The sequence below is a fragment of the Micromonospora sp. NPDC047730 genome (genome assembly GCF_043204765.1).
GTDB lineage: Bacteria > Actinomycetota > Actinomycetes > Mycobacteriales > Micromonosporaceae > Micromonospora.
The window spans coordinates 114,610-170,152 of the sequence record NZ_JBIDCU010000005.1 but is presented as its reverse complement, the minus strand read 5'-3'; the positions used below and the strand labels follow the sequence as shown (position 1 = coordinate 170,152).

The window sequence follows — 55,543 nt, the reverse complement described above, 5'->3', positions numbered from 1 at the left end:
GCCGGTCAGCCGGGTATCCGTGCGATCCAACGTCTCGAGGGGGAGGAAGCATGTTGGGTATCAAACGCCTCGGCCTGCTGGCCGCGCTGGTGCTGGTGGGAATCGCGCCGGCAGCGGCGGCGCAGGCCGCGGTGCAGCCGTCGCAGCAGGACACCCAGTACCTGCAGGCCATGCACCAGGTGAACCTGTTCGAGATCACCGCGGGTGACCTGGCCCAGCAGAAGGGCCAGAACCAGGGGGTCAAGGACCTGGGTGCCCGGTTCAAGACGGACCACACGCAGCTCGACCAGACGGTGCAGCAGACCGCGTCCCAGCTCGGGGTGCAGTTGCCGGCCGAGCCCACGGCGGACCAGCAGTCCGTCCTCGACCAGCTCAACAACGCCAGCGGCGAGGAGTTCGACCGGCTCTGGGTGACCAGCGAGCTGGCCGGCCACGTCCAGGCCATCCAGGCCACCCAGACGGAGATCTCGCAGGGCTCCGACCAGACGGTGGTCCAGCTGGCCCAGACCGCACTGCCGACCCTGCAGGCGCACTACGACGCGCTGGTCCAGCTCGCCGAGCAGCTGGGCATCCCGGTTCCGCAGGCCAGCGGCACCGCCACGCCGAGCCCGGGCGGCACGACCCCGGCTCCGGGCGGCACCACCGGCACCCCGGCTCCGGGCGGCACCACCGAGTCGCCGGCTCCGGGCGGCACCACCACCGAGACGCCGGCTCCCACGCAGAGCTGACGTCGCCGTACCGTGACGGCCGGTCCACCAGTGGGTGGACCGGCCGTCACGCGCCCGCGCCGGCCCGGCCGGCGTCCGTGGTCAGTCGGCGTTCGCGAGCCCGATCGCGAACGCCTCCTCCAGGTCGTGCTGGGAGTACGCCCGGAACGCGATGTGCGACTCGGTGTTCAGCACCCCCGGCACCTTGGAGATGCTGCCGGCGATCACCTTGGCGATCTGGTCGAACTCCCGGACCCGGACCACGGCGATCAGGTCGACGTGGCCGGCCACCGAGTAGACCTCGCTGACGCCGGGAAGGGCGGCCAGGGCCTCGGCCACCTCGGGGATGGAGTCGGTGGCGCAGTCGATCAGCACGATCGCGGTGATCACGGGACATTTCTCCGTTCGTCGGCGTCGTCGCCCATGCTAGATGTTCCCGGGCCCCGGGACGGGGGTGTGGCGGGGACGGTGAGGGTGGCGCCCGCGCGGATCGCGTCGCGCAGGCGCTCGCCGGGGCCGACGGTGGCGCCCGGCCAGACGACGGCACGCTCCACGTCGCCCTGGACGACCGCGTCGGCGCCGACCACCGCCGCCCGGCAGCGGCCGGTCACCGTGGCCGTGGGCGCCACCAGGCTGCCGCCGCCGGCCGCGTGCAGGTTGGCCGCCAGGTAGTCGGCCGGGGTGCCGGTGTCGTAGAACGTGCCGGAATAGGGCACGACGGTCAGCGCGCCGGCCGCCTCCGCCGGGCGCCAGACCGCCCGGACGAGGTCGCCGAACCCGACCGGCAGCTCCCGCACCAGCCGCCACGGCAGCAGCGAGAAGCCGGTGAACACGTGGCCGTCGAAGGTGCCCGGGGCCCGCGGATCGGCGGCGGGCTGGCCGAGCAGGCGTACGGAGTCGCCGTCCCAGTCGCGCAGCAGCGCGGCGATGTCCGGCCCCGGGGGCCGCTCGGGGTCGGCGAGGTAGGCGTCGGCGTTGCCGACCAACACCCCGCGCCCGGCGATCCAGTCCCGCAGGTTGGCCAGCCCGCCGGCGGTGCCCAGCGGCGCGCCCGGCTCGACCGACAGGTGGGCGCGGTCCCCGACGTGCGCGACGACCTGCGCGCCGAGATAGCAGGCGTTGACCGCGACCCGGGCCGGCCCGACCAGGCCGAGCCCGGCCAGCCGGTCCAGCGCCCGGTCCAGCAGCGGCACGTTGCCCACCGGGCAGAGCGCCTTCGGCAGCCGCTCGGTCAGCGGCCGCAGCCGGGTGCCCTCGCCGGCGGCGAGCACCACCGCGCAGACGTCGACCGGGACGGTGGCGGGGGCGTAGGCCCGGCCGGCGGTGGTGGCCGCGCCGCGGTCGGCCGGAGCGGTGGTGGCGCCCGCTCGGTCGGCCCGGTCGGCGTTCACGGCCGCGTGTCGGGCACCGGGGGCGGGAACTGTCCGGCCAACGGCCCGATGTCGTAGTACGCGAGCAGCCGGGCGGTCGGCCAGGTCAGCTCGGGCAGGTCGTCCAGCGGGTGCCAGGCGGCCTCGAAGACCTCGGCGCCGTCGACCTTCAGCTCGGTGGTCGATGCCGGCACCTCGGCGGTGAACACCACGTCCACCCAGCCCTTGGCGTGCACGATCGCGTTGGGGACGGCGGGGCTCAGCTGGCGGGGGGAGAGCCGGATGCCGGACTCCTCGTACAACTCCCGGGCGGCTCCCACCACCGGCGCCTCGCCCTTCTGCAACAGGCCGGCGGGCAGCCCCCAGCCCCGGCCGGGCGGCTGGCGCAGCAGCAGCAGCCGCCCCGCCCCCTCGGCCTCGGCGTCGCGGACGAGGGTGACCGCGCCGACGATGTACTTCGGCACGGCCAGCCGGACCAGGCGGCGGCGCACTGGCAGCGGCAGCCGGTAGAAGACCTGGTAGGCGACGGCCCGGCCGGTGGCGCGCGAGCGGGGGATCATGACTCCAGGCTAGTGGCCCCGAGGAACGTTCGGACGACCCGGGCCCGACGGGCGGTCACTGCCGGTGGTCCACCAGGTCGATGAGTTGGCGTACGACCGTGTCCGGCTCGATGACCCGGTCGAAGACCGCGACCAGCAGCGTCTCCAGGTCGGGGTAGCCCAGCTCCTCCGACAGCCGCAGCAGCGGCAGGTCGCTGGCCAGCCCGCGGTCGTGCTTGCGCAGCGCCAGCCCGATGGTGGCCCGGCCGAGGCGGACCTTGTCGGGGATGGAGATGCCGGGCTCGGTGTGCTCGGCGAACCACCGGCTGATCTGCATCTGCGCGTGCGGCGACTTGACGAAGCCGAGCCACTCCCGGCGGGGGCCGCGGGGGGCGGCATCGGCGTCGAAGCCGTTCGCCGCGTCGGTCTCGGTGAAGATCTCCACCACGTCGCCCTCCTCCAGCGCGGAGGAGAGCGGTGCCAGCCGGCCGTTGATCCGCGCCGCCAGGCAGTGGTCGCCACGCTCGGTGTCCAGCTCGTACGCGAGGTCGACCGGGGTCGCCCCGGCCGGCAGCACGACCTGCCGCCCGTCGGCGAAGACCTGGATCTGGGTCTCGGCGAGGTCGCAGCGCAGCGACTCGAGGAACTGTGCCGGGTCGGCCGCGTCCTGCTCCCAGTCGAGCACCCGGCGCAGCCAGTCGAGCTGCTCCGCGCAGGCGGCGGTGCCGCCCGGCCGGGGGAAGCGGAAGTCGGCGGCGACGCCGTACTCGGCCGAGCGGTGCATCTCCTCGGTGCGGATCAGCACCTCCACGGTGCGGTCCTTCGGCCCGCAGACGCTGGTGTGCAGGGAGCGGTAGAGATTGTTCTTCGGGGAGGCGATGAAGTCCTTGAACCGGCCGGGGACCGGCCGCCACAGGCCGTGGACCGCGCCCAGCGCCGCGTAGCAGTCGGTGGCCGGGCCGTCCACCACGATCGCGATGCGGGGCAGGTCGTAGGGGGCGGCGTGACCGCCGGCCACGGTGTCCTTCCAGATCGAGTAGAGGTGCCGGGGGCGGGGGGTCACCTCGGCGTCGACCCGGTTGCGGCGCAGCGCCGACTTCGCCCGGGCGACCACCTCGTCGAGGTACGCGTCCCAGCCCGGCCGGTCGTGCACGTGCCGGGCGATGCGGGCGTGCTCCTCCGGCTCCAGGTGCAGCAGCACCACGTCGTCGAGCTCCCGCTTGAGCAACTGGATGCCCAGCCGGTCGCAGAGCGGGACCAGCACCTCCTGCGTCTTGCGGGCGATCCGCTCCCGGGACGCGGCGGACCGGACGCCCAGGGTGCGCATGTTGTGCAGCCGGTCGGCCAGCTTGATGATCAGGACCCGGACGTCCTTGCCGGCCGCGATGATCATCTTGCGGATCGTCTCGGCCTCGGCGGCCTTGCCGTAGAACGCCTTGTCGAACTTGGTGACTCCGTCTACCAGGTGCGCCACCTCCCGCCCGAAGTCCTCCGCGAGAGCCTGGAGCGTGTAGCGCGTGTCCTCCACGGTGTCGTGCAGCAGCGCGGCGACGAGGGTGGTGGCGTCCATGCCGATCTCGGCGCAGATCTGGGCCACCGCCAGCGGGTGGGTGATGTAGGGCTCGCCGCTCTTGCGGAACTGCCCGCGGTGCATGTTCTCCGCGATGGTGTAGGCCCGACGCAGCACGGAGGGCTCGGTGCCCGGGTGGATCGTCCGATGGGTCCGGACGAGGTGGTTGACCGGGTCGGTGTCGGCGGTGGGCCAGCTCAGCAGCGACCGGAGCCGGCGGGCCAGCGGCAGCTCGCCCGGTTGGGTCGGAAGGGCGCCCCCCAGGGCGGCGCCGCGTCCGGCGTCGACGTCCACGTGGGACACCTCCTCACCCCGGCCCCACGGCCGCCGGGACCCGGCAACCGGGAGCAGGCCCACGAAACGGGCAGGACTGCACTTCTCTAACAGCCTAAGCGAGTCGACGTCGTCCGATCGGACACTTGGTCATGAGCGTTCGGTCGAGAGTTGGTGGGACGCCGCGCTCTCGGCCTTGCTCAACAGGTCGCGGAAGCGCGCCGCGCCAGCCACCGGGGAAGCCCATCCGGAGGACATCTCGACCAGCCGGGTCTCGGGTCGTTCCAACCAGGACAGGATGCGTTCGGTCTCCTCCGCCGAGGCGTGCGGGACCGGGCCGTGGCCGGGCGGCACCGTCTCGGCGGTCGCCCGGATCGCGGCGATCGTCGGTCGAGGGTGGACGCCGGGCGGCGACACCCCCGCCCCGGCCAGCCGGCCGTGCCGCACGAGGGCCAGCTCCCAGCCGCCCCCGGCGGCCGGGCGGGCCGCGGCCAGCTCGGCGATCCCGGTCAAAGCGGCCAGCCGCTGCATCCGCACCGTCGCCCGCAGCACCGCGGCCAGCCGCGAACGCACCACCGCCGCCTCCTCGTAGCGCTGGTCGCGGGAGAGCACCTCGATCCGGGTCAACAGCGCGTCGACCACCGGCTGCGGGTCGCTGGCGGCCGCGGTGCGGAACGGCGCGACGGCGCGGACGTCGTACTCCTCCGGGGTGATCCGGTGCTCGCAGGGCGCCGGGCAGCGGCCCAGCTCGGCCAGCGCGCAGGCCGGCGTGACCGTGCGCAGCGAGAGTCGGTGGGTGCACTGCCGCAGCGGCACGGCGTCGTGGAAGCCGGCGGCGGCCAGCTCCGCCGCCCGGCGGGAGCTGAACGGGCCGAGGTAGCCGGTGTCGCCGGGGGCGATGCCCCGGACCACCGAGAGCCGGGGGTAGGGACCGTCGGTCAGCTTCAGCCAGACCGCCCGCTCCGGAAACTTCGACCGCCGGTTGTACGGCGGCGCGTGCGCCCCGATCAGCCGCAGCTCGCGGACCTCCGCCTCCAGCGAGTGGGCGCACTCGACCGCCTCCACCCGCTCGGCCGCGGCGAGCATCTCGGAGATCCGGGCACGCTTCTCGGCGGCGGTGAAGTAGCTGCGCACCCGGGTGGCGATGTCGCCGGAGGTGCCGACGTAGAGCGGCCGGTCGTCGGCGGCCCGGAAGATGTAGACCCCGGGTGCCTTGGGCAGCCCCTCCGCCAGGTGCCGTTTGCGCCGCTGGGTCGGGGTGACCGCCCGGGCGAACTCGATGGCGTCGCCGATCGTGTCGACCCGGTGCCCGCCGAGCCGGGCGATCAACCCGTGCAGCACGTCGACGGTGGCCTTGGCGTCGTCGAGCGCCCGGTGGGTCGGCTGGGTGGTGGTGCGGAAGTAGGCCGCGAGCGTGCCGAGCTTGCGGTTGGGCACCTCGTCGCGGGTGAGCACCCGGCGGGCCAGCGCGGCGGTGTCGAGCACCCGGGGATTGGGCCAGCGGTAGCCGTGCTTCGCACACGCGGCCTTCAGGAAGCCGACGTCGTAGGGGGCGTTGTGGGCGACCAGCACGGCGTCGGAGACGAACTCGAGGAAGCTCGGCAGCACCTGCTCGATCGGCGGGGCCGGGACCAGCATGGCCTGCGTGATCCCGGTGAGCACCGTGATGAACGGTGGGATGGGCACGCCCGGGTTGACCAGGGTGGCCAGCACGCCCAGCTCCTCGCCGCCGCGCACCTTCACCGCGCCGATCTCGGTGATCCCGCCGCCGTCCGGCGCGCCGCCGGTGGTCTCCAGGTCGACCACCACGAACGTCGTCGCGTACAGCGGCAGCGCGGGATCGATCCCGCCCGCGCCCGGGTCGAAGCCGGCCAGCGGCTCCTGGACGTACTCCGTCTCTGCCATCGGCGGCACGCTAGCGTCCCGGTCCGACACTCCCGTCCCACCGGCACCAGCCGCCACCACCGGTCTAGGATGAGAGATCGGCTCACTCACCGGGCGGTGGGCCCGGTCGCGGTGGGAGACTTGCCACATGCCCCTCACCGAGCCGCACGACGACCGCCTCCCGCAGGAGGAGCCGGTCGACACCGTGCGCGACGCCGGTGGGCTCGGCTCCGACGGGAGCGGTCTGCCCGCGGCGATCGAGCCGGGGCCTGAGGCGGCCGGTGTCGAGCCCGGCCGCGCGGCGGCCGAGGGGGGCGTCGCCGACGTCCCGGCGGACGACGGGTCCACGCTTGAGGGATCCGCGCCCGAGGGGCCGGCGGACGACGGCTTCGCGCCCGAGGGATCCGCGCCCGAGGGATCGCCGGACGACGGGTCCACGCCCGAGCCGGAACCCGTGCTGCCCGAGCCGGTCCGCCAGCGGATCGTGGCGCTCACCGCCGCCGTGCTGCCCGGGCTGCCCGCCGACGAGGTGCCGGTGCCGCTGCGCCGGGTCGCCAAGTTCGCCCCCAACCGCCGGGCCCGGCTCGGCGCCCCGGCGATCGCCGCCCAGCTCACCGGGGATCCGCTGTTCCGGCAGCGGATCACGGCCCGGGTGCTCGCCGACACCGGCGACCTGGGTGCGGCGGTACTCGAGGGCACCGCGCCCGCCGCCGCCGACCCGGTCGAGGTGGCCGCGCTGGCCTACCTGGCCCGGCCCCGGGGGTGGCGGGAGCTGATCGAGGCCAGCGGCGCGGCGGTGCGCGCGGAGGCCGACAGCGCGGTCGTCGCCGAACTGGTCCGCGAGGCTGAGCAGCGGGCCACCCGCGCCGAGCACGACCGGGCGGTGGCCCGGGTGGAGGCGGAGAAGCTCCGCGACGAGCTGGCCCGGGTGCGCGAGGAACTCGGGCAGCTGCGCGAGGAGAGCCGGCAGCTGGGCCGGTCGCTGCGCGAGACGCAGGCCCGCGAGCGCAAGGCCAACGAGTTGCTGGCCACCGAGCGGGGCCGGGCCGCCCGGGCGGCGGCGGACGCCGACGCCGAGCTGCGCCGGGTCCGGGCCCGGCTGGCCGAGGCGGAGGCGGCGGCCGGGATCGCCCGGGCCAGCGCCAAGGAGGCCCGGTCGGTGGACGATGCCCGACTGTGGCTGCTGTTGGAGACCATCGGGCAGGCGGCCGTCGGGCTGCGTCGCGAGCTGGCGCTGGACCCGGTCGACAAGCTGCCCGCCGACTTCGTCGCCGACGCCTTCGCCGACCAGACCGCCGCCCCGGCGGCCGGCGCCGCCACCCGCGCCCGCGACACCGACGACCCGGCCCGCCTCGACCAGTTGCTGGCGCTGCCCCGGGCGCACCTCGTCGTCGACGGCTACAACGTCACCAAGCGCGGCTTCGGCGAGATGTCGCTGGAGCAGCAGCGCAAGCGGCTGATCACCGGCCTGGGCGGGATCGCCGCGCAGACCGGCGACGAGGTCACCGTGGTCTTCGACGGCGCGGAACGGATGCACGGGCTGCCCCCGTCGCCGCGCGGGGTCCGGGTGCTCTTCTCCCGCAAGGGCGAGACCGCCGACGAGCTGATCCGGCGCCTGGTCCGCGCCGAGCCGCCGGGCCGGCCGGTGGTGGTGGTCTCCTCCGACCGCGAGGTCGCCGACGGCGTACGCCGGCACGGCGCGTACCCGCTCGGGGCCGACTCGCTGCTGCGCCGGCTCGCCCGGTCCTGATCGGGGTGCTTGATCGCATTCCGGCCGTCCGCGACCCCGTTGTCCCTTTCTGTCGTACCCCGCGCCTAGCGTCGTGGTGACCGACGGTGTTCGGGTGACGACGGTGACGCCGCGCCCGGTCGCCGCAGCGCACCAGGAGGCGTGATGCTCATCGACTGTGCGGGGTGCGGGATCCGGGGGAGCGGCTGCTCCGACTGCCTGGTCACCGCCCTGTTCGACGATTCGTCCCCGGCCGCCGGGCTGGGCGGCGCCGAGGCCCGGGCGGTCGAGGTGTTCGCCCGGGCCGGGTTCGAGGTGGAGGTGCTGTCCGCACCCCGGGCGGCCCGCCGGCCCGCCGGACGGCACCAGGTCGCGTGACCGGGCCGGCCGCGGGCGCCGCACGGCCGGCGTTGCTGGCCTCCACGGTCGGAGTTCCGCGCCGGGACTCCGATCCGCGACCGCGACCACGGGTGCCCCGTCCGGTCGGCCGGGCACCCGTGGTCGGTGCGGGTCAGCGGGACGGGTCCCGGTTGAACAGCTTCTTCGCCCAGAGATAGCCGACCAGCGCGATGGCGGCGCACCAGGCCGCCGCGAGAGCGGCGTTCGTCCCCACCGGCCCGCCGGTCAACAGCCCGCGCAGGGCCTCGATGATGGGGGTGAAGGGTTGGTGCTCGGCGAACTGCCGCAGCCCGTCCGGCATCGAGTCGGTGGGCACGAATCCGCTGCCGATGAAGGGCAGGTAGGTCAGCGGCATGGGGAGGTTGCTCGCCGTCTCGACGCTCTTGGAGACCAGACCCATCGCGACCGAGAGCCAGGTGAACGCGAAGGTGGTCATGGCCAGCACCCCGACCGCCGCGATCCAGGCCGTGACACCCGTGCTGGGCCGGAACCCGATGAGCAGCGCGACGCCGGTGACCACCGCCAGGCTGAGCATGGTCTGCACCATGCTGGCCAGGACGTGGCCGGTCAGCACCGACACCCGGGCGATCGCCATGGTCCGGAACCGGGCGATGATGCCCTCGGTCATGTCCATGGCGACCGACACCGCCGTCCCGGTGGCCGCCAGGCCGGTGGTTATCAGCAGGATCCCCGGGGTGACGTAGTCGACGTAGTCGCCCCGGTCGCCCGAACCGCCGCCCAGCCCGGCGCCGAGGGTCGCGCCGAAGACGTAGACGAACAGCAGCAGGAGCAGGATGGGCATGCCGGCGAGCAGCACCGTCATCGACGGGTAGCGCAGCCCGCGTCGCAGGTTGCGGCGCAGCATCGTGCCGGAGTCGCGTACGGCGTAGGTCAGGGTGCTCATCGGGGGGTTCCCACCTTCTCGGGCTGGCCGGTGAGGGCCAGGAAGACGTCGTCGAGATCGGGCGTGTGCACCGACAGCGACTCCACGGCGATCGACCGGCGGTCCAGCAAATCGAGCAGGTTCCGCAGCGACCGGACACCGCCGTCGCTGGGCACGTGCAGGGTGAGTTCGGCGGCGTCGCGGGACGAGTCGCCGAGAGCGACCACGGCCGAGTCGAACCCGGCCCGGTCGGCGAAGCGCAGGCTGACGTGCCCGCCGGGGACGAGCCGCTTGAGTTCCGCCGCGCTGCCCTCCGCCACCAGCCGGCCGTGGTCGAGCACGGCGATCCGGTCGGCGAGCTGGTCCGCCTCCTCCAGGTACTGGGTGGTGAGGAAGATGGTGACGCCGTCCGCCACCAGGTCCCGTACGATCTGCCACATGGCCTGCCGGCTGCGCGGGTCGAGCCCGGTGGTCGGCTCGTCGAGGAACACCACGCGGGGGCGGCCCACCAGCCCCATCGCCAGGTCGAGCCGCCGGCGCATTCCGCCGGAGTAGCTGGCGGCGGGCTTGCCGGCCGCCTCGACCAGGTCGAACATCCTGAGCAGGCTCCGCGCGCGCTGCCGCCCCTCGGCTCGGGACAGGTGGTGCAGGTCGGCCATGAGCCGCAGGTTCTCCTCGCCGGTGAGCAGGCCGTCGACGGCGGAGAACTGGCCGGTCACGCCGATCGCGGCGCGTACCGCGTCGGGCTCCCGGGCGACGTCGTGACCGGCGACCCGCGCCTCGCCGGAGTCGGCGCCGATCAGGGTGGACAGGATCTGCACGGTGGTGGTCTTGCCGGCGCCGTTGGGGCCGAGCAGCGCGAAGATCGTCCCTGCGGCGACGGTGAGGTCGATCCCGTCGAGCACCACGTGGTCGCCGAAGGACTTCCGGAGGCCGGCGACCGTGATGGCCGCCGGGGTCGAGTGGGGTCGCACGTCTTCTCCTTCCACGCCGGCCGTCGGGCCGGTCGGGGGCTGGGCCGGCCGCCGAGCCGGCTGGGAAGTGGTGGCGTGGGGGATCAGCGGCGGTGGATCACGATGTCGCCGAAGGAGGTCCGGGCGGTCACGCGCACGGCGCTCTCCGGCTCGCCAGGCGGTTCGTACGCCTCGAGTTGGTTGTCCACCCGGCCGAACTGGGTGTGCAGGTCGAGCAGGGCGGCGGTGCCGGAGCGCACGCCGATGTCGAGCCCGCCGCTCGCGGTCCTGACCGACACCGTGCCCGCCGAGACCTCGCCGATCCGGACGTCGCCGTTGGCGGTGGTGGCGGTGACCGAGGCGTGCGCGCGGTCGACGGCGATGTCGCCGTTGGCCGCCTTCACGCGCGCCTCGCCGGTGACGGTGCCCAGCCAGCTCTCGCCGTTGGAGTTCTTGACCACCGCGTCACCCTCGACCTCCTGCACCCGGATCCGGCCGGACCCGGTGCTGATCCGGGCCTGGCCCGCGACGTGCTCCACGCGGACGCCGCCGGCGGAGGTGTCGAGATCGGCGTCGGCCGTGCGGTCCAGCTCGATGTCGCCGGCCGCGATCCGGATCCGGCAGTTGCCGAGCCGACCGGTGCCGTGGAACGCCCCCGCCGAGGCATTGCCGTGCAGGTGTGAGCCGGCGGGCAGCGTGATCGTCACGTCGATCGAGCCGGGCTTGCCGACCAGGCCGAATCCGCGCTGCCGGGGCGCTCTGACCAGGAGCCGGCCGTCGGCGTACTCCACTCGGGTCTGTTCGGCGGCCCGGACGTCGGCGTCGGCGGCGGCGTTGCTCGGCCGGACGTCGACGACCGTGTCCGTGCGGTCGGTCGCGGTGATCCGAGCGTCACCGACGACCATGTCGACGGTGGCCGAGATCGGCGCCGGGGTGTCGAATGTGGGCATGACGGTCCCTTCTGGACGGAGTGGATGTCCCGGGAACGGGACGGATGGTCGGAGGTGGTGACGCGAACCGGGCGGGCGCTCAGCGAGCCCAGCCGGTGTAGCGCTCCCCGCCCCGGGGGGCGCGTCGCGGCGCGTGCCGGCCCGCCGCCCCGGTCGGCGCCACGGCGGCCGTCGCCGCCCGGACGAGCCAGGCGTTGACGGAGAGGCCGTCGCGGGCGGCCGCCTCCTCGATGCGGTTCTTGAGGTGCTCCGAGAGGCGGAAGCTGATCCGCGAGGTGGCGCCCTCCTCGGTGTCCGCCGGTGGCGGGGTGGCCGGCTCGGGAGCCTCGGGCTCGCCCTGGAACTCCGGGCCGGTCGGCGGTGGCGTCACGACGAAGCTCGGCTCGCGCCCGCGCAGGCGCAGCTCGACCGAACCGGGTGCCAGGTCGCGGGTGATCTCCGCCGCCGCGGCGGTCAGCGCGTCCAGCAGCGCCAGCCGGAGCGCCGACTCGAGCGGCCCGGCCAGTCGCTCGGCCAGCGCCCGGGCCTCCTCGCCGCCGAGTTCGGCGACGCCGGCCAGCTCCTGCCGGAGGTTGTCGACATACGACGTCAGGTCCATGACGCCACTATGACATCATCGTGGCGTCATCGCAAGACAGGTTTTGGCATCATGTGGCGTCATGGTGGTGTGCGATGGCGTCGGCGGGGCACGACGGCGGCCGACGCCGGGGCTGCGACGGCCACGCCCGACCTCGGCGAGCCGCCAGAGAGGGCAGCCGGCGGCGGGGTGCGGGTCCGGTCGGGGCAAACGCCGCCGACGCGGGCAATAGGATGGGCGCTCACGGCGGGAGGAGGCGGCGCATGACGCGGGTACGGCGCGGTGGCGGCAGCCCCGCCGCGATCGGCGGCGCCGCGGGCTTTCGACGGTCGCGGGCAGTGCCGCCGGCGGGCCGCCGCGCGGTGCCGGGTGGGCCCCGGTGAGCCCGCGCGGCTGGGCGGTGCTGACCCTGGTCGGCCTGACCGTGGCCCTGGTGGTGACCGCCGCGGTGCTGATCCCGTGGCAGCGCCCGCCCGCGCCGCGGGCCGACCAGTTGGCCGCGCTGGGTGACCTCCCCGCCGACCAGGTCGCCCGCAGCCGGGAGTTCCGCTCCGCGCTGCGCCCCGCCGGCTGGGCCGCGTTGGCCGTCGGCCTGCTGGTCGCCCTGGCGTTCGGCCTCACCCCGCTGGGCAGCCGGCTGGTCGAGTTGGCCGGCCGTCCCTTCGGCGGCCACTGGATCGCCCAGGCCGTGCTCGGCGGGCTCGCCGTGGTGCTCGTCGCCGACCTGGTCACCCTCCCGTTCGCCGCCTGGCGCCAGAGCGTGCTCACCCGCTACGGGCTCGCCACCAACGGCTGGAGCGGCTGGACCGTCGACCTGCTCAAGTCGTACGCGGTCAGCGCCGTCATCGGCGCGGTGGCGCTGCTCGGCTTCTACACCGTCATCCGGCTGTCGCCGCGCTGGTGGTGGGCGTTCGGCGCGGCCGGCGCGGCGACCCTGGTGGCGCTGCTCTCCTTCGTGCTGCCGGTGCTGGTGGAACCGGTGTTCAACAGGTTCACACCGATGGAGCAGGGCCCGTTGCGCACCGAGCTGATGACGATGGCGGCCCGCGACGGCGTCCCCGTGCGCGACGTGCTGGTCGCCGACGCCTCACGGCGCACCCGGGCGGTGAACGCGTACGTCTCGGGCCTCGGGCCGACCCGGCGGGTGGTCGTCTACGACACGCTGCTGCGCGAGGCGACGCCGGCCGAGGTGACCGCCGTCGTGGCGCACGAGCTGGGGCACGCCAAGGACCGCGACGTGGCGGTCGGCACGCTGACCGGGGCGCTGGGCGCCGCCGCCGCGGTGGTCGCGCTCTACCTGATCGGGTCCTCCGGCCCGCTGCTGCGGCTGGCCGGCGTCGACTCGGTCGCCCAACCGCGCGCCTTCCCCCTGCTGATCGCCCTGGTGACGGTCGCCGGGCTGGTCGCCACCCCGGTGCAGGCGCTGATGTCGCGGCGGGTGGAGGCACGCGCCGACGCGCACGCGCTGGCCCTGACCGGCGACCCGGCCGCCTTCGAGGCGATGCAGCGCCGGCTCGCCGGGATCAACCTGGCCGACCCCGATCCGCCGCGCTGGGAATACCTCTACTCCGCCACGCACCCGTCCACCGTCGAGCGGATGGCCGCCGCCCGCGCCCACGCCAGGGAGGCCGGCCGATGAGCCGTACGCTGCTGATCACCAACGACTTCCCGCCCCGCCCGGGCGGCATCCAGTCCTTCGTGCACAACCTCGCGGTGCGCCAGCCCGCCGGCTCGGTGGTCGTCTACGCCTCGACCTGGCGCGGCGCGGAGAAGTTCGACGCCGACCAGCCCTTCGAGGTGGTCCGGGAGCGCACCGGCGTGCTGCTGCCCACCCCGCTGGTGGCCCGCCGGGCCGCCCGGCTGGCCCGGGCGTACGACTGCGACACCGTGTGGTTCGGCGCGGCGGCCCCCCTCGGGCTGCTCGCCGCCGGCCTGCGGCGCCGGGCGGGCATCCGCCGGGCGGTGGCGCAGACCCACGGCCACGAGGTCGGCTGGGCCGCGCTGCCGGGTGCCCGGGCCGCGCTGCGCCGGATCGGTCGCGGCGTGGACGTGACCACCTACCTGGGCGAGTACACCAGGGTGCGGCTGGAGCGGGCGCTGCACGGGGTGACCGAGCTGCACCGGCTCGCGCCCGGGGTGGACGTGGACACCTACCACCCTTCCATCGACGGCGAACCGGTGCGGCGTCGGCTCGGCCTGGCCGACCGCCCGGTGGTGGTCTGCGTCTCCCGGCTGGTGCCGCGCAAGGGCCAGGACGTGCTGATCCGGGCGATGCCCGAGATCCGCCGGCGGGTACCGGACGCCGCGCTGCTGGTGGTCGGCGGCGGGCCCTACCGGGCCACGCTGGAGAAGCTGGCACGCCAGGCGGGGGTCGAGCGGGACGTGGTATTCACCGGCTCGGTGCCGTCCGCCGAACTGCCCGCCCACTACGCCGCCGGCGACGTCTACGCGATGCCGTGCCGCACCCGCAACCGGGGGCTGGACGTCGAGGGGCTCGGGATCGTCTACCTGGAGGCCTCCGCGACCGGCCTGCCGGTGGTGGCCGGCGACTCCGGCGGCGCGCCGGACGCCGTACGCGAGGGCGAGACCGGGTTCGTGGTGCGCGGCCGGGACGTCGCCCAGCTCGCCGACCGGGTGGCCACGCTGCTCGCCGACCGGGACCTGGCCCGCCAGTTCGGCGCGGCCGGTCGCGCATGGGTGGAGCGGGAGTGGCGCTGGGAGACCCAGGCGCGGCGGATGGCCGCCCTGCTGGCCGGCTGACGCCCTCTCGACCGGGCGTGCGTCAGCCCGGCTGGTGCCGTCTACTGGCCGGCTGGTGCCGTCTGCTGGCCGGTATGGTGCCCGCCTGGCGGGGCGCCGGGTGTGCCCGGCTGCACGCTGTCGAGCTGCCCCGTCTGTGAGACCAAGGGTTTCGCCGTCCCGTCCCAGGACCGGTCGGTGCCACCGTCGCACGCCTACGGGCGCCCTGCCCCCCTCTGCTGCCCCACCCCGTGGGGCAGGTCGACAGTGATGGAACGGAACCCTGCCGGGTGCCCCGCCCGGTGGGGCAGGTCGACAGCGGCCAGGACGGTGCCCCCTGCCGCACGCGGTCGAGCAGGGCGACAGGGGTCGGGGTGGGTGCGGTGCGCTGCCCGGGTGCCCCGCCCGGTGGGGCAGGTCGACAGCGGCCGGAAGGGGCGTCGCCGGTGGGGTGGCCGGCGGTCAGCGGAGGCGTTCGAGGAGGCGCTCGGCCGAGTCCGGGCGGCCGAAGTGCCAGCCCTGCGCGGCGTCGCAGCCGATCGCCCGCAGCCGCTCCGCCTGCCCGGCGGTCTCCACGCCCTCGGCGGTGACGGTCAGGTCCAGCGCGTGTGCCAGGGACACGAGCGAGGCGAGGATCCGCTCGTCGGCCCGGCTCTCCGGCGCGCGCAGCCCGGCCACGAACTGGCCGGCCACCTTCAGCTCGGTCACCGGCAGGTCCCGCAGGTACGCCAGGTTGCAGTAGCCGGTGCCGAAGTCGTCGATGGCGATCCGGACGCCGAGGTCGGCCAGCACCCGCAGCGCCCGGACGGGCTCCTCGGCGGTGCTCATCATGGTGCTCTCGGTGATCTCCAGCTGAAGCCGCTCCGGCGGCAGGCCGGTGCGCCGCAGCAGTCCGCGGACCTCCTGGACCAGGCCGGGGCGGCGGACCTGCCGTACCGCGAGGTTGACGCTGACGAACGGCGCCGTCGCGACTCCGGCGGACCAGCTACCCGCCTGCCGGCAGGCCTCGGCCAGCACCCACCCGCCGAGCGGGACGATGAGCCCCGTCTCCTCGGCCAGGCCGATGAAGCTGTCCGGTCGCAGGACGCCCAGCTCCGGGTGACGCCAGCGCACCAGCGCCTCCACGCCGACCACCCGGCCGTCGCGCAGCGAGGTCAGCGGCTGGTAGTCGAGGTAGAACTCGCCCCGCTCCAGGGCGGCCGGGATGGCCGCGGAGAGCGCGTACCGGGCCAGCTCCCGGCGGTCGCGGTCGGCGTCGTAGAGCGCCCAGCGGGCGCCGCCGGCGGCCTTCGCCCAGTGCAGGGTGCTGTCGGCCGCCCGCATGAGGTCACCGGGGGAGGTGCCGGCGACCTGCCGCTCCACGATGCCGATGCTCGCCGACACGCACAGCTCGTGCCCGTCCACCAGCACCGGCTCCCGCACCGCGGCCAGCGCCGCCTCCGCCACGGCGACGACGTCGCCGGTGCCGGTGGTGCGCTCGACCAGGACGACGAACTCGTCGCCGCCGAGCCGGGCCACCAGGTGCCCGTCGACGGCCCGGCGGAGCCGGTCGGCAACGGTGGCCAGCAGCCCGTCGCCGACCTGGTGCCCGTGCGAGTCGTTGACCACCTTGAACCGGTCCAGGTCCAGGAAGCAGACCCCGACGCGCTCCCCGCCCTGGCCGGGGGAGTCGATCGCGGCGCTCAGGCGCTCGGTGAACAGCGCGCGGTTGGGCAGGTCGGTCAGCGGATCATGGGTCGCCTGGTGGCGGAAGCGGGCTTCGCTGGCGCGCAGCGCCCGCTCCGCCTGCGCCCGGGCGGTCATCGCGGCCCGCCGGATCGACTCCTGCTCGTCCAGCGTCCGGTCCCGCAACGCCCGGGAGTACCCGATGGACACCGCGGCCAGCAGCCGGGCCAGCCGGTCCCCGACCTCCTCGCCGACCAGCCCGAGGTCGCGGGCCAGCCGGAGCTGGACGACCTCGACCGTACGCCCCAGCGCCTCGGGCGACGCGATGTGCGCGGCCACCAGTTCCGTGCCGACGCGGTGCCCGACCCGCAGGTCGAACGGGTCGGACAGCAGTGCCGCCGCGAGCTGGTCGGTGAGGCGTTGCAGCAGCGCCTCCAGCTGTGCCTGGGTCATCGGCAGGTAACTGGTGCCGGAGACGGCCTTGGCCCACGCCCGGGCGAACGCTCCCGGGCGCGACGGGTGCCGCACGGTCGTCCCGGGCGGCACGGCGAGGGCCGCGGCCCCCGGCGGCTCACCCATCGAGCCGCCCGACGCCGCCGATGAAGGCCGCCCGCTCGGCGTCCTCGGCGCTGTCGGCGGACTCCGGGCGCCACTGCGGCACCCAGACCACGCCGGGCTCGACCAGCTCGAAGCCGTCGAAGAACGCGGTCAGCTCGCCCCGGCCGCGGATCCACAGAGGATTGTCGGTGCGCCGGTAGACGCGCTCGGCGTCGGCCCGCTCCTCGTCGCCGCGGCCGTCGGCGCTGGCCTGCGAGAGCACCAGGTAGCTGCCCGGCGCCAGCGCCTGGCGCAGCGTCCGCAGCAGCTCGGCCGGCCGGTCGTCGTCGGAGACGAAGTGCAGCACCGCCACGATCATCACCGCGATCGGCCGGTCGAAGTCGAGCAGCCGGCGGACCTCGGGGTGGGCGACGATGCGCTCGGCATGACGCAGGTCCTCCTGCACCACCGCGGCGCGGTCGTTGCCGTCGAGGATCTCCCGGCTGTGGGCCACCGCCACCGGGTCTACGTCGACGTAGACGACCCGGGCGTCGGGGGCCTCGCGCTGGGCGATCTCGTGCACGTTGCCGACGGTGGGGATGCCCGAGCCGATGTCCAGGAACTGCCGGACGCCGGCGTCGAGGAGGAACTGCACCGCCCGGCGCAGAAAGGCCCGGTTGGCCTGCGCCATCAGCGGCGCCTCCGGCACGGCGGCCACCATCGCCTGGGCCGCCGCCCGGTCCACCGCGAAGTTGTGCGAGCCGCCGAGGTAGTAGTCGTACATGCGGGCCACGCTGGGGCGCTCGATGTCGATCTCGTCGGGTGCCCAGTCCGGCCGCTGCATGCGCTCACCCCTCGTGTCGGCGGTGCGGACGCCGTTGCCCGCGCCGGTATTCTGCCGGTTGCCCGGCGGGGAGACCATAGCGCGCCGCCCCGCAAGGTGACGACGTCGGTCGATGCGCCGACAGGCCCGCGCCGGCGGGCGCGGGCCTGTCGGTGGTGCGTCACCGGGCTCCCCGGAGGGAACCGTTCAGAACTTCGGGGCGTCCGGAGCCTCGAGCAGGCCCAGCCGCAGCGCGGTCATCAGCGCCTGCGCCCGGTTGGCCGCGCCCAGCTTCTCGTAGAGCTTCGAGATGTGGGTCTTGGCGGTGGACTCGCTGACGAAGAGCTGCTTGGCGATGCCCGCCACGCTCATCCCGTCGGCGAGCAGCCGCAGCACCTGGCCCTCGCGGGGGGACAACTGCGGCCCGGACGGGGCCAGCCGGCGCTTCATCGCCTCGGCCAGGTCGGCGGCGGTGAAGGCGCTGGGGGAGGAGGCGGCGTGCCGGGCGGCGGCGACGACCTCGTCGGCCGGCGCGGTCTTGGGCACGAAGGCGCTCGCCCCGGCCTCCAGGGCGCCGAAGAGCTGGTCGTCGCCGGCGTACATGGTGAGCACGACGATGCCCATCGAGGCGCTCGACTTGCGCAGCGCCCGGGTGGCCTCCAGGCCGCTGCCGTCGGGCAGCCGCAGGTCCATGATCACCACATCCGGCTGCAGCGCACCGGCCTGGCGTACGCCCTCCGCCGCCGTGGCGGCCTCGCCGACGACCTCGAACTGCCGGTCACGCTCGAACGCGTGCCGCAGGCCCTTGCGGATCAGGTCGTGATCGTCGACAAGGAGGACCTTGGTACGGGTCGCCGGTGTCGGACTTGTGGTCATCCTCGGGTTACTCCCCTTCTGCTGCCGCTACGCTACCGCGCACGTTATCGCGCCGGGGCGACGAGCCGAGCACCACCGCGACGGTCGTGCCGCTCGGTTGCCGCGGCCTGATCTCCAACCGGCCCCGGATACGTTCCGCCCTCTCGGCCATGATCGCAAGACCGTAGTGCCCGTCCGAGCGCTGGTCAGCAATCCCCTGACCGTCATCCGACACTTCGATCTGGGCGTACGGGGGGTCGACCTCGCAGGTGACCCACAGATTCGCGGCTCCGGCGTGCTTGCGCGCGTTGGTGACCGCCTCCTGGGCGATGCGCAGCAACTCGGCCTCGGTGGCGGCCGGCAGCCGGGCGGTGGACTCGTCCAGGGACAGGTGGACCCGCAGTCCGCCGGAGGCGCCGACGGTGCGGGCGTACTCGGCGATCGCGGCGGCCAGCCCGCCGTGCCGGTCGACCTCGCTGCGCAGCTCGAACAGGCTCAGCCGCAGCTCGGTGATCACCCGGGTCACCTCGTGGCGCAGCGCGCGCAGGCTCTCGGCGGTCTCCTCGGTGTCGTCGTGCACGGTGGCGAGGGCGTTGTCGATGCCGTAGCCGACCATCACCAGTTCCTGTGCCACCCCGTCGTGGATCTCCCGGGCCAGCCGCTGCCGCTCCTCGTTGGTGGCCAGCGAGCGGACCTCGTCGAAGAGCAGCGCCGCCTCCAGCCGGAGCGCGGCCGGGCGGGTCAGCCCGGTCACCCGGGACACCACCCCGGCCGGGTACGCCTGCGCCGCGTCCGCCTCCAGCACCACCAGGCCGACCGTGCGCACCCCGGCCACCAGCGGCACGATCAGCGCGGAGACCTCGCCGCCCCGGTGCGACCGGGCCTGCGAGCGGGCGGCGGTGTGCGGCTGCTGGCTGGCCCACGCGTCGGCGATCGCCGAATCCGCGTCCAGCGTCGTCTCCCAGTCCACCCGGTCCACGCCCACCTGGGCAAGCACCACGAGCCGGCCGCCGCCGCTGGCCGACAGCACCGCCGCCCGGTCCGCCCGCGCCACCGCGCGCAGCTCCTCGAGCAGGTGCTCGGAGATGCCGCCCGGGTCGAGGGTGGCCCCGGGCAGCTGCCGCGCCACCGTGCGCAGCTGGGTGAGCAGCCGGGTCGCCTCGGCGTACGGCTGGGGTTTGCCATCGTTGCGGACCTGCATCAGCCGGTGCAGGGTGCCGGCCGCGTAGAGGCCGAGCCCGGCCAGGATCAGCCACTGGGCGCAGACCGCGAGGTAGCCGAGCTGGCCGATCTGCCGGCCGCCGTCGACCCCGGTGAGCGCGCCGGCCACCAGCAGGGTCGCCGCGGTGACCGCCAGCAGGGCGGCGCCCTCGGCGAACCGGCGGCGCAGCGCGGTGACGGTCACCGGGACCGCCAGGTAGGGCAGCACCGCGGAGGCGCCCAGCCCGCCGACGTCCCCCCCGATGGTCGCGACGGCGGCGACCTGGCTCGCGGCCAGCCCCAGCACCACCACCTCGGCCACCCGGCTGAGCGGGCCGACCAGCCGGTGCTCGGGCGCCAGCAGCGCGGGCAGCCCGGCGGCGGCGAGCAGCGCCACCCACCAGAGCTGGGTGACGTCGCGCGTGGCGAACACGGTCAGGACGGCGACGAGCGCCAGCATGACCACGCGCGCCGCGGCGGCGAGGGGATGCGGCTGGGGCCGGGTGGGCGTCGAGGCGGGCACGTGACGGATGGTAGTCAGCGCCGGTAGATGTCGGCGATCTCCGCCGCGTACGACTTGTGCACGACCTGGCGCTTGACCTTCAGCGACGGCGTCAGCTCGCCGGTCGCCTCGGTGAAGTCGCGGGGCAGGATCCGGAACACCTTGATCGCCTCGGCCTTGGAGACCGCCTGGTTGGCGGTGTCGATCGCGCTCTGGATCTCCGCCCGCAGCCCCTCGTGCTCGCGTAGCTTCTCGACCGGGGTGTCCGCCGGCAGCCCCGCGGCGGACAGCCACCGCGGCAGCGCCTCCTCGTCGAGGGTGACCAGCGCGGCGATGAACGGCTGCCGGTCGCCGACGACCAGGCACTGGCTGACCAGCGGGTGCGCCCGCACCTGGTCCTCCAGCACGGCCGGGGCGACGTTCTTGCCGCCGGCCGTCACGATGATCTCCTTCTTCCGGCCGGTGATGCTCAGGAAGCCGTCGGCGTCGAGGTGGCCCAGGTCGCCGGTGCGGAACCAGCCGTCCGGGCTGAGCACCTCGGCGGTCGCCTCCTCGTTGCCCCAGTAGCCGCGGAAGACCAGGTCGCCGGAGATCAGGATCTCCCCGTCGTCGTCGATCCGGATCGTCACGCCCGGCAGCGGCCGGCCGACCGAGCCGATCCGGGTGGCGTCGGGCAGGTTCGCGGCGGCGGCGGGGGAGGTCTCGGTCAGGCCGTACCCCTCGCAGACGCTGACGCCGATGCCGCGGAAGAAGTGGCCCAGCCGGGCGCCGAGCGGGGCGCCGCCGGAGATGGCGTCGCGGCACCGGCCGCCGAGCGCCGCCCGCAGCTTGCGGTAGACCAGCCGGTCGAAGAGCGCGTGCTGCACGCGCAGCGCCAGGCCGGGGCCGCCGGCGGTCTCCAGGGCCTCGCTGTACGCGATGGCGACCTGCTCGGCACGGGCGAAGATCCTGCCCTTGCCGTCCGCCTCGGCCTTCTGCTTGGCCCCGTTGTAGACCTTCTCGAACACCCGGGGCACCGAGAGCACGAAGGTGGGGCGGAAGTCCTGCAGCTCGGCGACCAGGTTCCTGGTGTCCGCGCAGTGCCGCATGGTGGCCCGCGCCTGGACCACGCCGATCTGGATCAGCCGGGCGAAGGCGTGCGCCAGCGGGAGGAAGAGCAGGGTCGACGCGCCGGGCCGGAAGAGGTTCGGCAGCACCGGCACCGCGTTGGCGATGTCGGCGTACATGTTCCGGTGGGTGAGGACGCAGCCCTTGGGGCGGCCGGTGGTGCCGCTGGTGTAGATGACGGTGGCGAGGTCGTCGGCGCGCACGGCGGCGCGCCGCCGGTCGATCTCGGCCGGGTCGACCGACGCGCCGGAACGGACCAGGTCATCCACCGCGCCGAGGTCGATCTGCCAGACGTGCCGCAGCTCGGGCAGCCGGTCCCGCAGGCCCGCGACCAGGGTGGCGTGGGCGTTGCTCTCCACCACGCAGGCCACCGCGCCGGAGTCGGCGAGGATCCACGCGGCCTGCTCGGCGCTGGAGGTCTCGTAGATCGGCACGGTGACCGCGCCGGCCGCCCAGATCGCGTAGTCCAGCAGGGTCCACTCGTAGCGGGTGCGGCTCATCAGGCCGACCCTTTCGCCGGGCCGGACGCCGGCGGCGACCAGGCCCCGGGCCGCCGCGACGACCTCGTCGCGGAACTGCCGGCAGGTGACGTCGGCCCAGGCCGTCCCGCCGTCCGCCGCCCCGCTCGGGCGGACGAACTGGACCGCGTCCGGGGCGACCTCGGCGTTGTCCCAGACCGGATCGGTGAGGTTGGCCGCGTCGCCGACGGTGACGATCGGCGGGACGGAGAACTCGCGCACCTGCACTCCTCGTGCTCACTGGCCGTGCCGGCCACCACCACGGGGCGGCTCTGTCGAAACCTACCCGCCTCGGCGGGCGGGCAGAATAGGCAGGTAGCCCCGGTGCTCCCCGCGTCCGCGCGGGACACGCCCCCGGTGCGGGCGGGGGGCGGCGCGGCGTACGCGCGCCCGGCGCCGGGTAGCCTCCCCCCATGGCGGACTCCTCCACCCAGTCGATCGTCGTCGGCGCGCCACCGGAACGGGTGGCGGCGGTCGTCTGCGACTTCCCGAGCTACCCCGAGTGGACCGAAGCGGTGCGGCGGGCGGAGGTGATCGAGGAGTACGAGGACGGCTACGCCAGCCAGGTCCGGTTCGTCATCGACGCCGGGGTGATGGCCGACGAGTACGTGCTGGCCTACGAGTACGCCGAGGACCTCTCCCGGATCGAGTGGCACCTGGTGGCGCCCTCGAAGATGCAGAAGTCCCAGCGCGGCTCGTACGACCTGGTGGGGAACCAGGACGGCACGACGACGGTGACCTACACCCTTGAGGTCGAGCTCTCGGTCGGGATGCTCGGCATGTTCCGCCGCAAGGCGGAGAAAATGATCATGGATACCGCGTTGAAGCAGCTCAAGCGCCGGGTAGAAGCACGCGGTGCGGCGCAGTGACGCGTCCGGCGGCAGGGTAGAGGAGCCGACCATGGGTGCAACGGATCCGGGTTCGGCCCGGGAAGAGGCGGAACGGCTGGTCGCCACGCTGCTGGCCGGCGCGCGCCTCGCGACGTCCGGCTCCGGGACGGGCCCGTGGGGTCCGCTCGGTGGGATCGTGTCGGGTGTCCTCGGTCACAGCGCCGCCCCGGATGGGTCGACCGGGGGACCCGGGGGCGGCTTCGCCACCGGCGGGCCGGAATGCTGCGTCTGCCCGGTCTGTCGGGGCATCGCCGCGTTGCGCGATCCGAGTCCGGAATTCGCCGAGCGCCTCGCCACGGGCGCCGGCGACCTGGCCGCCGGCGTGGCCAGCCTGCTGCGCGCGTTCGCCCCGCCGGAACCCCCCGCCGAGCCGACCGCCGCAGCGGCGTCGACCGCCGAACCGGATGGCGCGGACGACCACGTCTGGCGCGAGGCCACCCGTAGCGGGCATGATTCTCAGCCGGCAGCGGAGCGGGACGTCTGGTCCGCCGCCACCCGGGCGGAGGACGTGGCCGTCCCGGCCGCCGCACCGCCCGTCGACGCCGCCGGGCCGGCCGTCGCGGCGACCGTGCGGACGTCCGCCGACCGTCCCGTGGTGCCCGCGACGCGGGCACCCGGCGACGCAGGCGAGCACCCACCAGGCGACGCGGCCTGACCATCGCACATCCCGATCACGCGCCGGTCGTCCGGCGGCGCGGGCGCGGGCAGCACAGCAGAGGGGAGTGGCAGCGGTGACGCTGACCATCGGAGTCGACGTCGGTGGCACGAAGGTGGCCGGTGGTGTCGTGGACGCCGCCGGCACGGTCCTCGTGCAGGCCCGACGGGACACCCCCGCCGACGACGTCGCCAAGACCCGGGACGTCATCATCGAACTGGTCACCGAGTTGGCCGTCGGGCGGTCGATCGAGGCGGTCGGCATCGGCGCGGCAGGCTGGATCGACGCCGGCCGTTCCACCGTACTGTTCGCCCCGAACCTCGCCTGGCGAGACGAGCCGCTGCGGGACTACGTCAGCGCCGCGACCGGCCTGCCGGTGATCGTGGAGAACGACGCCAACGTCGCGGCCTGGGCGGAGTTCCGCCACGGCGCGGCCCGGGACGCCGACGACTCGATGGTCATGTTCACCATCGGCACCGGCGTCGGCGGCGGCATCGTGCTCGGCGGGGAACTGCTGCGCGGCGCCAACGGCATCGCCGCCGAGCTGGGCCACATGCTCACCGTGCCCGACGGCCACCAGTGCGGCTGCGGCCGGCTCGGCTGCATCGAGCAGTACGCGAGCGGCAGCGCCCTGGTGCGGTTCGCCCGCGCGGCCGCCCGGCAGGAGCCGCACCGCGCCGTGGCCCTGCTGGAGCTGTCCGGCGGCGACGCCGAGGCGATCACCGGGCGCATGGTGACCGCCGCGGCGCAGGGCGGCGACCCGGTCGCCACCGAGTCGTTCGCGCAGGTCGGGCGCTGGCTCGGCACCAGCCTCGCCGACATGGCGCAGATCCTCGACCCGCAGGTCCTCGTCGTCGGCGGCGGCGTGATCGACGCCGGTGACCTGCTGCTCGGCCCGACCCGCCGGTCGTTCACCGACGCGCTCGCCCAGCGCAGCCGGCTTCCGGTGGCCGAGATCCGCCCGGCCGAGCTGGGCAACACCGCCGGCGTCATCGGCGCGGCCGACCTGGCCCGCCGGATCTGAGGCGGGCCGTGACGCAGAGCCCGGGCGTGCCGCTGCGCGTCGTGTCGTACAACATCCACGGTCAGCGGGACGACACGGCCGCGCTGGCGGCGGTGGTCCGCGCCGCCCGGCCGGACGTGGTGGTCGTGCAGGAGGGGCCGCGCCGGTTCCGGTGGCGGCAGAAGTCGGCCGCGCTGGCCGAGTCGTTCGGCCTGGTGGTGGCCGCCGGCGGGCTGCCCGCGCTGGGCAACCTGCTGCTGACCAGCCTGCGGGTGCGGGTGCTGGACACCCGGTGCCGACGCTTCCCGCTCACCCCCGGCCGGCACCTGCGCGGCGCCGCGTACGCCGAGTGCGTGGTCGCCGGTGGCGCCCGGTTCACCGTGGCCGGCTCGCACCTGTCCACCGACCCGGCCGAGCGGCCCGGGCAGGCCGCGCTGTTCAAACGCGACCTCGACGCCGCCACCACGCCGGTGATCGCCGCGGCCGACCTGAACGAGGGGCCGGACGGCCCGGCGTGGGCCACCGTGGCGGGCGGGCTGACCGACGCCGCCGTGGCGATGGACCGGGCCGACCGGCTCACCTACTCGTGCGCGAGCCCCCGGCGGCGGATCGACGCCCTCTTCGTCGACCCGCGCGTCACGGTGGTCGACTACGACGTGGTCGACACCCCGCAGACCCGCCGGGCCAGCGACCACTTCCCGGTCCTCGTCGACCTGCTGCTGCCCGGGGCCGGCTGACCGCGTCCGCGCCCCGGGGCTGGACATCCCGCTCCGTTGTGGAGAGGATGCTGCGCGACCCCGGCCCTCGTGCCGCACAAAAGGAGATCCCGGTGTCCACCTCCACCGATCACGGCCGGCCCGACCCGGAGGCGAGCACGCTCGCCCTGACCCGCGACGGCCGGCCGGTCTCCGACCGGGGCGACACCGTCTGCGTCATCGGCGCGGGGGCCAGCGGGCTCGTCGCCGTCAAGAACCTGAAGGAACACGGGTTCGGCGTCGACTGCTACGAGCGGGAGACCGGCGTCGGCGGGGCCTGGAACTGGCGGCACGACCGCAGCCCGGTGTACGCGAGCACACACCTGATCTCGTCCCGGCCGTTCACCCAGTTCCCCGACTTCCCGATGCCCGACGACTGGCCCGACTACCCGCACCACAGCCAGCTCCTGTCGTATCTGGAGCGGTACGCCGACCACTTCGACCTGCGGGCGCACGTCTGGTTCGGCACGGAGGTCGTCCGGGTGGAGCCGGCCGAGGGCGACCGCTGGGACGTGACCACCCGCAGCACGGGCGGCTACGGCCCGGAGCGCACCTCCCGCTACGCGGCGGTGGTGGTCGCCAACGGGCACAACTGGTCGCCGAAGCTGCCCCGCTACGAGGGGTTGGAGGAGTTCCGGGGCGAGGTCGTGCACGCCTCGTCCTACAAGGACCCGGCGCAGCTACGCGGCAAGCGGGTGCTCGTGGTCGGCGCCGGCAACACCGGCTGCGACATCGCCGTCGAGGCCGCCCAGCAGGCGTCGCGCTGCTGGCACTCCACCCGCCGAGGCTACTGGTACGCCCCGAAGTACGTCCTCGGCCGCCCGGCGGACCAGGTCAACGACGCGCTGCTGGCGCTGCGGGTGCCGCTGCGGGTGCGGCAGTGGCTCTACCACTGGACGCTGCGGCTGACCGTGGGCGACCTGACCCGGTTCGGCCTGCCGAAGCCCGACCACCGGGTGTACGAGACGCACCCGATCGCCAACAGCCAGCTCGTCTACTACGTGGGCCACGGCGGGATCTCCCCGGTGCCGGACGTCGCCCGCTTCCACCCGTACGCCGTGGAGCTGTCCGACGGCCGGGAGATCGACCCGGAGCTGGTCGTCTTCGCCACCGGCTACCTGCCGCGCTTCGAGTTCCTCGACCCCAAGGTGCTCGGCGACGACGCGGGGACGGGCCGGCCCAGGCTCTGGCTCAACGCCTTCGCCCCCGGCCATCCGACGCTCGCCGTCGCCGGGCTGGTGCAGCCGGACTCGGGTGTCTTCCCGCTGTCGCACTGGCAGACGGTGCTCTTCGCCCGGCTGCTGCGGATGCGCCTGACCCGTCCCGACCGGGCGGCGGCCTTCGCCGCCAGGGTGACGGCGAAGGCGGGGGAGCGCTACGCGGGCCCCGTCAAGGACAGCAGCCGGCACTGGTTCGAGGTCGGTCACGCCGACTACCTGCGCGCCGTCCAGCGCGCCCTGCACGACCTGGAGGGTGGCCGATGAGTGCAGCAGTGAGTCAGCAGGTGCGGGTCATGCGGGGGCGGGAGTGGGCGCGCCCGGTCCGCCCGGTCCGGCGTGAGGTGCTCGGCGTGGCCCCCGAGCTGGAGGAGGGGCGACCGCCGCTGCTGTTCGTGCCGGGCTTCGGGCACGGCGCGTGGGCGTTCGCCGAGCACTGGCTGGGCCACGCCGCGTCCCGGGGCTTCCCGGCGTACGCGCTGAGCCTGCGTGGGCACGGCGGCAGCGGCCCGGCGCCGGAGGCGACGCTGCGGGCGTACGCCCACGACGTGGCGCAGGCGGCGGCGGGCCTGCCGCGCCAGGCGGTGCTGGTGGGGCACGGCGCCGGGGCCCTGGTGGTCGCGCACGCGCTGGCCCGCTACCCGGCCCGGGCGGGCGTGCTGGTCGCGCCGGTGCTCGGCGGCTGGGCGACGTTCGGCGCCGCGCTGCGCCGCAATCCGCTCGGCACGCTGCCGGCGGTGTTCGGCGGGCCGCTGCGCCTGCACCGCCGCCAGCTGTTCAGCCGGGAACTGCCCGAGGCCGAGGCCCGGCGGTACGCGGCCCGGCTGGGGCGGGCGAGCCGACGGGCCCAGTGGCAGCTGCTGACCGGGCGGAACGCGGAGCCCGCGGTGGGCGACCCGCCGGTGCTGGTGCTCGGCAGCCCGGACGACCGGGTGGTTCCGGCGGCGGCGCTGACCCGGGCGGCCCGGCGGTACGGCTCGGCGCCGCTGCTCTTCCCCGGCATGGGGCACGACATGATGCTCGACGCCCGGTGGCGGGAGCCGGTCGACGCGATCCTGGACTGGCTGGCGAAGGACCCGGCCCCGGACAGCCGGCCCTGACTCCGGGCCCTGGCTCCCGGCCCCGGCCTACGGCGTCAGTCGGCGGCGCCCAGCCGGGTGAGCAGCGAGCCGCTCTCGTCCAGCGCCGAGAGGTAGGAGCGGGCCCAGGCCCGGATGTCGTGCCGGTGCAGGTGCGCCCGCATGGCCCGCATCCGCGCGCCGACGTCGTCGGGGCTCGCCCGCAGCGCCGAGAGCAGCCCCTGCTTGAGCCCCTCTAGGTCGTGCGGGTTGACCAGGTACGCCTGCGGCAGCTCGGCGGCGGCGCCGGCGAACTCGCTGAGCAGCAGGGCGCCCGCGTCGTCGACCCGGGCGGCCACGTACTCCTTGGCGACGAGGTTCATCCCGTCCCGCAGCGGGGTCACCGCCATCACGTCGGCGACCCGGTAGAGGGCGGCCAGCTCGGCGCGGTCGAACGGCTGGGTCAGGTAGTGGATCGCCGGCTCGCCGACCCGGCCGAACTCGCCGTTGATCCGCCCGACCTCGCGTTCCACCCGCTCGCGGAGGATCTGGTACTGCCCGACCCGTTCCCGGCTCGGCACCGCCACCTGCACCAGCACGGTGTCGCGCACCTTGACGTGCCCGGCGGCGAGCAGCTCGCTGTACGCCTTGAGCCGCTGCTCGATGCCCTTGGTGTAGTCCATCCGGTCGACGCTGAGGATCACCTGCTCGGGGCTGCCGAGATCGTGGCGCAGCCGGCGGGCCCGGTCGGCCACGTCGGGCCGGGCGGCGAGCGCGGCCATCTCGACGGTGTCGATGGAGACGGGGAACGCGCCGATCCGGACCACCCGGTCGTCGACGGCGATCCGCCGGTCGGTGGCGGGGACCTGGAGCACCTTGGCCACCAGTTGGGCGAAGTTGTGCGCGGCCTGGGCCCGCTGGAAGCCGACCAGGTCGGCGCCGAGCATGCCGCGCAGCAGCTCGGCGCGGCGGGGGAGCTGCATGAACAGCTCGGGCGGCGGGAACGGCACGTGCAGGAAGAAGCCGATCCGCAGGTCCGGCCGGAGCGCCCGGAGCAGGCCGGGCACCAGCTGGAGGTGGTAGTCCTGCACCCAGACCATCGCGCCGGGCTCGGCCACCTGGGCGGTCGACTCGGCGAACCGCTGGTTGACCCGCTGGTACGCCTCCCACCAGCGCCGGTGGTGCTCCGGTTGCTCCACGGAGTCGTGGTAGAGCGGCCACAGGGTGGCGTTGGCGAAGCCCTCGTAGTGGTCGCGTAGCTCGTCGCCGCTGAGTGGCACGGCGTGCATCCGCACGCCGTCCACGTCGGGCACGGCGGGTGCCGGCCCCGTGCCGCCGGCCCAGCCCACCCAGGTCGCCGGGGTGTGCCGCAGCAGGGGGTGCAGGGCGCTGACCAGGCCGCCGGGGCTGCGGCGCCACTCGCACGCGCCGTCCGGGGCCGCGCCGTCGTCGATGGGTAGGCGGTTGGCGACCACCACGAGGGAACTCTGTCGCATATCGGGCATTCCGATCCGCAGAGGAGTGACCGCCGCAAGGGAGGAACAACCGGGCAGTCAGTGAGGGAAGTGACGGACAGCGGTATTCCTGCTGACAGTAAGTTACACCACTGTCACGACCGTGGCGTGGGCGGCGGTCGTCCCGGCATGCGGGCGCGAGTCCCGCCCGGCTGGGGCGGTCAGACGACCGCGCCGTCGTCCGGGTCGTGGTCCTCGTCGCCGCCGGGGCGCAGCCGCCAGATCAACGCGACGAAGCCGGCGAGGATGCCGGTGAAGCCGAACAGGTTAACGACCGAGGGGTCTGCCACCGGGAAGATCGACGGGAACAGGAACAGCACGAAGCCGACCACGATCGCCAGGACGCCGACCACCGTGTACTTGGAGAAGCGCGGCAGGGGCGGGGGCGGCGGCGGGGTGTAGCGCTCGTCGTCCGCCTCGTCGTCGGGCAGGTCCGCGCCGAAGGTGTCCAGCCCGTCCAGCAGCGAGGGCTCGTCCTGACGGCCCCGGCCGACGGAGATCCCCGAGACGTCCGCGGCGTACGGCAGCCGGCGCACGTCGGTGGCGGTCGGCCCCGCGGGCTCGTCCGGCGCGGCGAGGGTCACCGGGCCCGTGGCGGGCCCCGGCGGGTCGTCCACGTCCTCCGCGGCGGGCCACGGGTTGTCGCCCGGCGCGGGGGTGGTGTGGAAACCGGCGACGATCCGGGCCCACTCGGCGTCGATGTCCGGCTCCGCGTCGCGGGACCGGTCGGTGGCCGTCTCGTCGGCGAGCTGGGTCAGGTAGTCCCGCGCGGTGGTCAGGTGCGACCGGTCGACGTAGAGCCGGTCGACGGGGCGGGCGGGGACGGTGGTGGTGCGGGTGACCGGGTTCAGGTCGGCCGAGGGTTGGAGGTAGGCCGCGATCCCGCCGGCGGCGAGGACGTCGAGCAGGTGCTCGCCGACGCGCGGATCCACGTCGCCGGCGACGGCGTACTCGCTCGCGTCGAGCCCGTTGTCCCGCCGTCCCCGGCGGGCCCCACCCGCTGACACCGGACATCCTCCTCATCACGCGCCCGCGGCGCGGTCGCCTGAGCCCCCTCGGCACCGCCCCGGGCGCCGTGCCTTGAATCGTGACACGTCGGGACCCGGTTCCGGGAGTGCGTTGTGGCGTGCCGCTCCCGGTTCGTAGGCTCATCCCTGACGTCGCCTGCCCGCCGGGAGCGCCCGCGTGGGTCGTCGGGCCCGCCCGGCGACCCGGTCCGCCCCGGCGGCGCGGGTGTCGCGACCCCTCCGGAAGAAGGACACCGGTGCTGTACTGGCTGATGAAGTACGTCATCCTCGGCCCGTGGCTGAGGCTGATCTTCCGCCCACAGGTCGAGGGGCTGCACCACGTGCCCGACACGGGTCCGGTGATCCTCGCCAGCAACCACCTGTCGTTCTCCGACTCGATCTTCACGCCGTTGATCGTCAAGCGAAAAGTGACATTCATCGCCAAAGCCGAATACTTCACCGGCAAGGGCATCAAGGGCTGGCTGACGAAGATGTTCTTCGTCGGCTCCGGCACCATCCCCGTCGACCGCTCCGGCGGCCGGGCGGCCAGGGCGGCGCTGGACACCCAGCTGCAGGTGCTGCGCGCCGGCGGCATCGCCGGCATCTACCCCGAGGGCACCCGCTCGCCCGACGGGCGGCTCTACCGCGGCAAGACCGGGGTGGCCCGGTTGGCCCTGGAGAGCGGCGCCCCGGTGATCCCGATGGCGATGCTCAACGCCGACGAGATCCAGCCGCCCGGCAAGCTGATCCCCAAGATCGCCCGGGTGCGGATCCGGTTCGGCGCGCCGCTCGACTTCTCGCGCTACGCGGGCATGACCGGTGACCGGTTCGTCGAGCGCGCGGTCACCGACGAGATCATGTACGAGCTGATGGAGCTCTCCGGCCGCGAGTACGTCGACACGTACGCCCAGAAGCTGAAGACCCAGCCGGCCGACCCCACCCCCCGGGAACCGGTCGCCGCCTGACGCGCACGCGCCGCGCGGCGGCGGGTCAGCAGGCCAGGGCGGGATCGGCGGGGGCAGCCGGTGGGCGGGTCAGGTCCAGCAGCCCGGGCGCGCCGTTGCGCAGCGCGAAGGCGCGCAGCTCGGCCAGCTCCGGGCGGCCCGCCGTCGGCTCGCCGGCCCGCTCCAGCTCCACGGCCGCGAAGGTGAGGGCCAGCATCCGGTCGGTCACGTCCGGGATGCCGGCGTAGATCTCGGCGCCCGCCAGGTGCAGCTCGGCGGCCCGCCGGTGGTCTCCGTCCGCGGCGGCCAGCGCCCCGGTCACCGTCCGCAGCGCCGCCTCCGACCAGGGCGTACGGTGGCCCACCCGGTCCAGCATCGCGCGCACCCGGGCGGCCGTGTCCCGCCCGGCGAGGCTGGCCGCGTAGGCGGCCGCCGCGATCCACTCGCCGCTGGCCAGGGCGGGCACCGCCGACCAGGAGGTGGCCAGCTCGTCGATCAGCGCCGCCGCCTCGTCGCGGCGCCCCTGCAACGCCCGGCAGAGCGCGCCCATCGCCAGCATCGTCCAGTGCAGCCGGTGGAAGCCGCTGCGCCGGGCGGCGTCGAGCGCGGCAGCGACGTCGTCGGCGGCGGGGTCGGCCGGGGACCGGGCCGGCGGCACCGGCTCGCCCCGCAGGACCAGCAGGCAGGAGCGCAGGCCCCGGACCTGCATGTCCCAGCTTCCCGTGGGGGTGTCCACGAACGCCTCGGCCGCGGTGAGCAGCCGGCCGAAGTCGCCCTCGAACCAGGCCTGCATGGCCTCCGCCGAAGAAATCGTGGTCAGCGTCTGCCCGCTGGCCTTGCGCGTCGGCGACGACGAGAGCAGGGCGTCCGACCGCAGCCAGTCGCCCTCCTCCCGGACGGCGTAGGCGAGGTTCTGGATGGCCCGGGGCAGGGCGATCAGCTGGCTGGCGCGGCTGACCTCGACGATCGCGTGCAGCTCGTCCAGGCCGGACCGGTCGCCCGCCTGGTAGCGGGCGGTGGCGGAGGTGATCCGGGCGTTGGTGCGGGTCTCGGTCAGCCCCAGCCGCTCGCCGATCTCCGCCGCCCGGTCGGCCGCGGCCACCGCCGGGTCCCGCTCGTAGTTGAGCATGTGCAGCCGGCCCAGCTCGGCGTAGGCGTCCGCCTTCTGCGGGCTGTCGGGCAGCGGGGCGAAGAGCTGGACGGCACGGTCCAGGCAGGCCAGCGCGGCGGCCCGGTCGGCGCGCAGCCACGCGGCCTGGCCGAGCAGCGTCCAGGCGCGCGCCGCGCAGGCGTCGTCGCCGTGCGACAGCAGCCGGTCGGCGAGCGCCTGCACCTGCTCGGGGCCGCCGCCGGAGAGGAAGGCGTTGCCATCCCGGTAGAAGGAGATCTCCGTGCTGAGCAACTCCAGCTGGAGGCGGCCGACCGGGTCGGACTCGTCGGCCAGCCCGAGCGCCCGGCCGGCGTGGCTCGCCGCCACGTCGAGGCTGTGCAGCGCGTACGCCCGCCGGGCCGCCCGGTGCAGCGCGGCGCGGGCGGTGCCGGCGTACCGGGCGGTGTCCATGCCCAGCGTCCGGGCGATCTCGTGCGCCGCCCAGCGGTGGTGGGCGAGCACCTCCGCCAGGTCGGTGTCCCGACTGTGTGACAGCGTGTCCAGCCACTCCGCTGTGCGCTCGTGCCGCGCCACCCGTTCGGTGCGGGGCAGCCGCTGATAGCACACGTCGCGCACCAGCACGTGCCGGAACCGGTACTCCGGCTGCCCCGCCATGGTCGAGGCGGCCTGCTCGTGCACGAAGTCGCGCTGCTCCAGCCGGCGCAGCGCGCGTTCCACCGACTCGACGGGCTGCCCGAGGGCGGCGGCCACCGCGCCCGGCCAAAACTGCACGCCCACCACGGCGGCGGCCAGCAGCACCGTGCGCTCCTTGGTGTCGAGCAGGTCGATCCGGTTGGCGATGACGGCGTGCACGCTCTCCGGCATGGGCAGGTCGAGGTGCTTCTCCAGCGACCAGCCCCGCCCGGACTGGCGCAGCGCGCCCTGCTCGATGAGCATCCGCACGTACTCGTGGGCGTAGAGCGGGTTACCGCCGGCCACCTCCACCAGCGGCGTCAGCATGTCGGCGGAGAACGCCGCCTGGCCGAACATGTGGGCGTACAGCGAGGCGATGCCGGTGTCCCGCAGCGGTGGCAGGGTGATGGTCACCGAGCCCGTGATCGTCCCCGCCCAGCTCGGGTCCCGGTCGACCAGCTCCGGCCGGGCGGTGCAGAGCAGCAGCAGCGGCACGTCCCGGGCGGCGGCGCCGAGCAGCTCCACGAAGCGCAGCATCGCGTCGTCGGCCCAGTGCAGGTCCTCGAAGACCAGCACGGTCGGCCGGCGCGCGGCCAGCGCCAGCAGGAAGCGCCGCCACGCCGACTCGGTCTCCTCGGCCGGCAGCGGGGTGCCCGGCAGGCCGACCAGCGGTCGCAGCGCGTCCACGAGGCGTTCCCGCTCACCCGGGCCGACCAGCTCGCCGACGGCCGAGGCGAGCCGCTGGGCGGCCGTCGACGCGGGGTCGGTGTCCAGGATGCCGGCCTCGGCCTTGACGATGTCGGCCAGCGCCGCGAACGTCACGTTCTCGCCGAACGGTGGGCACCGCCCGGTACGCCAGGTCAGCGGCTCGTCGACCAGCCGGTCCACGTGCCGGTACAGCTCGCGCACCAGCCGGCTCTTGCCGAGCCCGGCCCGGCCGAAGACGGTCACCACCTGCGGGCGCCGGTCGCGCAGCGACCGGTGCAGGGCGTTGACCAGCATCCCCAGCTCGTGTTCCCGGTCGATGAGCGGCGTCGTGTCCGGCTGCCGGTCGGTCGGCTGCCGGCGCACGGGGGAGAGGGCCAGCCACACCTCGGTCGTCGTGGACCGCCCGCGCAGCATGACCGGCGGCTGCTCGGAGTAGCGGATGGTGTCCCGGGTGAGCGCGTAGGTGGTGCCGCAGACCAGCACCCCGCCGGGCGGCGCGACGGACTGCATCCGGGAGGCCGTGTTGACCACGTCGCCGGCGACGATCGCCTGACCGCCGTCGCGGGCGGCGGCCACGTCCACCAGCGCCTCGCCGGTGGCCACGCCGACCCGGAAGCGCAGCGCGTCCGCGCCGGTGGGGGTGAACCGGGTCAGCACCCGTTGCAGCTCCAGGCCGGCCCGGACGCAGCGCAGCGCGTCGGTCTCGGTCGCCACCGGCGCACCGAACAGGGCCATCACCGCGTCCCCGATGTACTTCTCCACCACGCCGCCGTACTGCCCGACGACCCGGCGGGCGGCCGAGAAGAACCCCGTCTGCATGCCGCGGACCAGCTCCGGGTCGGCCCGTTCGACGTACGGGGTGAAGTCGATCAGGTCGACGAAGAGCACGCTGACCCGGCGGCGGTCCTCCTGCGGGGGCGCCGCCCGCCGGTCGGCGCCCGGCCGGGGCGCGCCGCAGGAGGTGCAGAACGCCACGTCCCGGGCGAGCGGGCGCAGGCAGTGCGGACACACCGCGCCGAGCTCGTTGCCGCAGCCGCCGCAGAAGCGGTCGCCGGCGGCGGCCGTGCGTCCACAGCGGTCACACTGCGTGGCGATGACACCCTCCACTGGCGGTCCCGCCGGCGCCGGGGTCGGCGCCGTCCCGGTGCCAGTATCGCCGCCGCCCCAGCTGTCGGGTACCGGGCTGTTGGCTTGTGGACAGTCCACCGGCCGGTCCTGCGGCTACAGTCAGGCGGCTGATTTGTCGAACAACGACCACAGGGGGACGCCCGATGGTGTACGTGATGCTGCAGAGCGACTGGACCGACAGCAACGGTGTGAGCCACCTCGCCGGGGACTCCGTCGACGTGGACGCCGCCACGCTGGCGACGCTCCAGGCCCAGGGGATCGTCAGCGAGCAGTCCGGCGGTGGCAGCAAGGACGGCACGGAGTGGGTCGGGCCGGGCAGCACGACCAACTGGGTCGGGCCGGGCAGCGCCACGCCCTGACACCCCGCACCACGACAGGGGCCGGAGCAACCGCTCCGGCCCCTGTCCGCGCGGTTGGCGGGGCGGTGAGGCGAGCTGGGCGCGTACGCCTCAGCGGTCGTTCATGCCGGCGCGGCGGCGCAGCGCCGCGACGTCGGTGACCACGATCCGGCGGCCCTCCGTGCGCAGCCAGCCGCGGTTGGCGAACGACCCGATCGCCTGGTTGACGCTCTGCCGGGAGCCGCCGGCCATCTCGGCGAGCTGGCTCTGGTTGAGCTCGATCGTGATCATCGGGGCCTGGCTCTCGCCGGCCAGCCGCACCAGGGTCTTGGCCACCCGGCCGGGCAGGTCCAGGAAGACGTGGTCGGCGTTCTGCTCGGTGAGCCGGCGGATCAGCCCGCCCAGCGAGCGCATCACCGCGTCGAGGATGCGCGGGTTGGAGTGCACCAGCTCCATGAACGCGCCCCGGGACAGCGCGAGCGCCGCGCAGTCCTCGATCGCCTCGGCCGAGGCCGAGCGGGTGGACGCGTCGAGCAGGGAGACCTCGCCCAGCACGTCGGGCGGGCGGATGACCGACAGCACCGCGCGCTCGCCGGTCGGCGCGGTGCGGAAGACCGCCACCGCGCCCCGGCGCAGCACGATCAGCGACTCGCCGGGGTCGTTCTCCACGAACAGCAGCTGGCCCTTGCGGTACGTCCGGGGGACCGCCGCCGCGATGACCCGTTGCCGGACCTCCGGCTCGAGCCCGGCGAACATCTCCACACCCGTGAGCGCGTCACCCGGCTCCGGCAGGCGCATCTCCACGGCCCAACCCCTCCCCGGTCCAGGACCACAACTCGCTCACCGGGTGAACCTGAAGGCCCTCGACGAGGTGAACTGACACCGGTTCGGCGTCCGGTAGCGGTACACATCAGATCATGACTGTCCTGTCGCTTGCTGTACACCCCTCAAATCACTTCCGTGACACTCCCGAGCTGCGACGACCGGCATCGTGGGAGCCGGATCCGGTTCCCGGGCGGACCGCCGGGGGGCGGGGGCGGATCCGGTCGCACCGGTGACCACGGTCGGCGGACGCGGGGGGCGGGACCACCCTCGCGCCCGCCGGCCGGCGGGCCCCGGTGCCGCCGGCGGCCGGGCGCGGCAACCCCGGTCGCCGGCACGCGGCCGGCGTGGGTGAGGATGGCGGTGATGGTCTACCGCTACTTCTACGACTGCGAGTTCATCGAGGACGGCCGCATCGTCGACCTGGTGTCGATCGGCGTCGTCGACGAGTACGGCCGCGAGTTCTACGCCGTGTCGACCGAGTTCGACGACTCGCGGGCCGTGCCCTGGGTGCGCCGCAACGTGCTCGACAAGCTGCCGTCCCCGGCGGACCGCGCCTGGCGCTCCCGGGAGCGCATCCGCGACGAGCTCTACGACTTCCTCGTCGAGCCGGTCAGGGACCGGCCGGGCGAGCACCTGGAGCTCTGGGCCTGGTACGCCGCGTACGACCACGTCGTCCTCGCGCAGCTGTGGGGGGCGATGCCGGCGCTGCCCCGGGAGATCCCCCGGTTCACCAAGGAGCTGCGCCAGCTCTGGGACGACCGGGGCAGGCCGCCGCTGCCGGACGCCGCGTCGGCCCGGCACGACGCGCTGGTCGACGCCCGGCACAACCTGGCGCGCTGGCGTGCGATGACCGGTTAGTAGGTTTGGTCGGTTCTGTCCCGGGCACCGGTGCGACGTCGAGCCGATGCGAGGGAGTGGTCCCGTGAGCAACGAACCGAGCAGCGCCGCCGACGCCCGGCGACGGGTCACCGAGCTGGCCCGGGAGGCCCGGATCTGCATGCTGACGACGATCGCCGTGGACGGCCGCATGGTGAGCCGGCCGATGGGCCTGCAGGAGGCGGAGTTCGACGGGGACCTGTGGTTCTTCGCGTACGCCGACTCCGCCAAGGTGCGGCAGATCCGGGTCAACCCGGAGGTCAACGTCGCGTTCTCCGACTCGAAGCGCGACGCCTGGGTCTCGATCTCCGGCACCGCGCGGGAGGGCTACGACCGGGCCAGGGCGGAGCAGTTGTGGAACCCGGTGCTCAGGGCCTGGTTCCCGGACGGGCTGGACACCCCCGGGCTCACGCTGATCACGGTGCACGCCGGCTCCGCGGAGTACTGGGAGTCGCCGTCCGGCACGGTGGTCAACCTGTTCGGCCACGCCAGGGCGGCGGTGACCGGGAAGCCGCCGAGGGCGGGGGAGAACCGCGAGGTCAGCTACTGACCGGTAGGTCGACCGGCCGGTGGGACGGCCCGGGGCGCGGTGCCGGCGTACAGCCGCGCCGACTACAGTGCGCACTGACGGCCCGCCCCGGGCCGGCAACGGCGCCGATGGTCTGATCCGACACATATCCTGGGGCAAATCGGGCTTCACCTGATGCTCCAGGAGGATGAGCAGATCATGCGTATCGGCGTGCTCACCGGCGGCGGCGACTGCCCAGGTCTCAACGCGGTCATCCGGGCGGTGGTCCGCAAGGGCGTCGCCAGCTACGGCCACGAGTTCGTGGGTTTCCGGGACGGCTGGAAGGGCCCCCTGGAGGGCCTGTCCCGCCCGCTGGGCATCGCGGAGGTCCGCGGCATCCTGCCGCGCGGCGGCACCATCCTCGGTTCCTCTCGGACCAACCCCTTCAAGATCGAGAACGGCGTCGAGCGGATCAAGGACAACCTCGCCGCTCAGGGCGTCGACGCGCTCATCGCGATCGGCGGCGAGGACACCCTCGGCGTGGCCACCAAGCTGCACGACCTCGGCGTCCACGTGATCGGCGTGCCGAAGACGATCGACAACGACCTCGGCGCCACCGACTACACCTTCGGCTTCGACACCGCGGTCAACATCGCGATGGAGGCCATCGACCGGCTGCACACCACCGCCGAGAGCCACCACCGCACCCTCGTCGTCGAGGTGATGGGCCGGCACGCCGGCTGGATCGCCCTGCACGCCGGCCTGGCCGGCGGCGCCAACGTGATCCTGCTGCCGGAGCGGCAGTTCGACGTCGAGCAGGTCGCCGGCTACGTCGAGAAGCGCTTCCAGCACCAGTACGCCCCGATCGTCGTGGTCGCCGAGGGCGCCCAGCCGCTCGACGGCCAGATGGTGCTGCACAACCAGGAGCTCGACGCGTTCGGTCACGTCCGCCTCGGCGGCATCGGCCAGTGGCTCGCCGAGCAGCTGGAGGCCAAGACCGGCAAGGAGGCCCGCACGGTCGTGCTCGGGCACATCCAGCGCGGCGGCACCCCGACCGCGTTCGACCGGGTGCTCGCCACCCGGCTCGGCCTGCACGCGATCGACGCCGCGCACGAGGGCGACTGGGGCAAGATGGTCGCCATGCAGAGCACGGACATCGTCCGCGTTCCGCTCGCCGAGGCCACCCGCGAGCTGAAGACCGTGCCGCTGGAGCGGTACGCCGAGGCCGAGGTCTTCTTCGGCAGCTGATCGAGGTGTCGACGGCGCGGCGGGCCGCAGGGCCGCCGCGCCGTCGACCACGACAGGAGGGGGTACGCCCGCGATGTCGTCCGGGGTGCACACGGTCGCGGTGATCGGGGCGGGCAAGATCGGTGAGCTGATGCTCTCCGGGCTGCTGCGCTCGGGATGGCCGGTGGACCGGCTGCTGGCCACCGCCCGCCGGCCCGCCCGCGCCGAGGAGCTGACCGCCCGCTACGGCGTACGGGTGGTCGACAACCTGGCCGCGGTGGACGAGGCCGAGGTGCTCGCCGTCTCGGTCAAACCGCAGGACGCGGCGGCGCTGCTGGAGGAGATCGGGCCGAAGGTGCCCGCCGACAAGCTCGTGATCTCGCTCTGCGCCGGCCTGCCCACCAGCTTCTTCAACCGGCGGCTGCCCGACGGCACCCCCGTGGTGCGGGTGATGACCAACACCCCCGCCCTGGTCGACCAGGCGATGACCGCCATCTCCGCCGGCGCGCACGCCACCGGGGCGCACCTCGCGCTGGCCGAGGAGATGTTCAAGCCGCTCGGCTCGACCATCCGGGTGCCCGAGTCGCAGCAGGACGCGGTGACCGCGCTGTCCGGCTCCGGGCCGGCGTACTTCTACCTCCTGGTCGAGGCGATGATCGACGCGGGCATCCTGCTCGGCCTGCCCCGGCAGGTCGCACACGAGCTGATCGTGCAGACCGCGATCGGCTCCGCGGTGATGCTGCGTGACTCCGGCGAGCACCCGGTGAAGCTGCGCGAGGCGGTCACCTCGCCGGCCGGCACCACCATCTCCGCCGTGCGCGAGCTGGAGAAGCACGGCGTACGCGCGGCGCTGCTCGCCGCGCTGGAGGCCGCCCGGGACCGGGCCCGGGAGCTGGCCGCCCAGGCCGACTGACCCGTCGTGGTCCGACCTCGCGGGTCGGGGCTCCGACCCGTCTGTCGGCCGGTGGTCCGTACGACCGGCACGGACGGGTCCGGCGCGTCCGGACCGCGCCGATGTCGCCGACCCGCCGCGCGGCTGGTCAGTCGAGGCAGAACTCGTTGCCCTCGGGGTCGGCCATCACGATGTGACCGGCGCCGAGCGGGGGAGCGGGCTCGTGGCGCTGGAGCCGGGTGGCGCCGCGGGAGACGAGCCGCTCGGCCTCCGCCTCCAGGGCCGCCATCCGCGCGTCGCCCTGGAGCCCTGGGGCGGCCCGCACATCGAGGTGCACGCGGTTCTTGGCCTGCTTCCCCTCCGGTACCCGTTGGAAGAAAAGCCGCGGCCGGGAGCCCTCGGGGTCGACCAGCCCGGAGGCGTCGTTGCGGTTCTCGGGCGGCACGCCCATCGCCTCCAGTGCCTGCTCCCACGACTCGAAGCCCCCGGGCGGGGCCTGCAACTGGTAGCCGAGGGCCTCGGCCCAGAACGCCGCCAACCCGGCCGGGTCGGCGCAGTCGAACGTGATCTGTACGTCGCGGGCCATCTCAGCTCGCCTCCAGTCGGGTCTGCTGGCCATTGTGCAGGTAGAGGTCGCGGAGCAGGCACACCTCGGCCAGATGGTGGATCAGCTCGCGGTTGACGTGCAGCACCAGCGCTGCCAGGGGACGCTCGAGCACGCCGACGATCACGTGCCCGAGTCGCCAGGCGATCGTCGTGACCGGTGGCGGGTTCCGTGCCAGGCGAGCTGATCTCGGAGGAGGAGATTCCAGGTCTGGTCGGTCATGGTCCCAGCCTGCCATGGATAGCGGACAGGATCGTTCCGCGATCTGTGGAACGATGAACACGTGACCGTCGAGGCGACGACCGAGCGGGTGCTGCGGTTGCTGGCGTTGCTGCAGCACCGGCCGTCCTGGACCGCCGCCGAGCTGGCCGCCGAGCTGGGGGTCACCGACCGCTCGGTGCGCCGCGACGTGGAGCGGCTGCGGGCGATCGGCTACCCCGTGCACGCGACGGCGGGCGTCGGCGGCGGCTACCAGCTCGGCGCCGGCACCCGGCTGCCGCCACTGCTCCTCGACGACGAGGAGGCGATCGCGACGGCGGTGTCCCTGCGGCTGGCGTCGGGGGGCACGGTCGCCGGGGCGGGCGAGGCGGCGCTGCGGGCGCTCGCGAAGCTCGACCAGGTGATGCCGCCCCGGCTGCGCGCCGAGGTGCGGGCGGTGCACGGCGCCACCGAGACCCTGGTCGGCCCCGGGGTCGAGATCGACCCGGAGCTGCTGGTGACGCTCGCGCGGGCCTGCCGCGACGCGGTGCGGGTGCGGTTCCGTTACGCCGGCCGCGACGGCGGGGAGCGCGAGCGCACGGTCGAGCCGGTGCGGATGGTCGCCACCGGCCGCCGCTGGTACCTGATGGCCCGGGACGTCGACCGCGACGACTGGCGCACCTTCCGGCTGGACCGGATGCGCGAGGTGACGGCGACGACCTGGCGCTTCCGGGCGAGGGAGCATCCGGACCCGGTCGCCTACGTGCAGCGGTCCGTGACCGAGGCGCCGTACCGGTATGTCGCCCGGGTGCGGGTGCACGCCCGGCCCGACCGGGTGCGGGAGTTGGTGCCGCCCCAGGTGGGGCGAGTCGAGGACGATCGCGACGGGTGGTGCGTGCTCGTCGTCGGCGGGGAGAACCTGGACTGGCTCGCCGTGCACGTGGCCCGGCTGGGCTTCGAGGCGGAGGTGCTGGAGCCCCCGGAGCTGCGGGAGGCCGTCGCCCTGCTCGCCCGGCGCCTCACCGCGATGGCCGGGACCGGCTGACGCCGGGCATGACGGCCTTTCCCGTGGGCGGAGGGCGCCGGCGCCCACCGCACGGGTCCGTGGTGGATCAGCCGGACCGGAGCGCCAGGTCGTCGGCGCGGTGCGCCCGGCCCGCGCCGGCCTGCGCGGGGACCTGGGCGAACCGCGTCCAGGCGGAGACCACCTGCTCGGCGGCGTGCCACGGGAAGGGGGCGCTGACCTCGTCCGCCGCCTCGGTGGCCCCGATGACCGTCACGCCCCAGTGCCGCAGCCGCGCCAGGCTCTCCAGGAAGGCGGGGTGCCGGGCGAGCGCCGGCTCCGGGGCGGGCACGACGAGGACCGGCAGGCCGACGGCGGTCGCCTCGTTGAGCAGCCGCAGGGCCAGGTTGTCGTTGAGGCCGTACGCCCACTTGTTGACCAGGTCGAAGCTGGCCGGCGCGACCGCGTAGGCGTCGGCCGGCGGCAGCGGGTACAGCGTCTCCGGCTGCTCCTCCTCGTGGACCGGGTGGCGGGTGAGGCCGGCGATCGCGGCCCGGTCGATCGCGGCCGTCGCGTCCGGGGCGGCGATGACGTGGACCTCCCAGCTCAGCTCCTGGCAGGCCGCGACGAACGGGGTGAGTCCGGCGACGGGCTCGGCGCCGCAGACCACGAGGTGCAGGACAGGCGATCGTGACTTCCCGGGCATGACGCTCCTATCGGCGTGACGTGTCCCGCGCCAGTCGTGGCGAGATGCCGCCGGTCGTGCGGCGGGACGTCGATCGCCTGCGTCACCGGCGATCTCGCCGATCGAGTGGCTCCGGATGTCCGTGGGGATCCCGAGAGCCGAGGGTATCGAGCCGGTCACCGACGTGAGCCCGTTTCCGGTGAACCGGCCGGACCGGCGGCGGCGGGCCGCCGAACAGCTGAGCGCCGGGTCAGCCGGATATCCCTAGTAGAGCAGGTGGGGCGCCCGCCGCCGGTCGAACTCGGCCAGCTCGTCGGCCCAGGCGCCGACCACGTCGGCCACGTCGGCGCCCGCGTCGATCATCGTGCGTAGCCGCGGCGATCCGGTCAGCTTGTCCACCCAGTACGGTCGCACGGCGTCCCACGAGTCGCTCCGCCACGCGAACGCCGGGTACTTGCGCGCCTCCACCAGCATCGCGACCGCCGTCCGGATCGGGTCGTACGTCGCCCGGTCGACGACCTTCACCTCCACCCCGGCGCAGAGCTTGTTGAGCAGTGCCGGCTTCTGCCCCGCCGCCGTCGGCGTGAAGTACGCCTCGCGGAACTCGACGCCGGGCAGGTCGCGCGCGTTGAGCCGGTCGGACCAGTGGTAGTCGAAGTCGCCGGCCAGGCCGCCGATCAGCTCGAACGGCCTGCAGGTGCCCCGGCCCTCGGTGAGCGAGGCGACGCCCTCGAACAGGCCGGTGCCGGGATAGACCAGCGCGGTGTCCGGGGTGGGCATGTTCGGGCTGGGCATCACCCAGGGCAGGTCGGTGTCGGCGGCCAGCCTGTCGCGCTTCCAGTGCCGGCACCGGACCACGTGCAGGTCGACGGGCCGCCCCGCCGCGGCGGGCAGGAACTCCGCGTTGAAGAACCCGGCCAGCTCGCCCACGGTCATCCCGTGCTGCTGGACGATCTCCTTCAGACCCACGCCGGAGGTGTAGGCGGGCGTCATCATCGGCCCGTAGGCCCGGCCGCCGACCGGGTTCGGCCGGTCCAGCACGACGTACCGCTTGCCGACGCGGGCGGCGGCCACCATCGAGGTGTACATCGTCCAGATGTACGTGTAGAAGCGGACGCCGACGTCCTGGATGTCGAAGACGACGGTGTCGACACCGGCCTCGGTGAACATGGTCTCCCACTTGGCCTGGGAGGCCCCGTACGCGTCGTAGACGGTGATCCCGGTGCGGGCGTCGACGCCGGTGCCCTCGCTGCCGCCGGCCTGCGCCGAGCCACGGAAGCCGTGCTCGGGGCCGAACGCCGCGGCCAGCCGTACCGCGCCCGAGGCGTGCATCAGGTCGACCAGGTGGCGGTAGGACGCGTCCACCCCGGTGGGGTTGGAGATCACGCCGACCCGCTGGCCGGCGAGGTCCGCGAAGTCGGACCCGACGAGGACGTCGAGGCCGGTCTCCACGCGGCGGATGCCGGGGACCGCGTTGCCGGGCGTGCCAGGGGCCGCCGCCGCGACCGCGCCCGCGGTCACCGCACCCGCACCGGCCAGGAACTTCCTGCGCTCCATGTCGACCTCCCGTCGGTTGCGTCGAAACTTAGCTACGCATTGATGCCCCGTCAAGGAAGGTTAGCTACATGGCGGGAGGCGGTGCGGACCGCGCGCGAAGCCACGGGCGCGGCGGCGTCCGGCCGGCCGCCCGCGCGTGGTGCTCCATACTGGCCCGGTGTTCACCCTCGCCCAGGCCCGTCACCTGATCGCCACGCTGCGCCCGCGCGTCGACGAGCTGATCCGGCTGCGGGCCGACCTGGCCGAACTGCGCGCCGACCTGGCCGACCGGGGCGCCAGCCCGCTCGGCGGACGGGCCGAGGCCAAGGGGCTGGAGGCCCGGCTGCACGCCCTCGTCGAGGAGCTGCACTCCCACGACATCCAGGTCAAGGGCATCGCGCCGGTGCTGCTCGACTTCCCGGGCGAGCGGGCCGGCCGGCCGGTGCTCTGGTGCTGGCTGGAGGGAGACACCGACGTGCGCTGGTACCACCGCGTCGAGTGCGGCTTCGCCGGCCGCCGCCCGGTCTGACCCGGCGGCGCAACGGCCAGGTCCACCACCCGGTCGGCGGCCTTCCGGGCCGGCGCGGGGTGCCGCGCGCCGGCCGCCTGCCCCGCGGGGATCGCCGGGCGGGCTACTCCGGAAGTGGGTCGGTGAGCTCGTAGCCCGCTTCCTCGACGGCGGCGCGCACCTCGGCGACGGCGAGAACCCTGTCGCTGGTCACCGTGACCGTGCCGGCCTCGACGTCGACCGCCACGGCGGTGACGCCCCGCAGGCGCTCGATCTCCTCGGTGACGAAGGCCGCGCAGTGCCCGCAGGCCATGCCACTCACGGCCCAGGAGGCGGTGGTCATGCCGACTCCGTCGGCAGGTCGCGTGCCCGCGGTGCCGGCTGGCCCGGAGCGGGTTCGGGATCGGCGGGCACGGTGCGGGTGAGCATGTGCGACCGGCGCATCCGACCGTCGGGGGTGAACTGTCCGAAGAAGTGCACCTCCATGGCGAGGGGCCGCTTCGGGTTGTCCACGTGCAGCGTGTACCGCGCGGCGACGCGGTCCCCGTGCGCCAGTGCCTCGTGCACCTCGATGCGGCTGTCGGGCCTCTTCCTGCGCACCGGGCGGGTGTGCGCCACCAGCTTGTCGCGGTCCATCCGGTGCCCGTCGGCGACCTGGACGATGTCGGGCGTGTGGTAGCGGTCGACGATCAGCCCGGCGTCCTCGTCGCTGCCCAACAGGTCGGCGGTGAAGGAGGTGAAGAAGTCGGCGATGAACTGCTCGGGGTCGGTGTCAAGGCGTGGACGCATGGCGCTCCCGTCTCGTGGCGCGGGGATAACTCTTACAGCTTGTAAGATATGGACGCCCGGCAACTTTGGCAAGATGTAAGAGATGACCTCGTCCCCGAAGCGCCGCGCCGACGCCCTGCGGAGCAGGGCCGCCGTCCTGGACGCGGCCGTGCGGCTCCTCAGCACCCACCCCGACGCGAGCGTCGAGGCCGTCGCCTCGGCCGCGGGAGTGACCCGGCAGACCGTCTACGCCCACTTCTCGTCCCGGCAGCAGTTGCTGGCGGCGGTCCTCGACCGGGTCACCGAGGAGGTCGTCGCCGCGATGGACGCCGCCGACACCGACACCGGGCCGGCCGCCGACGCGTTGCTGCGCATGCTCGACGTCAGCGCCCGCGAGGCCGGGAAGTGCCGCGGCCTGCTCCAGGCGATCAGCGCCCTGCCGGTGAGCCCGCAGGCCGACCAGGAGCGTCACGCGCCGGTCGCCGACCGGCTCGGGCGGGTGGTCCGGCGCGGCCAGGAGGCCGGCGAGTTCGACGACCGGCTCCCGGCCGACTGGTTCGTCGCCGTGGTCGTCAAGCTGGGCCACGCCGCGAGCGAGGAGGTCGACGCCGGCCGGATGTCCGAGGCGGACGCGACGGCGGCGCTCCGCACCAGCCTGCTCCGCGTGCTCGGCGCGCCCACCCCACCCGGGTGAGCGGCACTTCCGGCGGTGGCCATCCGGGGACGACCGCCGGCACCGCCCCGCTGGTCGGTGCCGGTCGGCGTCCGTTCACCGCCGCGGCGTGCTCAGCGGGTGGCGGCGGCCAGGGCGGCGCGCACCGTGGCGGCGTCGGCCGGCGCCTCGCGCTCCCAGTTCGCCGGGTCGGCCGAGTAGATGGTCCCGTACGCCGGCGTGTCCGGCTGGTAGCGCCAACTCTCGGCGAGCGTCCCGGCGTCGACGGCGTCGTAGCCGATCCGGTCGAGGAAGGCCGTGGCGTCGGCCTTCGCGCCCGCGTCGTCGCCGCCGACCGGCAACGCGCTGCGGTCGGCGGCGCCGGCGGGCCGGGCCAGCGCGTGCAGGTGCTTGAAGAAGATGTTGTTGAAGACCTTGACCACCCGTGACCGCGGCAGGTGCCGCTGCAGCAGCTCGCTGCTGGTGACCGAGCCGGCGTCGAGCTCGGGGAAGGTGCCGTCCCGCTCCGGGTAGTAGTTGTTGGTGTCCAGCACGACCTTGCCGACCAGCGGCTCGACCGGCACGTCCCGGTACGCCTTGAGCGGGATGGTGACGACCACCAGGTCGCCGGCCTCCGCCGCCTCCGCCGGGGTGGCCGCCCGGGCGCGCGCCCCCAGCTCGTCGACGAGGTCCTTGAGGGTCTCCGGGCCGCGCGAGTTGCTCAGCACCACGTCGTAGCCGGCGGCCACCGCCAACCGCGCCACCGTCCCGCCGATGTGTCCACTGCCGATCAGTCCCACAGTTGTCATGTCGGTCCCCAACTCCGTTCGTTGCGGCCGTATTCCCTATCGGTGCGGTCGACAATTCCCGCCGTCGCCGCGCTGGCGGCGGGGGCGCGGCCGGCGGCGGCGACGGGTGGCCCGTACGCCCAACGTACCGCCGACCGTGGTCCGGCGGACACGGAGCGGCACGTTCCGTCCACGGGGGAGCCGAGCCGGCGCCGGGTGGTGGTCAGGCCGCCGGGGGCAGCACCTTCTCGATCGCGGCGCGCAGTTCGGCCGCGTCGGGCTGGACGGTCGGCGCGAACCGGGCCGCGACCGTGCCGTCCGGCGCGACCAGGAACTTCTCGAAGTTCCACCGCACGTCGCCCGTGTGCCCCTCGGCGTCGGCGGTGCCCACCAGCGCGGCGTAGAGGGGGTGGCGGTCGGGGCCGTTGACGTCGACCTTCTCGGTCAGCGGGAAGGTCACTCCGTAGTTGACCTGGCAGAAGTCGCTGATCTCCTCGGCCGTGCCCGGCTCCTGGCCGGCGAACTGGTTGCAGGGCACGCCGAGCACCACCAGGCCGCGGTCGGCGTACTCGTCGTGCAGCGCCTGGAGGCCGGCGTACTGCGGGGTGAGACCGCAGCGGGAGGCGACGTTGACCACCAGCAGCGCGCGTCCGCGGTGCTGCGCGAGGTTCGCCGGGCCGCCGGTCAGGGCGTTGATGTGGGTGTCGAAGACGGTCATGGGCCGAGGTTACGCGCCGCCGCCGGGCGCGCCGCGGGGCCGGGTGGAAGCCGACCGCGCTCCCAGCGGGAATCGATACATGTACATCTTGACGAAGTGATGACGAAGTGAGTAGCGTCGCAGCATCATTTTGGAAAGTTTCCTAACTGTTTGGGGTGACGCCACATGAAGAGATCGCTCCGCCGGGCCCTCTGGATCGGCGCCGTCGTGGCGGTGACGGCCGCCACGGTCCCGATGGCCAGTGCGTTCGGCGCCGGCAGCGTGACCGCCGCCTTCACCAAGGTGCAGGACTGGGGGACCGGTCACGAGACCCGGGTGACCGTCACCAACGGGTCGAGTTCCTCGGTGAGCACCTGGCGCATCGAGTTCGACCTGCCGTCGGGCACCAGCATCAGCAGCTCCTGGGACGCGGATGTCACGCGCACCGGCGACCACTACGTCGCGGTCAAGAAGAGCTGGGCCGGCCCGCTCGCGCCCGGTGCCACCTTCAGCTGGGGCTACAACGGCACCGGCGGGTACAAGGCGCCGTTGAACTGCACGATCAACGGCGTGGCGTGCGGTGGCGGCAGCACCCCGCCGACCACCACCGCGCCGCCGACCACCACGCCGCCGCCCACCACTCCGCCGCCGGACCCGGGCGGCAAGAAGGTCGTCGGCTACTTCGCGCAGTGGGGCGTCTACGCCCGCAACTACCACGTCAAGAACATCCACACCAGCGGCTCGGCCGCCAAGCTGACCCACATCCTGTACGCCTTCGGCAACACCACCGGCGGCCGCTGCACGATCGGCGACAGCTACGCGGACTACGAGAAGGCGTACACCGCGGCGGACAGCGTCGACGGCGTCGCCGACACCTGGGACCAGCCGCTGCGCGGCAGCTTCAACCAGCTGCGCAAGCTCAAGAAGATGTACCCGAACCTCAAGGTGCTCTGGTCCTTCGGCGGCTGGACCTGGTCCGGCGGCTTCACCCAGGCCGCGCAGAACCCGGCCGCCTTCGCGGAGTCCTGCTACAACCTGGTCGAGGACCCGCGCTGGGCGGACGTCTTCGACGGCATCGACATCGACTGGGAGTACCCGAACGCCTGCGGCCTCACCTGCGACGCCAGCGGCCCGAACGCCTTCAAGAACCTGGTCGGCGCGGTGCGCGCGAAGTTCGGCTCGTCGGCGCTGGTCACCGCCGCGATCACGGCGGACGGCAGCAACGGCGGCAAGATCGACGCCACCGACTACGCCGGCGCCGCACCGCACCTGAACTGGATCATGCCGATGACGTACGACTACTTCGGCGCCTTCAACGCGCAGGGCCCCACCGCCCCGCACTCCCCGCTCTACTCCTACCCCGGCATCCCCCAGCAGGGCTTCTGGTCCGACGCGGCCGTCCAGAAGCTCAAGAGCAAGGGCATCCCGTCCAACAAGCTGCTGCTCGGCCTCGGCTTCTACGGTCGGGGCTGGACCGGGGTGACCCAGGCGGCTCCGGGCGGCAGTGCCACCGGGCCCGCACCGGGCACCTACGAGCAGGGCATCGAGGACTACAAGGTGCTCAAGAACAGCTGCCCGGCGACGGGCACCGTCGGCGGCACCGCGTACGCCAAGTGCGGCAGCAACTGGTGGAGCTACGACACCCCGTCGACCATCAACGGCAAGATGACGTACGCGAAGAACCAGGGCCTCGGTGGCGCGTTCTTCTGGGAGCTCTCCGGTGACACCGGCAACGGTGAGCTGATCGGCGCCATCAAGGGCGGTCTCGGCTAGGCCGCAGGCCGACGCACCACCCACACGGCGGGGAGGGACGACGCACCGGTCCCTCCCCGCCCGGCCGTGCCCCTGACACCCGCCCCGCGCCCTCGGCCGCCGGCGACCGGCGCCGCCGCCGGACGGGGAGCGGCGGCCCCGGACCGGTTCGGGCGCGGCGGACCGCCAGGCACGTCGGTCGATGTGACAGACTCGCCGCTCAACGGGCTCGATGTCCACGGCGACGGAGGTGGCGATGCGCGCGACGCACGGGAGGCTGGCGGCGGGCGCCGTACTGCTGGGAACCCTGCCCTTCGCCCTGCTCGGCTGCGGCATCGGCAACGAGGAGGACCCGGCGACCAAGCCCGGGCGGGCCCCGGCCGAGGAGGCCGCTGCCAAGTCGCGGGAGCGGGTGCAGGCGTACCTCGACGCGATGACCGCCAAGGACGTCGCGGCCGGCCGCAACCAGCTCTGCGCCGTCCTCCAGGAGGGCTTCGACGCCGCCGCGACCGGCCCGAACGGCGACTTCGCCGACCACTTCACCGTCCCCCAGGCCGAGATCACCGACATCCGCCCGGGCCCCCAGGGCCAGGAGGTCAGCACCACGGTCTCGGTCAAGGCCGGCTCCCGCACGGTCGCCCGGCCACTGCTGTTCACGGTCACCCGCGACGGCGCCGACTGGTGCATCGCCGCCGAGGCGCCGGGCGGCCACTCCCCGGCTCCGGCCGCGACGCCCTGACCTGCGCTCCGGTGAGTCATCTCTCACCTGCCGGAACCCTGCCCTCCGCCGGTCGGTCGCCCGGTCGGTCGCCGTACGCTTTCTGTCATGCGCCATGAGTGGCATCAGCTGAACCATCCCGCGGTGGGCAGCCCGGGGCTGCAGACCAGCCGCCCGACCATCGACTCCGCCGAGGACGCGGCCCTCGGCCTGGACCGCTGGCGGGAGCTGCCCCGCGCGCAGACCCCGCCGTGGCCGGACCCGGCCGGGGTCGCCGAGGTCTGCAAGGTGCTCGACACCGTGCCCTCGGTGGTGGCGCCCTACGAGGTCGACCAGCTCCGCCAGCGGCTCGCGCTGGTCTGCGAGGGCAAGGCGTTCCTGCTCCAGGGCGGTGACTGCGCGGAGACCTTCGCCGACAACACCGAGAGCCACCTGCTGGCCAACGCCCGCACCCTGCTCCAGATGGCGATCGTGCTCACCTACGGCGCCTCGCTGCCCGTGGTCAAGGTCGCCCGGGTCGCCGGGCAGTACACCAAGCCCCGGTCGCTGCCGACCGACGCACGCGGGCTGCCGGCCTACCGCGGCGACATGATCAACTCGCTGGAGGCCACGCCGGAGGCGCGGGCCGCCGACCCGCAGCGCATGATCCGGGCGTACGCGAACTCGGCCGCCGCGATGAACATGCTCCGCGCCTACCTGGCCGGCGGGCTGGCCGACCTGCACGCCGTGCACGACTGGAACAAGGGCTTCGTGAAGAACTCGCCGGCCGGCGAGCGCTACGAGGCGATCGCTCGGGAGATCGACCGGGCGCTGGCGTTCATCCGTGCCTGCGGGATGACCGACGACGAGGCCCTGCGCACCGTCACCCTCTACTGCTCCCACGAGGCCCTCGCCCTGGAGTACGACCGGGCGCTCACGCGGGTCTCCGACCGCCGGGCGTACGGCCTGTCGGGGCACTTCCTGTGGATCGGCGAGCGCACCCGGCAGATCGACGGCGCGCACATCGACTTCATCTCCCGCATCGCCAACCCGATCGGGGTCAAGCTCGGCCCCACCACCACCCCGGACGAGGCGATCGAGCTCTGCGAGAAGCTCAACCCGGACAACATCCCCGGCCGGCTCACCCTGATCAGCCGGATGGGCAACCACAAGGTCCGCGACGCCCTGCCGCCGATCGTCGCCAAGGTGACCGCCGCCGGCGCCAAGGTGGTCTGGCAGTGCGACCCGATGCACGGCAACACGCACGAGTCGTCCAACGGCTACAAGACGCGGCACTTCGACCGCATCGTCGACGAGGTGCTCGGCTACTTCGAGGTGCACCGGGGCCTGGAGACCCACCCCGGCGGCCTGCACGTCGAGCTGACCGGTGAGGACGTCACCGAGTGCCTCGGCGGCGCCCAGGGCATCGAGGACCTCGACCTGCCCGACCGGTACGAGACCGCCTGCGACCCGCGACTGAACACCCAGCAGTCGCTGGAGCTGGCCTTCCTGGTGGCGGAGATGCTGCGTGGCTGACGAGATCGTCGACCTCCGTTCCGACACCGTGACCCGGCCCACGCCGGGGATGCGAGAGGCGATGGCCACCGCCGAGGTCGGCGACGACGTCTACGGCGAGGACCCGACGGTCAACGCCCTCGAAGCCGAGGTCGCCGCGCTCTTCGGGCACGAGGCGGCGCTGTTCGCCCCGACCGGGTCGATGGCCAACCAGATCGCCCTGCAACTGCTGGTGCCGCCCGGCAACGAACTGCTCTGCGACGCCGACGCCCACGTGGTGACGTACGAGATCGGGGCCGCGGCCGCGTACGGCGGCATCTCCTCCCGGACGTGGCCGGCGGTCGGCGCGGACATCGACCCGGACGCGGTCGCCGCCATGATCCGCCCGGACGGCTACTGGGCGGTGCCCACCCGCGCGATCGCGGTGGAGCAGACCCACAACCGGGGTGGCGGCGGGGTGATCCCGCTGGCGACCCTGCGCGAGCTGCGCCGGGTCGCCGACGACGCGCAGGTGGCGCTGCACTGCGACGGCGCCCGGATCTGGCACGCGCACGTCGCCGACGGCGTGCCGCTGGCCGAGTACGGCGCCCTCTTCGACACCCTGTCGGTCTGCCTCTCCAAGGGGCTCGGCGCGCCGGTCGGCTCGCTGGTCGTCGGCAGCGCCGAGCAGATCGAGCGGGCCCGTTTCATCCGTAAGCGGATGGGCGGTGGGATGCGGCAGGCCGGCATCCTCGCCGCGGCCGGCCGGTACGCGCTGGCCCACCACGTCGACCGGCTCGCCGCCGACCACGCGAAGGCGGCCCGGCTCGCCGAGGCGATCGCCCCGTTCGGGGTGCTGGCCGGCGCGGTCCGGACCAACCTGGTGCCGCTGGACCTGACGAAGGCGCCGCTGGACGCGCACGCCCTGGCCGCCGCCGCCCGCGCCGAGGGCGTCCTCGTGTCGGTCCTCGGCCCTCGTGTCGCCCGCCTGGTCACCCACATGGACGTCGACGACGCCGGCATCGACCGGGCCGTCGAGGTCGTCACCCGCATCCTCAGGGGCTGACGCCCGGCGCGGGCACGCGGGGCCGAGCCGTTACGGAGGCCACGGCGCGTCCGGGATGCCCGGGCGCCTGGGGGGATCGCGGCGCGTGGGCCCGGGCCGCCGTGGGCGAACTCCGCCCAGCTCCGGCCCGTCCGGACCGGGGCGGACGGGCGACGTCTCAGGGGTGCAGGCGTTTGAGGGTGGCGATGTCGGCGGCGTGGCCGACGTGCTTTTCTGTCGGGGTCTCCACCACGATCGGGACGCCGGCGGTGGCCGGGTGCGCCATCAGCTCGGCGAACGCCGGCTCGCCGATGGTGCCCTTGCCGATGTTCTCGTGCCGGTCCCGGGTCGAGCCGCACAGGTCCTTCGAGTCGTTCGCGTGCACCAGCCGCAGCCGCCCGGCCCCGACCGTCGCCACCAGCGTGTCCAGCGTCGCGGTCATGCCGCCCTCGGCGGCCAGGTCGTGCCCTGCGGCCCAGGCGTGGCAGGTGTCGAAGCAGACCCCGAGCCAGGGATGGCCGTCCACCGCGTCGAGGTAGGGCCCGAGCTGTTCCACCCGGGACGCCAGCGATCGGCCGCCGCCCGCGCTCGGCTCGACCAGCAGCCGCGGGCCGCCCGCCGCCTCCGCCTCGTCGAGCAGCGGCAGCAGCGTCTCGCGGAGCTGCCGCATCGCCGCGTCGGCGTGACTCTCGTCGACCGCGCTGCCGGCGTGGAAGACCACGCCCTCGGCGCCGATCGCCCGGCCCCGGCGCAGCGCGTGGGCCAGCGTCTCCGCCGAGCGCTCGACCGTGTTGGCCGTGGGGGAGCCGAGGTTGACCAGCAGCGACGCGTGGATGAAGACCGGCATGCCCCGCTCGCCGCAGCCGTCGCGGAACAGCGTGTCCTGGGCCGGGTCGCCGGCCGGCAGCGCCCAGCCCCGCGAGTTGGAGACGTAGACCTGCACGACCTGCGAGCCGGCCGCGTCGGCGTACGGCAGGGCCGCCTTCGCCAGGCCGCCGGAGGTGGGCGTGTGCGAGCCGACCGGCCGGTGCTGCGCCGTCCCGTCCTGCGCCGCCGTCCCGTCCTGCGCCATCATCTCGTGGTGTCCGGCATCGTCACAGGCATCCGATGGTGACCTGGGTGCCCGGCGGCACCTGCGTGTTCTCCGGCGGGTTCTGGAAGCGGGTGATGCCGTTCGGGTTGAACTGGATCACCACCGGGAACTGCTGACTCTCCAGTACCTGCTTGGCCTGCTGGCACGGCAGGTCGATGACCCGGGGCACGGGGACCAGCGGCGGGCCCTTGCTGATCTCCAGCTTGACCTTGGCGCCCCGCTCCACCCCGGTGCCGTCCGCCGGGCTCTGCCCGAGGACCTCGTCCCTGGGCTTGTCGGAGTCCTTGTAGGTGGGCGGCTCGACCAGCACCAGGCCCAGCTGGGCGAGGATCGTCCGGGCCTCGGCCAGGCTCTTGCCGACCAGGTTCGGCACCGAGATCGGGGCCTTGCCCTTGCTCAGGATCACGGTGACCTTGTCGCCCGGCTTGGCCTCGGTGCCCACCTTCGGGTTGGTGTCCACCACGACGCCCGCGGGCAGGTTGTCGTCGTAGCGGGCGGTGCCCTTCGCCACCACCAGCTTCGCGTCGAGCAGATCCGCCTCGGCCAGCTCGAACTCCTTGCCGACCACGTCGGGCACCGGGAAACGCTCCGGCCCCAGCGAAAGGGTCAGCGTGATCGTGCCGCCCTTGACGATGCGGGTGGCGGAGACAGGATCCTGCGCCAGGACGGCGTCCTTCGGGACCTTCTCGTCGTAGCGCGGCTCGGCGTAGGCGAGGGTGAAGCCGGCGCGGGCGGCCTGCGCTTCCGCGTCGGCCTTGCTCAGGGTCACCAACTGCGGCGCCACCGTGTAGCGGCCGACCCCGAACCACCAGCCGCCCCCGGCGGCCACCAGGCCCAACACCACCAGGGCGGCGATGACCGCCATCCGGCCCCGTGGGTCGCCCATCACCCGGCCGCGCAGCGCGGACAGCCGCGACCCCAGGCTCTCGTCCTCCTCGGCCGCGGCGGCCCGGCGACGGCCCGCCCGCGGAGCGCCGCCGTCGGGCAGCCGGGCCCAGGCCGGCCGCTCGACCGGCTGGACCGCCGCCACCACCATCGTCGGCTGGGACACCGCCGGTTCGTCGGCCACCCGGCGCAACACGGCGGTACGCGTGTTCGCGTTGCCCAGGTCGTCCCGGGCCACCTGCACCTCGGCCAGCAGCGCGCCCGCGTCGGTCGGCCGGGCGCCCGGATCACGCCGGGTGGCCCGGGCGACCAGGTCGTCCAGCACCTTCGGCAGGCCGGGCACCAGCGTCGACGGCGCCGGGACGTCCCGGTCGACGTGCTGCCAGGCGACGTCGACCGGCCGGTCCCCGTCGTAGGGCACCCGGCCGGTGAGCATCTCGAACAGCACGATGCCGGCGGAGTAGACGTCGGTGCGGGGGTCGGCGTGCCCCTCGGTGACCAGCTCCGGGGCGACGTACGCGACCGTGGCCATCAGCTGGTTGCCGTTCTCGTCGTCGGCGCTCGCCTCGACGGCCCGGGCCAGCCCGAAGTCGGCGACCTTGACCACGCTGTCGACGAGGTTGCCCGTGCCGCCGGTGGGTGCCTCGGCGACCAGCACGTTCTCCGGCTTCACGTCGCGGTGCACCAGCCCGGCCCGGTGCGCGGCGGCGATCGCGGCGAGCATCTGCTCGGCGATGGCCAGCGCCTCGTCGGGGTCGAGCCGGCGCCGCTCGGCGAGCACGTCGCGCAGGGTGCGGCCGCGGACGTACTCCATCACCAGGTAGGGCAGGCCGGCATGGGTGCCCTGGTCGTAGACCGCGACCACGTTCGGGTGGGTCAGCCGGGCGATCGTCTTCGCCTCGTCGGTGAACCGCGCCACGAAGCCCGCCGCCTGGGCCTGGGTCTCGGGCGCCTGGGACGGATGAATGATCTTGACCGCCACGGTGCGCTCGAGGCGCTCGTCGGTGGCGGTGTACACGGTCGCCATGCCGCCACGAGCCACGCGACCGCGGATGCGGTAGCGCCCGTCGATCAGCGAGCCCAGCAACGTGTCGGCGACCTGTGTGTCCATCGGCAGGGAGTCTATGTGCCCGGAGGGTGAAGGTTGAACAGGATGGTACAGCCGGGCTACGACGGGAGCCTTCCCGTCGCGCTCGCGCCGCCTGTCCGACCTGCTCAGCCACCTCATCGGGGTGCCGTTGGTTTCGGCCGGCCGGGGCATGGCAGGGTGGTCGGGTGACCGACTCCGTACCCGCCGACCGGGCCGTGCCCGCCCCCGAGACCGCCGGCCCCGCCGACGCCGCCGACTGGCTGACCCTGCCGGACGTGGCCGAGCGCCTCGACGTGTCGATCAGTAAGGTCCACCAGATGATCCGGGACCGCGAGCTGATCGCGGTGCGCCGCGACGGCGTCCGCCGGATCCCGACCGACCTGGTGGCCAACAAGACCGTGCTCAAGCACCTGCCCGGCGTGCTCAACCTGCTGGCCGACGCCGGCTACGACGACGAGGCCGCGCTGCGCTGGCTCTACGAGCCGGACGAGACCCTCCCCGGCGCCACCCCGGCGAAGGCGCTCGCCGGCGACCAGGCCCGCGAGATCAAACGCCGCGCCCAAGCCCTCGGCTTCTAGCCCGCCCCTCCCGCCCCCTCCCCGCCCTCCACCCCCGCGATCTTGCACTTTGTGTCCCGGCATTTCCGGGCACACGGGACAAAACGCGGGCCGAACGTGCAAGATCGCCGGCCGGCCGGCCGGGTCTGGGCAAGTCGACCGCAGGGCGGCGTGGGTGGGCTGGGGACGGGGCGGCGTGGGTGGGGCGCGGTCAGTCCGTGCGGCGGGTGGCGGCGATGGCCAGGTCGACCAGGGACTGCCGGGCCTCGGTCTCCAGGTCGACGGTAGCCAGCGCGGACAGCGCGGTGTCGGTCAGCGCGGCGATCCGCTGCTCGGTACGCGCCAGCGCGCCGCTGTCACTGATCATCTCTCGCAGCCGGGCG

53 protein-coding genes and 1 pseudogene (1 of these 54 cut by a window edge) are annotated in these 55,543 nt (G+C 74.3%); 25 read left to right on the top strand and 29 right to left on the bottom strand.

Going from position 1 to position 55,543, the window contains the following annotated elements; all coding sequences use genetic code 11:
- Window positions 1–50 precede the first annotated feature (50 nt).
- Window positions 51–728, top strand: coding sequence for a DUF4142 domain-containing protein (locus ACGF5G_RS14835; RefSeq protein ID WP_393262904.1), 678 nt, complete (start codon window positions 51–53; stop codon window positions 726–728).
- An 81-nt stretch (window positions 729–809) separates the two neighbouring features.
- Here the strand turns inward: ACGF5G_RS14835 and ACGF5G_RS14830 are convergent, their stop codons facing one another.
- The 5 genes from ACGF5G_RS14830 to ACGF5G_RS14810 form a co-directional block, all read right to left on the bottom strand.
- Window positions 810–1,097 (bottom strand): Lrp/AsnC ligand binding domain-containing protein, encoded by a 288-nt coding sequence (locus tag ACGF5G_RS14830; protein WP_350707952.1) that lies wholly within the window; start codon window positions 1,095–1,097, stop codon window positions 810–812.
- The gene (locus ACGF5G_RS14825) at window positions 1,094–1,981 is read right to left on the bottom strand and encodes an NDP-sugar synthase (protein ID WP_393263311.1); all 888 of its coding nucleotides are present in this window, start codon (window positions 1,979–1,981) and stop codon (window positions 1,094–1,096) included. The genes ACGF5G_RS14830 and ACGF5G_RS14825 overlap by 4 nt, the downstream gene beginning before the upstream one ends.
- A gap of 113 nt (window positions 1,982–2,094) precedes the next feature.
- A complete protein-coding gene (locus tag ACGF5G_RS14820; protein WP_393262902.1) occupies window positions 2,095–2,637 on the bottom strand; it encodes an NUDIX domain-containing protein in 543 nt (180 codons plus the stop codon).
- A gap of 55 nt (window positions 2,638–2,692) precedes the next feature.
- Window positions 2,693–4,480, bottom strand: coding sequence for a RelA/SpoT family protein (locus tag ACGF5G_RS14815; RefSeq protein WP_393263309.1), 1,788 nt, complete (start codon window positions 4,478–4,480; stop codon window positions 2,693–2,695).
- Window positions 4,481–4,609: 129 nt separating this feature from the next.
- The gene (locus ACGF5G_RS14810) at window positions 4,610–6,364 is read right to left on the bottom strand and encodes a DEDD exonuclease domain-containing protein (RefSeq protein WP_393262899.1); all 1,755 of its coding nucleotides are present in this window, start codon (window positions 6,362–6,364) and stop codon (window positions 4,610–4,612) included.
- A gap of 127 nt (window positions 6,365–6,491) precedes the next feature.
- On the opposite strand from ACGF5G_RS14810, the gene ACGF5G_RS14805 reads away from it, so the two are divergent.
- Complete coding sequence (locus tag ACGF5G_RS14805; protein ID WP_393262896.1) at window positions 6,492–8,093, top strand: NYN domain-containing protein; 1,602 nt, start codon at window positions 6,492–6,494, stop codon at window positions 8,091–8,093.
- 144 nt (window positions 8,094–8,237) lie between these two features.
- Window positions 8,238–8,450 (top strand): hypothetical protein, encoded by a 213-nt coding sequence (locus tag ACGF5G_RS14800; RefSeq protein WP_393262893.1) that lies wholly within the window; start codon window positions 8,238–8,240, stop codon window positions 8,448–8,450.
- Window positions 8,451–8,583: 133 nt separating this feature from the next.
- Here ACGF5G_RS14800 and ACGF5G_RS14795 read toward each other — a convergent pair whose 3' ends face one another.
- From ACGF5G_RS14795 to ACGF5G_RS14780, 4 genes are all read right to left on the bottom strand, one after another.
- Window positions 8,584–9,375, bottom strand: coding sequence for an ABC transporter permease (locus ACGF5G_RS14795; RefSeq protein WP_393262890.1), 792 nt, complete (start codon window positions 9,373–9,375; stop codon window positions 8,584–8,586).
- Window positions 9,372–10,328 (bottom strand): ATP-binding cassette domain-containing protein, encoded by a 957-nt coding sequence (locus ACGF5G_RS14790; protein ID WP_393262888.1) that lies wholly within the window; start codon window positions 10,326–10,328, stop codon window positions 9,372–9,374. The genes ACGF5G_RS14795 and ACGF5G_RS14790 overlap by 4 nt, the downstream gene beginning before the upstream one ends.
- Window positions 10,329–10,411: 83 nt before the next feature.
- Window positions 10,412–11,257 (bottom strand): DUF4097 domain-containing protein, encoded by an 846-nt coding sequence (locus tag ACGF5G_RS14785; RefSeq protein WP_393262886.1) that lies wholly within the window; start codon window positions 11,255–11,257, stop codon window positions 10,412–10,414.
- Between the two features lie 79 nt (window positions 11,258–11,336).
- Window positions 11,337–11,855, bottom strand: coding sequence for a hypothetical protein (locus tag ACGF5G_RS14780; protein WP_357693139.1), 519 nt, complete (start codon window positions 11,853–11,855; stop codon window positions 11,337–11,339).
- Window positions 11,856–12,213: 358 nt separating this feature from the next.
- On the opposite strand from ACGF5G_RS14780, the gene ACGF5G_RS14775 reads away from it, so the two are divergent.
- Both ACGF5G_RS14775 and ACGF5G_RS14770 read left to right on the top strand, forming a co-directional pair.
- On the top strand, window positions 12,214–13,473 hold the full coding sequence (locus ACGF5G_RS14775; protein ID WP_393262885.1) for a M48 family metallopeptidase: 1,260 nt from the start codon (window positions 12,214–12,216) through the stop codon (window positions 13,471–13,473).
- Window positions 13,470–14,594, top strand: a complete 1,125-nt coding sequence (locus tag ACGF5G_RS14770) for a glycosyltransferase family 4 protein (RefSeq protein WP_393262883.1) — start codon at window positions 13,470–13,472, stop codon at window positions 14,592–14,594. The genes ACGF5G_RS14775 and ACGF5G_RS14770 overlap by 4 nt, the downstream gene beginning before the upstream one ends.
- A gap of 441 nt (window positions 14,595–15,035) precedes the next feature.
- Here ACGF5G_RS14770 and ACGF5G_RS14765 read toward each other — a convergent pair whose 3' ends face one another.
- From ACGF5G_RS14765 to ACGF5G_RS14745, 5 genes are all read right to left on the bottom strand, one after another.
- Window positions 15,036–16,817: a putative bifunctional diguanylate cyclase/phosphodiesterase gene (locus tag ACGF5G_RS14765; protein ID WP_393262881.1), complete on the bottom strand. Its 1,782-nt coding sequence runs from the start codon at window positions 16,815–16,817 to the stop codon at window positions 15,036–15,038.
- On the bottom strand, window positions 16,810–17,619 hold the full coding sequence (locus ACGF5G_RS14760; protein WP_393262878.1) for an SAM-dependent methyltransferase: 810 nt from the start codon (window positions 17,617–17,619) through the stop codon (window positions 16,810–16,812). The genes ACGF5G_RS14765 and ACGF5G_RS14760 overlap by 8 nt, the downstream gene beginning before the upstream one ends.
- A 186-nt stretch (window positions 17,620–17,805) precedes the next feature.
- Window positions 17,806–18,474, bottom strand: a complete 669-nt coding sequence (locus ACGF5G_RS14755; protein ID WP_007072219.1) for a response regulator transcription factor — start codon at window positions 18,472–18,474, stop codon at window positions 17,806–17,808.
- A gap of 7 nt (window positions 18,475–18,481) precedes the next feature.
- On the bottom strand, window positions 18,482–20,176 hold the full coding sequence (locus ACGF5G_RS14750) for a sensor histidine kinase (RefSeq protein WP_393262876.1): 1,695 nt from the start codon (window positions 20,174–20,176) through the stop codon (window positions 18,482–18,484).
- 14 nt (window positions 20,177–20,190) lie between these two features.
- Window positions 20,191–22,002 (bottom strand): AMP-dependent synthetase/ligase, encoded by a 1,812-nt coding sequence (locus tag ACGF5G_RS14745; protein WP_393262873.1) that lies wholly within the window; start codon window positions 22,000–22,002, stop codon window positions 20,191–20,193.
- Window positions 22,003–22,193: 191 nt separating this feature from the next.
- Between ACGF5G_RS14745 and ACGF5G_RS14740 the strand changes: the two genes are divergently transcribed.
- The 6 genes from ACGF5G_RS14740 to ACGF5G_RS14715 all read left to right on the top strand — a co-directional run bounded on the left by ACGF5G_RS14740 (window position 22,194) and on the right by ACGF5G_RS14715 (window position 27,400).
- Window positions 22,194–22,649, top strand: coding sequence for an SRPBCC family protein (locus tag ACGF5G_RS14740; protein WP_393262871.1), 456 nt, complete (start codon window positions 22,194–22,196; stop codon window positions 22,647–22,649).
- A 31-nt stretch (window positions 22,650–22,680) separates the two neighbouring features.
- On the top strand, window positions 22,681–23,325 hold the full coding sequence (locus ACGF5G_RS14735; RefSeq protein WP_393262868.1) for a hypothetical protein: 645 nt from the start codon (window positions 22,681–22,683) through the stop codon (window positions 23,323–23,325).
- Between the two features lie 76 nt (window positions 23,326–23,401).
- A complete protein-coding gene (locus tag ACGF5G_RS14730) occupies window positions 23,402–24,349 on the top strand; it encodes an ROK family glucokinase (protein WP_393262865.1) in 948 nt (315 codons plus the stop codon).
- Window positions 24,350–24,357: 8 nt separating this feature from the next.
- Window positions 24,358–25,065 (top strand): endonuclease/exonuclease/phosphatase family protein, encoded by a 708-nt coding sequence (locus ACGF5G_RS14725; protein WP_357693155.1) that lies wholly within the window; start codon window positions 24,358–24,360, stop codon window positions 25,063–25,065.
- Window positions 25,066–25,157: 92 nt separating this feature from the next.
- Window positions 25,158–26,567 (top strand): flavin-containing monooxygenase, encoded by a 1,410-nt coding sequence (locus tag ACGF5G_RS14720; protein ID WP_393262864.1) that lies wholly within the window; start codon window positions 25,158–25,160, stop codon window positions 26,565–26,567.
- Between the two features lie 8 nt (window positions 26,568–26,575).
- On the top strand, window positions 26,576–27,400 hold the full coding sequence (locus tag ACGF5G_RS14715; RefSeq protein ID WP_393263307.1) for an alpha/beta hydrolase: 825 nt from the start codon (window positions 26,576–26,578) through the stop codon (window positions 27,398–27,400).
- A gap of 35 nt (window positions 27,401–27,435) precedes the next feature.
- Here ACGF5G_RS14715 and ACGF5G_RS14710 read toward each other — a convergent pair whose 3' ends face one another.
- Together ACGF5G_RS14710 and ACGF5G_RS14705 are read right to left on the bottom strand one after the other, a co-directional pair.
- On the bottom strand, window positions 27,436–28,854 hold the full coding sequence (locus ACGF5G_RS14710; RefSeq protein WP_393262862.1) for a trehalose-6-phosphate synthase: 1,419 nt from the start codon (window positions 28,852–28,854) through the stop codon (window positions 27,436–27,438).
- A gap of 179 nt (window positions 28,855–29,033) precedes the next feature.
- Entirely contained in the window at window positions 29,034–29,879 is an 846-nt protein-coding gene (locus tag ACGF5G_RS14705; protein ID WP_393262861.1) for a DUF308 domain-containing protein, read from the bottom strand.
- 257 nt (window positions 29,880–30,136) lie between these two features.
- Between ACGF5G_RS14705 and ACGF5G_RS14700 the strand changes: the two genes are divergently transcribed.
- Window positions 30,137–30,844, top strand: coding sequence for a lysophospholipid acyltransferase family protein (locus ACGF5G_RS14700; protein ID WP_393262858.1), 708 nt, complete (start codon window positions 30,137–30,139; stop codon window positions 30,842–30,844).
- A gap of 25 nt (window positions 30,845–30,869) precedes the next feature.
- Here ACGF5G_RS14700 and ACGF5G_RS14695 read toward each other — a convergent pair whose 3' ends face one another.
- Window positions 30,870–34,421 carry an ATP-binding protein gene (locus ACGF5G_RS14695; RefSeq protein ID WP_393262855.1) on the bottom strand — a complete coding sequence of 1,184 codons (3,552 nt, stop codon included), beginning with the start codon at window positions 34,419–34,421 and terminating at the stop codon, window positions 30,870–30,872.
- A 164-nt stretch (window positions 34,422–34,585) separates the two neighbouring features.
- Here ACGF5G_RS14695 and ACGF5G_RS14690 point away from each other — a divergent pair, with 164 nt between their 5' ends.
- The gene (locus ACGF5G_RS14690) at window positions 34,586–34,801 is read left to right on the top strand and encodes a hypothetical protein (RefSeq protein ID WP_091104720.1); all 216 of its coding nucleotides are present in this window, start codon (window positions 34,586–34,588) and stop codon (window positions 34,799–34,801) included.
- 90 nt (window positions 34,802–34,891) lie between these two features.
- Here ACGF5G_RS14690 and ACGF5G_RS14685 read toward each other — a convergent pair whose 3' ends face one another.
- Window positions 34,892–35,584 carry a Crp/Fnr family transcriptional regulator gene (locus tag ACGF5G_RS14685; protein WP_350707996.1) on the bottom strand — a complete coding sequence of 231 codons (693 nt, stop codon included), beginning with the start codon at window positions 35,582–35,584 and terminating at the stop codon, window positions 34,892–34,894.
- 384 nt (window positions 35,585–35,968) lie between these two features.
- Here ACGF5G_RS14685 and ACGF5G_RS14680 point away from each other — a divergent pair, with 384 nt between their 5' ends.
- From ACGF5G_RS14680 to proC, 4 genes are all read left to right on the top strand, one after another.
- Window positions 35,969–36,463: a polyadenylate-specific 3'-exoribonuclease AS gene (locus tag ACGF5G_RS14680; protein WP_357451502.1), complete on the top strand. Its 495-nt coding sequence runs from the start codon at window positions 35,969–35,971 to the stop codon at window positions 36,461–36,463.
- 64 nt (window positions 36,464–36,527) lie between these two features.
- Window positions 36,528–37,031, top strand: a complete 504-nt coding sequence (locus ACGF5G_RS14675) for a pyridoxamine 5'-phosphate oxidase family protein (RefSeq protein WP_393262852.1) — start codon at window positions 36,528–36,530, stop codon at window positions 37,029–37,031.
- A 177-nt stretch (window positions 37,032–37,208) separates the two neighbouring features.
- Complete coding sequence (locus tag ACGF5G_RS14670; RefSeq protein WP_393263305.1) at window positions 37,209–38,237, top strand: 6-phosphofructokinase; 1,029 nt, start codon at window positions 37,209–37,211, stop codon at window positions 38,235–38,237.
- 73 nt (window positions 38,238–38,310) lie between these two features.
- Window positions 38,311–39,129: a pyrroline-5-carboxylate reductase gene (gene proC / locus ACGF5G_RS14665; RefSeq protein WP_350683692.1), complete on the top strand. Its 819-nt coding sequence runs from the start codon at window positions 38,311–38,313 to the stop codon at window positions 39,127–39,129.
- Between the two features lie 127 nt (window positions 39,130–39,256).
- Here the strand turns inward: proC and ACGF5G_RS14660 are convergent, their stop codons facing one another.
- A complete protein-coding gene (locus ACGF5G_RS14660; protein ID WP_393262849.1) occupies window positions 39,257–39,694 on the bottom strand; it encodes a VOC family protein in 438 nt (145 codons plus the stop codon).
- Between the two features lies 1 nt (window position 39,695).
- Window positions 39,696–39,878, bottom strand: a pseudogene (locus tag ACGF5G_RS14655) (hypothetical protein); the annotation flags it as partial.
- A gap of 117 nt (window positions 39,879–39,995) precedes the next feature.
- On the opposite strand from ACGF5G_RS14655, the gene ACGF5G_RS14650 reads away from it, so the two are divergent.
- Window positions 39,996–40,955: a helix-turn-helix transcriptional regulator gene (locus ACGF5G_RS14650; protein ID WP_393262848.1), complete on the top strand. Its 960-nt coding sequence runs from the start codon at window positions 39,996–39,998 to the stop codon at window positions 40,953–40,955.
- A 67-nt stretch (window positions 40,956–41,022) separates the two neighbouring features.
- Here ACGF5G_RS14650 and ACGF5G_RS14645 read toward each other — a convergent pair whose 3' ends face one another.
- Both ACGF5G_RS14645 and ACGF5G_RS14640 read right to left on the bottom strand, forming a co-directional pair.
- Window positions 41,023–41,619, bottom strand: a complete 597-nt coding sequence (locus ACGF5G_RS14645; protein WP_393262846.1) for a flavoprotein — start codon at window positions 41,617–41,619, stop codon at window positions 41,023–41,025.
- 243 nt (window positions 41,620–41,862) lie between these two features.
- A complete protein-coding gene (locus ACGF5G_RS14640) occupies window positions 41,863–43,155 on the bottom strand; it encodes an exo-beta-N-acetylmuramidase NamZ domain-containing protein (protein ID WP_393262844.1) in 1,293 nt (430 codons plus the stop codon).
- Between the two features lie 157 nt (window positions 43,156–43,312).
- On the opposite strand from ACGF5G_RS14640, the gene ACGF5G_RS14635 reads away from it, so the two are divergent.
- Window positions 43,313–43,663 carry a DUF2203 domain-containing protein gene (locus tag ACGF5G_RS14635; protein ID WP_393262842.1) on the top strand — a complete coding sequence of 117 codons (351 nt, stop codon included), beginning with the start codon at window positions 43,313–43,315 and terminating at the stop codon, window positions 43,661–43,663.
- A gap of 103 nt (window positions 43,664–43,766) precedes the next feature.
- On the opposite strand, the gene ACGF5G_RS14630 is transcribed toward ACGF5G_RS14635, so the two are convergent.
- Window positions 43,767–43,985, bottom strand: a complete 219-nt coding sequence (locus ACGF5G_RS14630; protein ID WP_357693223.1) for a heavy-metal-associated domain-containing protein — start codon at window positions 43,983–43,985, stop codon at window positions 43,767–43,769.
- Window positions 43,982–44,431: a nuclear transport factor 2 family protein gene (locus ACGF5G_RS14625; protein WP_393262839.1), complete on the bottom strand. Its 450-nt coding sequence runs from the start codon at window positions 44,429–44,431 to the stop codon at window positions 43,982–43,984. Before ACGF5G_RS14625 ends, ACGF5G_RS14630 begins: the two co-directional genes overlap by 4 nt.
- Window positions 44,432–44,513: 82 nt before the next feature.
- Between ACGF5G_RS14625 and ACGF5G_RS14620 the strand changes: the two genes are divergently transcribed.
- The gene (locus ACGF5G_RS14620; RefSeq protein WP_393262836.1) at window positions 44,514–45,104 is read left to right on the top strand and encodes a TetR/AcrR family transcriptional regulator; all 591 of its coding nucleotides are present in this window, start codon (window positions 44,514–44,516) and stop codon (window positions 45,102–45,104) included.
- Between the two features lie 92 nt (window positions 45,105–45,196).
- On the opposite strand, the gene ACGF5G_RS14615 is transcribed toward ACGF5G_RS14620, so the two are convergent.
- Together ACGF5G_RS14615 and ACGF5G_RS14610 are read right to left on the bottom strand one after the other, a co-directional pair.
- The gene (locus ACGF5G_RS14615; protein ID WP_393262834.1) at window positions 45,197–45,871 is read right to left on the bottom strand and encodes an NADPH-dependent F420 reductase; all 675 of its coding nucleotides are present in this window, start codon (window positions 45,869–45,871) and stop codon (window positions 45,197–45,199) included.
- Between the two features lie 202 nt (window positions 45,872–46,073).
- Entirely contained in the window at window positions 46,074–46,568 is a 495-nt protein-coding gene (locus tag ACGF5G_RS14610; RefSeq protein ID WP_393262831.1) for a glutathione peroxidase, read from the bottom strand.
- 165 nt (window positions 46,569–46,733) lie between these two features.
- Here ACGF5G_RS14610 and ACGF5G_RS14605 point away from each other — a divergent pair, with 165 nt between their 5' ends.
- The 4 genes from ACGF5G_RS14605 (at window position 46,734) to ACGF5G_RS14590 (ending at window position 51,556) form a co-directional block, all read left to right on the top strand.
- On the top strand, window positions 46,734–48,320 hold the full coding sequence (locus ACGF5G_RS14605; protein ID WP_393262828.1) for a glycosyl hydrolase family 18 protein: 1,587 nt from the start codon (window positions 46,734–46,736) through the stop codon (window positions 48,318–48,320).
- 235 nt (window positions 48,321–48,555) lie between these two features.
- Entirely contained in the window at window positions 48,556–49,038 is a 483-nt protein-coding gene (locus tag ACGF5G_RS14600) for a hypothetical protein (protein WP_393262826.1), read from the top strand.
- 87 nt (window positions 49,039–49,125) lie between these two features.
- A complete protein-coding gene (locus ACGF5G_RS14595; protein ID WP_393262824.1) occupies window positions 49,126–50,532 on the top strand; it encodes a class II 3-deoxy-7-phosphoheptulonate synthase in 1,407 nt (468 codons plus the stop codon).
- Window positions 50,525–51,556 (top strand): threonine aldolase family protein, encoded by a 1,032-nt coding sequence (locus ACGF5G_RS14590; protein WP_393262823.1) that lies wholly within the window; start codon window positions 50,525–50,527, stop codon window positions 51,554–51,556. Before ACGF5G_RS14595 ends, ACGF5G_RS14590 begins: the two co-directional genes overlap by 8 nt.
- Before the next feature lie 157 nt (window positions 51,557–51,713).
- Here ACGF5G_RS14590 and ACGF5G_RS14585 read toward each other — a convergent pair whose 3' ends face one another.
- Both ACGF5G_RS14585 and pknB read right to left on the bottom strand, forming a co-directional pair.
- Window positions 51,714–52,607 carry a deoxyribonuclease IV gene (locus tag ACGF5G_RS14585; RefSeq protein ID WP_393262821.1) on the bottom strand — a complete coding sequence of 298 codons (894 nt, stop codon included), beginning with the start codon at window positions 52,605–52,607 and terminating at the stop codon, window positions 51,714–51,716.
- Between the two features lie 22 nt (window positions 52,608–52,629).
- Window positions 52,630–54,624: a Stk1 family PASTA domain-containing Ser/Thr kinase gene (gene pknB / locus ACGF5G_RS14580; protein ID WP_393262819.1), complete on the bottom strand. Its 1,995-nt coding sequence runs from the start codon at window positions 54,622–54,624 to the stop codon at window positions 52,630–52,632.
- 164 nt (window positions 54,625–54,788) lie between these two features.
- On the opposite strand from pknB, the gene ACGF5G_RS14575 reads away from it, so the two are divergent.
- The gene (locus ACGF5G_RS14575) at window positions 54,789–55,181 is read left to right on the top strand and encodes an Rv2175c family DNA-binding protein (protein WP_393262817.1); all 393 of its coding nucleotides are present in this window, start codon (window positions 54,789–54,791) and stop codon (window positions 55,179–55,181) included.
- Between the two features lie 190 nt (window positions 55,182–55,371).
- Here ACGF5G_RS14575 and ACGF5G_RS14570 read toward each other — a convergent pair whose 3' ends face one another.
- A protein-coding gene (locus ACGF5G_RS14570; RefSeq protein ID WP_393262814.1) for a polyprenyl synthetase family protein crosses the window boundary here: on the bottom strand, window positions 55,372–55,543 show its 3' end. 911 nt of this gene lie beyond the right edge of the window; 172 of the gene's 1,083 nt are visible here — the last part of the coding sequence; the start codon falls outside the window, past its right edge — the gene reads right to left on this strand; it ends in the stop codon at window positions 55,372–55,374.

Excerpts from the sequence above, each read along its gene's own strand:
- ACGF5G_RS14835 (WP_393262904.1), top strand. The coding sequence starts at position 51 with ATGTTGGGTATCAAACGCCTCGGCCTGCTGGCCGCGCTGGTGCTGGTG.
- ACGF5G_RS14820 (WP_393262902.1), bottom strand. The coding sequence starts at position 2,637 with ATGATCCCCCGCTCGCGCGCCACCGGCCGGGCCGTCGCCTACCAGGTC.
- ACGF5G_RS14810 (WP_393262899.1), bottom strand. The coding sequence starts at position 6,364 with ATGGCAGAGACGGAGTACGTCCAGGAGCCGCTGGCCGGCTTCGACCCG.
- ACGF5G_RS14805 (WP_393262896.1), top strand. The coding sequence starts at position 6,492 with ATGCCCCTCACCGAGCCGCACGACGACCGCCTCCCGCAGGAGGAGCCG.
- ACGF5G_RS14800 (WP_393262893.1), top strand. The coding sequence starts at position 8,238 with ATGCTCATCGACTGTGCGGGGTGCGGGATCCGGGGGAGCGGCTGCTCC.
- ACGF5G_RS14795 (WP_393262890.1), bottom strand. The coding sequence starts at position 9,375 with ATGAGCACCCTGACCTACGCCGTACGCGACTCCGGCACGATGCTGCGC.
- ACGF5G_RS14785 (WP_393262886.1), bottom strand. The coding sequence starts at position 11,257 with ATGCCCACATTCGACACCCCGGCGCCGATCTCGGCCACCGTCGACATG.
- ACGF5G_RS14780 (WP_357693139.1), bottom strand. The coding sequence starts at position 11,855 with ATGGACCTGACGTCGTATGTCGACAACCTCCGGCAGGAGCTGGCCGGC.
- ACGF5G_RS14770 (WP_393262883.1), top strand. The coding sequence starts at position 13,470 with ATGAGCCGTACGCTGCTGATCACCAACGACTTCCCGCCCCGCCCGGGC.
- ACGF5G_RS14765 (WP_393262881.1), bottom strand. The coding sequence starts at position 16,817 with ATGGGTGAGCCGCCGGGGGCCGCGGCCCTCGCCGTGCCGCCCGGGACG.
- ACGF5G_RS14760 (WP_393262878.1), bottom strand. The coding sequence starts at position 17,619 with ATGCAGCGGCCGGACTGGGCACCCGACGAGATCGACATCGAGCGCCCC.
- ACGF5G_RS14755 (WP_007072219.1), bottom strand. The coding sequence starts at position 18,474 with ATGACCACAAGTCCGACACCGGCGACCCGTACCAAGGTCCTCCTTGTC.
- ACGF5G_RS14740 (WP_393262871.1), top strand. The coding sequence starts at position 22,194 with ATGGCGGACTCCTCCACCCAGTCGATCGTCGTCGGCGCGCCACCGGAA.
- ACGF5G_RS14735 (WP_393262868.1), top strand. The coding sequence starts at position 22,681 with ATGGGTGCAACGGATCCGGGTTCGGCCCGGGAAGAGGCGGAACGGCTG.
- ACGF5G_RS14710 (WP_393262862.1), bottom strand. The coding sequence starts at position 28,854 with ATGCGACAGAGTTCCCTCGTGGTGGTCGCCAACCGCCTACCCATCGAC.
- ACGF5G_RS14690 (WP_091104720.1), top strand. The coding sequence starts at position 34,586 with ATGGTGTACGTGATGCTGCAGAGCGACTGGACCGACAGCAACGGTGTG.
- ACGF5G_RS14680 (WP_357451502.1), top strand. The coding sequence starts at position 35,969 with ATGGTCTACCGCTACTTCTACGACTGCGAGTTCATCGAGGACGGCCGC.
- ACGF5G_RS14670 (WP_393263305.1), top strand. The coding sequence starts at position 37,209 with ATGCGTATCGGCGTGCTCACCGGCGGCGGCGACTGCCCAGGTCTCAAC.
- proC (WP_350683692.1), top strand. The coding sequence starts at position 38,311 with ATGTCGTCCGGGGTGCACACGGTCGCGGTGATCGGGGCGGGCAAGATC.
- ACGF5G_RS14660 (WP_393262849.1), bottom strand. The coding sequence starts at position 39,694 with ATGGCCCGCGACGTACAGATCACGTTCGACTGCGCCGACCCGGCCGGG.
- ACGF5G_RS14645 (WP_393262846.1), bottom strand. The coding sequence starts at position 41,619 with ATGCCCGGGAAGTCACGATCGCCTGTCCTGCACCTCGTGGTCTGCGGC.
- ACGF5G_RS14640 (WP_393262844.1), bottom strand. The coding sequence starts at position 43,155 with ATGGAGCGCAGGAAGTTCCTGGCCGGTGCGGGTGCGGTGACCGCGGGC.
- ACGF5G_RS14630 (WP_357693223.1), bottom strand. The coding sequence starts at position 43,985 with ATGACCACCGCCTCCTGGGCCGTGAGTGGCATGGCCTGCGGGCACTGC.
- ACGF5G_RS14625 (WP_393262839.1), bottom strand. The coding sequence starts at position 44,431 with ATGCGTCCACGCCTTGACACCGACCCCGAGCAGTTCATCGCCGACTTC.
- ACGF5G_RS14620 (WP_393262836.1), top strand. The coding sequence starts at position 44,514 with ATGACCTCGTCCCCGAAGCGCCGCGCCGACGCCCTGCGGAGCAGGGCC.
- ACGF5G_RS14615 (WP_393262834.1), bottom strand. The coding sequence starts at position 45,871 with ATGACAACTGTGGGACTGATCGGCAGTGGACACATCGGCGGGACGGTG.
- ACGF5G_RS14610 (WP_393262831.1), bottom strand. The coding sequence starts at position 46,568 with ATGACCGTCTTCGACACCCACATCAACGCCCTGACCGGCGGCCCGGCG.
- ACGF5G_RS14605 (WP_393262828.1), top strand. The coding sequence starts at position 46,734 with ATGAAGAGATCGCTCCGCCGGGCCCTCTGGATCGGCGCCGTCGTGGCG.
- ACGF5G_RS14600 (WP_393262826.1), top strand. The coding sequence starts at position 48,556 with ATGCGCGCGACGCACGGGAGGCTGGCGGCGGGCGCCGTACTGCTGGGA.
- ACGF5G_RS14595 (WP_393262824.1), top strand. The coding sequence starts at position 49,126 with ATGCGCCATGAGTGGCATCAGCTGAACCATCCCGCGGTGGGCAGCCCG.
- ACGF5G_RS14585 (WP_393262821.1), bottom strand. The coding sequence starts at position 52,607 with ATGGCGCAGGACGGGACGGCGGCGCAGGACGGGACGGCGCAGCACCGG.
- pknB (WP_393262819.1), bottom strand. The coding sequence starts at position 54,624 with ATGGACACACAGGTCGCCGACACGTTGCTGGGCTCGCTGATCGACGGG.